Raw genomic sequence first — 57671 nt, 5'->3', positions numbered from 1 at the left:
TTTTTTAAAATCAGTATCAAAGAAAACAAAAAAACTAGACGAAATTGAGCAATACACAACGTTTAGAAAATCAATTAAAGACACTGTTAAAAATGGGCATATATTTATAGCTTTAGGGAGAATTTTATCTAAGATCATTTCAAATTTAAGAGGTAGAAGATATAAAAACTCAGAAACAGGTTATATTCAAATGCAGTTAATGTGGAAGTACACATTACCTTTTCTTCCAAAAATGAGGAAAGAGTATGACATAGCAATTAGCTACTTATGGCCACATTATTTTATTGCCAAAAAAGTAAAAGCAAAAAAGAAAATTGCATGGATTCACACTGATTATTCTACGATAACAACGGATATTAAGTTGGATTTAAAAATGTGGAATTATTTCGATTATATAGTTTCAGTATCAGATGCGTGTAAGGCTTCATTTCTAGAAAAATATAGTGAGTTAGAAAAGAAAGTAGTAGTAATAGAAAATATCTGTTCGCCCGAATTTATTAGAATAATGGCAGAAGATAAAGTGGATAACCTTATGATTGCAGATAACAGATTTAAGATTGCAACAGTTGCTAGATTATCGCATGCAAAAGGGATAGATAATGCTGTAAAAGCATTAAAAATATTAGTTGAAAAAGGATATAACGAAATTGTTTGGTATGTTGTGGGATTTGGTGGAGACGAAGAGATGATTAAAGAATTGATAGAGAAAAATAATCTTAATAATCATTTCATATTATTAGGTAAAAAAACTAACCCCTATCCTTATATTAAAGCTTGTGATTTATATGTGCAGCCATCTAGGTATGAAGGTAAAGCAGTTACTGTAACGGAAGCTCAAGTACTTTCAAAACCGGTTATGATAACTAATTATCCAACTGCTCAAAGTCAGATTCTAAATGGTGTAGATGGAGTTATTTGTGAAAGTTCAATTGAAGGAATAGCGAATGGGATTGAGAGTATCTATAAAAACTCGTTACTTAGAACTGAACTGGTTAAAAACTGTAAAAATAAAGAATATAATAATCAATTTGAATTAGATAAGTTATATAGAATTTTTAACGAGAATGACGCGAAATATAATGCACAGAAAGAAATAAGTAAAGGAGTAATTTAAACTTGAGTACTAAAGTGAGTGTAATTATACCAGTATACAATGCCGAACAATTTATTGCTCAATGTATTGAATCACTTTTAAAACAAACGTTAAAAGAGTGTGAGTTTATTTTTGTAAATGACGGGTCCAAAGATAATAGTAGAAAAATAGTTGAAAAATATCAAACAATTGATGAAAGAATTAAACTAATAAATCAAGAGAATCAAGGTGTAAGCATCGCAAGGAATAATGGTTTATTAATAGCTACTGGTAAATATATAGGATTTGTTGATGCTGATGATTATGTAAGGAATGATATGTATAAGGTATTATTTAAGACAGCAAACGAAAGTGGTTGTGATGTTGTATTATCAAATTTTGAAAGTGAAATCAATGGAAGGGAGGTTATTGTTAGATATCCATTTTTGAAAAACAGAGTTCATGATCGAAATTATATTGAACATGAAATACTACCGTATTTTCTGGAATCAGAAGAATTGAATAGTGTGGTTAATAAACTTTATAAGAAAGAAGTAATAAATGAAAATAACGTAAAGTTTCCTGAAAAAATTGCTTTAGGTGAAGATGGAATGTTTAATATACACTTTTTTAGTAATGCGGCTACTATGCAATATATTGATTACACAGGGTATTACTATAGGGAAGTTATAGGCAGTGCTACTAGGAATATATCAGAAAAAGATTATTTTAAACGTGCGTTAGAAGTTTATAAATCAGATTTGCCAGATATATATGCAAAAGTCGATAAGTCAAAGATCAGCCAATTAAGGTCAATAAAATTTGTAAATAGTGTATTTTCATACATACATATCTATTTTGTACCCTCCCAAGAGATGAATATAAGAGGAAGATATAAATTTGTAAAGAGTATGATTTACAATAAGGAATTCAGAAATGCACTATCTCAATATAAAAATAACGAGAATTATAATTCTTTAGGTAGATATGAGAAGTCAATTTTTAATCTAATTCAAAAAAAATCAATTATTGGATTATATTTTCTTACGGCATACAGTAGATTCAGAAATAAATAATTTTAGGAGGAATTTATTGTGAAAATTATGATGTTTGCACACGATGGCAGCCTTAACAGAGGATGTGAGGCAATTGTTCGCTCATCAGCTAATCTCATTAAGGAAAGAATTAGTCAACCCAAGATTTACTTAGCGTCTGGTAGGCCCGATACAGATCAAATAATTACTAAGTTGGATGGCATATTTGATGCTTCGACAAAAAGTATTAAGAAATACTCTTATGATTGGCTACTTTCTTCACTTAAAGTGAAGTTTTTTAATGATGAATCCTATGCGTTGGGAAAAATTTATAACAATATTATTAAACATATAAAAAATGTAGATGTTTGTTTATCAATAGGTGGCGATAATTATTGTTACGGTGAACAGCCTGGTTGGTATGAAATAGATAGAAGGATAAAGGCACAAGGGAAGAAACTTGTTTTATGGGGGTGTTCAATTGGCGAAGAAGATTTATCTGAAAGGAAATTAGAAGACCTGAAACTATTTGATTTAATTCTTGCACGGGAATCTATAACTTACAATACACTAATTAGTAGCGGGCTATCCAATGTGAAATTATGTGCTGACCCTGCATTTACAATGGATAAGGAAGAGCTAGAATTACCTGAAGGATGGAAAGAGGGAGAAACAATTGGAATTAATTTTAGTCCACTAGTGTTAGAAAGAAATAAAGCTTCTGCAAACTCAATAATAGACCTAATTAATTATATATTAGATACTACAGAATTAACTATTGCACTAACTCCCCATGTTATTCAAGATGGTAATAATGATTATGAGGTTCTTAAGTCATTTTATAAAAAGTTTAGTACAACAGGTAGAATTATATTATTGCCTGACAACTTAAATGCAATGCAATATAAAGGCTATATTGGTAGAATGAGATATTTTATTGGGGCCCGTACTCATGCAACCATTGCTGCATATTCCTCTTGTGTACCAACTATGGTCTTAGGATATAGTGTAAAGTCTAAGGGGATAGCAAAGGATTTATTTGGGGAAGAAAAATTAGTTTTAGGAATTAGTGATATATCAGATGGCCAAAAGCTTATAACTAATTTTGAGATAATGGTAAGAGAGGAAGAGCCGATTAAAAAGATGTTGCAAGAAGCTATACCCAAAATAAAAAAAATGTCATATAAGTCAGCTGACTATTTAAATAAATTAGTATTAGATGATGCAAGATGAAGAAAAATTTGCTATTTGTAATGTCTGATTTATCAGCTGGTGGAGCGGAAAAGAGCTTAGTAAACTTATTATCTCAAATTGATTATGAAAAACATAACGTTGATTTATTTTTATTAAATAAAAGCGGTATATTCTTAAAATTGATCCCTAGCGAAGTAAATATATTAAATACTCCTAACGAATATAATATATTTACTACCGGAGTGTTAAAATCAATAAAAAGTTTTGTGAAAAAAAGAAAATTTCTATTGGCCTACTTTAGATTAAAGTATTCTTTTAGTATTAAAGCTGTAAAAGACGTTTCTAATTCTGAACAATATTCATGGAAATACCTTAGTAAATCATTAAGCATTCTTGATAAAGATTATGATATAGCAATTGGATATCTTGAGATGAATCCAATTTATTTCATTATTGATAAAGTAAAATCAATAAAAAAAATTGGTTGGATTCATACAAACTACTCCAATTCAGAAATGAAAAAGGAAGTAGATAATCCTTATTTTACAAAGTTAGATTATATTGTTACTGTTTCTGACGAATGTGGAAATTCATTAAAGGAAAACTTCCTTCATTTAAAAGATAAAATTAAAGTAGTAAATAATATAGTCTCGACTAAAATCATACGGGACCTGGCTATTCAAGAAATAGAAGATGAGATGATTTTCGATAAAGAATATATTAACATTCTTACTATTGCTCGGTTAAGTCATGAAAAAGGTTTAGACATAGCAATTAAAGCATGTAATTTATTATTAAGTAGAGGACATAAAATTAGATGGTTTGTATTAGGCGAAGGAACGGAAAAGCAAAATCTAGAAAAATTAATTAGTCATTATGGACTGGGAGAAAAGTTTAAATTATTGGGGGTTAAAGAAAATCCTTATCCATATTTAATGAACGCTGATGTATATGTACAACCTTCAAGATACGAAGGTAAGTCAATAGCAGTTGAAGAAGCAAGAATTTTAAACAAGCCTATTGTTGTTACTAACTATGAAACAGCAAGAGATCAAATCACTGATGGTGAAGACGGACTAATAGTCGAAATGACAAAAGTGGGTATATCAATTGGTATAGAAAAATTTATTAATAATGTAGAAATGAAAAGCAAAGTTAAAAATAATTTATCTCATAAAAATTTCGGAACGGAAAAAGAAATAAATAAGTTATATGAGTTGTTTTAGGAGTTGATGTTATTGAAAAAAAACATTTTATTTATTATTAATAATTTAAACTGTGGTGGTGCTGAAAAAGCACTAATATCATTACTAGAAACACTCGATTACAGGCAGTACAATGTTGACTTATTCTTATTTAAACATGAAGGACTGTTTCTTAATAAATTGCCCGAAGAAGTAAATCTACTTAAAGAACCACTGGAGTACAAGTATTTTGATATGTCAATTAAAGCAGCTATTAAGTCTTGTTTAAAAAAGGGCAGATTTGATATTGCAATTTCTAGAGCTTACGCGGGTTACATATTTAAAACAGAAAAAAATAAATCGATACAAGAGCAAAAAGTATGGAAGTGTTTATCTAGGTCCATTCAAAGAATAAATAAAGAATACGATATAGCAATAGGATATCTTGAAAATAGCCCAGTTTATTTTTGTATTGAGAAAGTTAGCGCCAAGAAGAAGTTAGGCTTTATTCACAATGATTATGAAAAATTAGGAATGGATTCAAAAATCGATAATAACTATTTTAGTAAATTAGATAATATTGTTACGGTTTCAAATGAATGTGCAACTGTACTGAAAACTATATTCCCAAAATATCAACAAAAAGTAGAAGTAATGCATAATATATTGTCGCCATCAACTATAAATAAATTGTCGTTAGAATCAATAAAAGATAATGATAGACACTACAGTGGAATTAAACTTGTTTCAATAGGTAGGTTACATGAACAAAAGGGATTTGATATGGCCGTTGATGCATGCGAAAAACTGGTTGAATACGGACTTGAATTTAAGTGGTATGTAATTGGTGAAGGTGAAGAAAGAACGCACCTAGAGGAGCTCATAGAGAAAAAAAACCTTAAAGAAAGATTTATACTACTTGGACTTAAAGATAATCCTTATCCATTTATAAGGAGTTCAGATATATATATACAACCTTCTAGGTTCGAAGGAAAATCAATAGCAATTGATGAGGCGAAAATTCTAAATAAACCTATTATAGTGACAGATTTTAGTACGGTTAAGGATCAAATTCAAAACAATGTAAATGGCATTATTGTTAAAATGGACCCAAACTCAATTGCAAACGGAATAAAAAGGTTAATTAAAGATGATCAATTAAAGAAAAAGCTTATATCTAACTTATCCAATGAACAACTCGGTACAGAGTCAGAGATAGAAAAGCTCTATTTTATGTTTAATGAAAAATAGAAAGGAAATTAAAATGGTGTTAAAAATAATTTGTCTTATATTTTTTATAATAATAACTATGGTCATTTTTATAGATATTCTGCCACTATTTAGAGATTGGTTAAGTAGAATTCATATAGGAAGATTTGATGATAAAAAAGTCTGGAAGAAAGTCATAACACAAAAAGCTATAAACTGGTTGCTTAACATGCCAAAAATAAAAGTAACTGATAATACAAGATTTGTCGTAATAGACATATTAAAAGGAAATTATACAAGAAGGGCGATACAACATTGGCAAGAGGCTGCTTTGTTACTTGGCTTATCTGAATATACAAAATTAAACAGTGTAAATGAAGTTGAAAATCAAGTGAAGGCCTTTTTAAATAAAACATTTGATAGTAATGGTCAATGGAAGCGCAATCCCAAAAATATTGATGTTGCAATACTTTCGTACGCTATTATGAAATTAGATTTTATAGAATCAGACAAATATAAAAAAGCTTTAGATTACACTTGGGATTTAATACAAGATCATATAGGACCCGAGGGGATAGTAGGATATAGGAAATCTATGAATAGCTACAGATATGTAGATACCATAGGTTTTATATGTCCTTTTTTAATTTCTTATGGAATGAAATTTAATAAACCAGAATGTATTGACTTAGCGGTAAAACAAATAAAAGAGTATGAAGAGCATGGTATGTTGGGTGCGTTTAATATTCCAAGTCATGCTTATAAAATTGAAAATAAAATGCCTCTAGGTTTATATGGGTGGGGAAGAGGACTCGGTTGGTATTCAATAGGGCTAATTGACTCATGGAATGAGTTACCACAAGAGCATAAATATAAAACAACTTTAGAGGATAGTGTAAAAAGGTTTGCAAATTCTGCAATAGAATTTCAACAAGAAAATGGATGTTGGAACTGGACCGTTACGAGACCAGAATCTAGAGCGGATTCGTCAACAACAGCTACATTAAGCTGGTTTATGTTAAACGCTTCGAAAATAGAGGATATCTCTGATGAATGTATAAGTAGTACGGATAAAGCTATATGTTATTTAATGGGGGTTACAAGGAGAGATGGAGCAATAGACTTTTCACAAGGAGATACAAAAGATATTGGTGTTTACTCAATGTTGTTCAATATCTTACCTTTTACTCAAGGTTTTTCTATAAGAACAATTAGTCTATATACACGGGGGCAATATGTTAAAGAGAATAGTAAAATCGTTAACCTTTAGAATTAAAAATAAATTATATCCAAAATCAGAAATAGAAATTCTAAGAGAAAGAGGATTAAAACATGGAAAGAACTTCAACTTCTTTAATAGCCACATCGATTTTGGACATTGTTGGCTAGTTGAAATTGGAGATGATGTAACCATTACAAATAGTACTATATTGGCACATGATGCGAGTATGAAGTTATATACTGGGAAGTCCAAAATAGGTAAAGTTATTATAGGTGACAGATCATTTATAGGTTATGGTAGCATAGTTTTATGTAATGTAAAAATAGGGAGTGATGTTATAGTGGCGGCAGGCTCAATTGTAACAAAAGATATCCCCGATAACTGTATAGTTGCTGGTAATCCGGCTAGGATTATTGGAAAAACATCAGATTATTTAGATAAACATAAGGCTCAATTAAAAGTCAAGCCAGTATACGATACATATTGGCCTAGAAAAACACCAGAACAAATAAACCAAATTAAGAAAGATTTGATAAATGATTTTGGGTATGATGAATAGAATTTTGTTTAGAAAGGATACAAATTTATGAAACTACTATACTTTGTACTAGCTCCTGACGAGCTATTTTTTCCAGACTATATTTTAAAATTCTATGTACAAAGATAAAGTTACTAATAATCATTTGAGATATATTGATGGGAACTGTAACGCTTCACCAAAGGTTTTAAAAAAAGAAGATTTAAATAAGGAGAAGCTAAAAGTATCAAACTAATTTGCTGAAATTTTGTAAGCTAAAATAATAGAATCGATTAGTGGAACTTTAAATATAAATGAAGTAAATTCTCAGGAATCTATAATATATTTTACAAAGGTGTGAGACAGTTGAAAGACGATATTTTGAAATTATTGAAAATCTTCAACAAAAAAGAAAAACGAAAAATCACAATTTTATTTATAATGATGTTAATGGCTGCCTTTTTTGAGACTATAGGAATAGGTCTAATTATACCTTTTGTTGGTATTGTTACATCACCGGAAATCATTCAAAAACAAACAGTTTTATCTTACCTGTACGAGTTATTTAACTTTCATTCAAACACATCATTTATTATATTTTTAGTAGTAGTTTTACTATCTGTATTTTTACTGAAAAATTCTTTTATTTTATTTTTTCAATATTTACAATACAGAGTTGTACTAAATCAACAAGTTAAATTGTCCAGTAAACTATTACGTGAATATCTTATTAAACCATACACTTTCCACTTACAAAGAAATACAGCAGATTTGCTTAGAAATGTTAATGCCGAGGTCCCAAAAGTTTTTCAAGGCATTGTTATTTCTTTGTTTCAACTAATAACAGAAATTCTCGTAACTATTTGTATATTAGCTCTCCTATTAATAACATCTCCAATTGCAACTTTAACGGCTTCTTTATTATTAGGTGGAAGTGTACTTCTTTTTTTAAAATTTTTCCGTAAAAAGATCAGCTATCTTGGAAAAGAGCAACAAAAAGTTGGTGGATTAATGATTAAATGGGTAAATCAGGGTCTAGGAGCAAGTAAAGAAGTTAAGGTTTCTGGAAAGGAAAATTTCTTTATTAAAAGTTATTCTGAATTAAGTGGTATAAATGCTAAACATAATATGTTTATAAAAATGCTAGATCAAGCCCCAAGACTTTTTATTGAGACCTTATTAGTATCAGTCGTACTCGTTACAATGATTATTCTTATCTTCCAAAAGGAAAATACTTCACAGCTTATTTCGACCATGGCTCTATTTGCAATGGCGGCGTTTCGACTGATGCCTTCTATTAATAGAATTATAGGTTTTATTGCAATGATTCGATTTAGTCAACCAGCATTATCTGTAATTTATGAAGATTTATTTACTAATAATGAGCAATTAACAAACAATATTCAACAGTCTGATTTAAATTCAATCAATACGAGTTTAAGTAAAAAATATTTTAAAGATGAAATTAAATTACAGGAAGTTTCTTTTAAATATCCTAACCAAAAAGATTATTCAGTAAACAATATTTCATTGACTATACCAATAGGAAAATCAGTCGCTTTTATTGGTGAATCTGGAGCAGGAAAAACAACAATAGTTGATATTATACTAGGTCTATTTCAGCCTGACCAAGGAAGAGTTTCTGTAGATGGTAGAGATCTTTCGAATATTAAAAGTCTATGGCAAAAAAGAATAGGATATATCCCACAATCAATATATTTAACTGATGATACGATCCGTTGTAATGTTGCTTTTGCAATAGACGTTGACGAGATTGACGATGCAGCAGTGTGGAAGGCTTTAGAACAAGCACAATTAAAGGACTTTGTAAAATCACTTCCAAAACAGTTGGATTCGGAGGTAGGGGAACAGGGCATAAGGCTATCAGGTGGTCAGCGTCAAAGGATTGGAATTGCTAGAGCGTTATACCATAATCCTGAAATTTTATTTATGGATGAAGCAACATCAGCTTTAGATAATAATACCGAAAAAGAAATAATGAAGGCAATAGATTCCTTAAAAGGTCATAAAACTTTAATTATTATTGCACATAGGCTAAGTACAATTGAAAAATGCGATATTGTATTCAAAATGAATAAAGGTAGTTTAGTAGAAATAGATAATAAGTTAGTAAAGTCAGTTATGTAATTAGGATATAAATAAATATGAAGTGTGGTGTAAAAAGTGTATTTTTTGTTTGGGGCATTTACAGTAATTTTAACATCTCTGTTCGCTTTTGTGTTTATGAAAAAAATTACTTTGGATATTTGGTCCATCAAAGTATTCAAATCAGACACATTTTTGATTAAACCAATCTCCAGAAAAATTTTAGGAAGACCGACTCTAGAGGCCAGTGATGTTACTGATGTGCATGCAGAGTTTGTAGCGGATCCGTTTATTATTAAAAATAATTCAACATTTTATATGTTTTTTGAGGTTTTAAATAAAGCCACCAGGAAAGGAGTTATTAGTTTAGCAACTAGCAATGATGGGGAACAATGGGATTATAAAAAGGTTATTCTTAAAAAAGAATATCATCTTTCTTATCCCTACGTTTTTAAATTCAATGATAATTTTTATATGATTCCGGAGACAAATGAAGCAAATGGCGTTTTTTTATATAAATCTAAAAACTTTCCATACGATTGGGAAGTGGTTAAGAAGTTAATTGACGGAAAGTATTTGGATCCAAGTATATTTCAATATAATAATAAATGGTGGTTATTGGTTGCAAAGTGTGGAGGCCTGCATTTATTTTATTCTGAACATTTATTAGGTGAATGGAAGGAACATCTAAAAAGTCCAATAATAGAGGGAAACAATATTATTACTAGACCCGGTGGTAGAGTTATAATAAACAATGAAGAAATTTATAGGTATGCCCAGGATGGAGAAGCTTCTTATGGAAGTGCGGTTAGGATTATAAAAATAAATAAGCTTACAGAATTAGATTATGAAGAGGAAGAGATAAGTGTTGTACTTAATGGCACTAAAAGGGAACACGATTGGAATACTGAGGGAATGCACAATATAGATCAGTTAAAAATTTCAAAAAATCAGTGGCTATTAGCCGTGGATGGGCATAAAAAACAAAATCAAAGATACATACTATTCAAACTAGAATATTATCTATGTAAATTCCTTCCTCTAAAATTTATTAGAAAGTCCTTTAGAAATTAAATGTTAATTTTGAATTGTTTTCATCAGGGTTAATAGCCTTGAATGAATTATCAAACCTGACCAATAGAGTATTAAATCTATAGAAATATTTTTCTTTGAATAACGCTACAAAACATAAAGTCCATTCATTATAGAATGGGCTTTATGTTTTGTAGCCGGTATAAGGAAAAATAAATAATGGAAACATGTAACTAAAATAGCTTATTAAAATATAGTATTTAAAGATATTTAAACTATTAAACTAATATATTGTTCAAAAAGTACAAAAATGTACTTTTTAATTAATAAAATATCCAAGCTATTTCACTCTTAATAGCATTATATAAAAATATATATATTACTAATAGGAGTGTAATTAAACAATGGCGATAAATGCTAATCTTGAGAATCTTGATGATATAGACCTTACAACCAAGGTTCCTACTGATAACGATGTATTAACCTATAATAGTTCTAAATTAAAGTGGGTTTCTAAGGCACCTTCCAAATCGGTAGTAGAAAATACAACTAATTCTTACGTATTGGAATTAATAAGATGGAATATTAAAAATGATGGAACTGATGCACAGTCTACCACGGACGGAATAAATGGAGCAATAGAATGGGCCGTATCCCAGGGGTATAATCATGTGGTTTTACCAAGTGGCATATACAAATTAATAATTGATAATACAAACTTTTCATGTATTGATATACCAAGTGGACTACATTTTGAAATGTCCAATGAATGTGTAATAGAATTGGAGCCTAACTCTTCACCTTGGTATAAAATATTTAGTTTAAAAGGTGTTAATAACGTAAAGATATCCGGTGGGAAAATTATTGGGGATAAAAAGGACCATAGATATCAGCTAGATGTAAAGTTTGTTAGGGGAGGAATAAATGCAGATGGCACGTTCAATGATAATCCTAATTTTATTCGAAGTGTAATCGTAGATAGATACAATGACCCGGGATTATTAACAGCGTTTAGATTGTGGTCAATATCTGGTTTAACAGCTAATGGATATAGTTTTTATCAATATAATAACACGGTTTCTAACAATACATTAGTAGGGTTTAGGACAGATGGTCAATTTGCACCCGCAGCTCCAACTGGAAGAGGATGGTTCGATAAGATTGAAAACTGTAATAAAATGGTTTTTGTTATTAATATTTCATCTTCACAATTAACCGATGCTCAAATTGCTCAAATTAATGCAAAGGTTGATAGTCAAAATTACACGCATGAGTGGGGGTATGGCATAGAGATAGCGGGATCAAATAATATTGAAATTGAAAATATTGATATAAAAGATTGTACTGGGGATGCTCTCATAACTAGCTGGTTGGAATATAAGACTAATCCATCTGATTATACTCAAGAGGATATGGGGGCAAATATAACTATTCATGATTGTAATTTTCATCATTGTCGGAGACAAGGAATATCTTTAACAGGATCTACTGATGTTAATATCTATAACAATAAAATTCATCATATTGGACTAGCCGACGACGGTTTGACAATAGATGGAACTGCTCCAATGTTTGGAATCGATATTGAATCCATGTGGTCTGAAAGTAATATACCAACTTGGCGACCCGAGTTGAATCAACAAGGGTTAGAGCTAAATACCAGAATTTATATTTGTAATAATTACATTTCTAATAACGCGAATGGTCACTTTGTAAATGCAGACGGCATTTATATAACATTAGAAAATAATATATTTGAAGGCTATAATGTTGGTGGGATAAGTTCTTACTATAATAACTGGTATGTAAAATATATAAATAATACCTTTATCAATTGTGAACTTTGGGTAGAAGGAGACAATTATGTAAATGGGGCAATTTGCGATAAGGGTAATATAAAGCTAATAGACATTAAAGGTGCAGTAATTAATAACTGTAAGATCAAGAATGGTCTATTCTACGGTTCAAGTGTTTATGGATATTTTGGAACACCAACTGTAGATATTGCAACTGGAACATTCACCTTTAGTAGTGCGCACGGCGTAGGGAACGGTGCAAAGGTATGTTTTGAACAATGGGTTGGAAAAGTTCCTTCGGGTATTAGTGTAGATAAACTTTATTATACCACTAATGTTACATCAAATAGTTTCAATGTATCTGAAACGCAAGGTGGAACACCTGTTGTTATTATGGATACTGGAATACCAGGTTTTAATATTAGTAGATACGATTACGGAAGTTGCAGTATTTCTAATATTACTGTTGAAAGGGATTGGAGAAGTGATAATACTTTAACAGACGGCTTTTCTATAATTTTGACAGGCGGAGTTGTTAAAAACGTTAATGTAAAAAACTATGAAGTTGGGATTATTTCACCACAAAATTATACTGGGCGACCTAATACAATAGAAGGTTTGACGGTAATAGAAGGTGGAGTAAATCTAGAAAGCTGTAATTTGAGTAATGCCAAATTTTTAAGAGCTAAAACTAGTATATTAGGTGGAGATATAAACCTTGGATCTGGCGACACGAATTATACGAGAAAAATAAATGTAGAGAGTTGTCTTTTTCAAAACGTTGGTCTAAATTACAATGGTAATGTTTTAAACAATCGAAGTACCTTTTTGAACGCTATAATTAGAAAATCTGATAATAATGCGACTTCTATTATTGCCAATAGTTATTTAGAAAACACCAATATTAGTTTGCATTGGCTGACAAAGCCTAAAGCAATAATCATTGCAAGAAATGTTTTCAATAATGTTGTTACTGATACTAATGCGAGTACTGTTTTAATAGAAAATTTAAATATAACTTAACTAACTATGTTGTAATGTAGAATTTAGTAAAAGTTCTCTAATTTAGGAGTATTGGTTATATGAATAGTGCAGACCATACCTCCACTAATAAAGCTAAGGAATATACATTATATTCCTTAGCTATTTTATTAGCATAAACTAAATTAGGACGACTTTATATTTCTATTTAGATTGTAATACAAAATTACTGATTTCTAAAAATGAATGTTTAATCTTATCATAACTAAAAAATTGATAATCAATATAATCAACATATTTATTAAGACTTCTATCTTTAGGGAACCTAATACTATTATATTTCCAAAAAGATGTAGATTTTTTAAGCTTAAACTCTCTAATAAAGTGAAGTTCTGGGAACAAATCGTAGACAATCGAAAGTGTTCTTATTAATCTTTTATGTGTTTGGTGAGAAGTAGCATCAAGAAATAATTTTTCATAATCCAATTTATCCCCTACTACATAAATCAATTGCATAATATCAAGAAAATACTTCAGTGAATCTAAATTATGCCTCCAGCCATGTAAACAAATCATATAAAATGTATGGTAATCTGATAATTCATATATAGAATTATAGTTATGTAAAGGCTGTGCATCACTCCAAAAGTCTTCAATATTTATACTCGAAGTATCATCCCTCATGATATTCCAATGTAACTCTACCGTTAAGGGAATTGGGGAGTTTGGTAGACTTTTACTAAAACTACAGTGAAAATGAGATGGAATAGGATCTTGTTCAATAATAAACCCCAATGACTTTATTAGGATAGTAGCTTGCTTAATTTGATGCGACTTAATTAATATATCAATATCGGAAGTTGACCTTGATCCTATATTTTCAAAGTATTTTTCTGCAAATGTAACACCCTTTAAAGGAATCGTTAGAATATTGTTTTTATCTAATAAGGATGCAATTTTCTCCCATTCACTTTTAATGAAAATATTCTGGTAGAATACTTTAGTGCAATTATTTTTTAGCCTTTCTTGAAAAAAGAGTGGTGTTTGATCAAATAAATTATGTTTTTTTAATAGATGATAGATTTGTGCAGAAATCGAAAAAAATTCAATGTCTTCTAATAGTTGTTCATAAGAAATTGATTTATCAAGTATTATAGGTGGTTGGCTATATACCGATTTTAAAAAATTTATAATCAAGGCAATACCCTCTTTTCAATGATGAAATACAAAGTGATTATTTACGCTTGCACTCTTAATGTTTTGTTTTCAATATTGTTTTGCTCAATCTTGGCCCCATGTAGTTTACGGTATGGACCATCCACTGAAATAAGTTCATAATGTTTTCCAGTTTGAACAATTTTTCCGCCCTCGATGACAACAATCATGTCTGCATTTTCTATTGTTGAGAGTCTATGAGCAATAACGAGCGTTGTTCGGTTGTGTGTTAAAAAGTCGAGGGACTCTTTTACTTCTCTTTCTGTTTCACCATCGAGAGCAGAAGTGGCTTCATCTAGTAAAAGAATAGGAGAGTTCTTTAAAATAGCGCGAGCAATGGCCAATCTTTGTTTTTGTCCTCCGGATAATTTCATTCCTCTTTCACCAATTTCGGTATTATAGCCATTTGGTAGAGTAAGGATATAATCATGAATTTTACTTAGTATTGCAGCATGGATCATTTCTTCTTCAGTAATATTTGGTCTTGCTATAAGTAAATTTTCCCGGATTGTACCACCAAAAAGGAAAGTTTCTTGGGGGACATGAGCCATAAGACTTCTTACCTCAGCGAGGGTATGTTCCTCAATAGATTTCTCGTTAATAGTAATAGTTCCATATTGTGGCTGATAAAGACCTTGTAGAAGATTAAATATCGTTGTTTTTCCTGCTCCACTTGAACCGACTAAAGCTGTTACTTTTCCAACGGGAATATGTAAGTTGAAATTTTCAAGCACCTTAATATCCTCATTGTATCCGAATGTAACATTTTGAAATTCAATAGAATTAATGGGGTGACTAGATAATGTATAGGTTGCTAATCTTGAAGATTCCGTAGGCGAATCTATTATTTTTGAAATCCTCTCTAATGCAGTTGCAGCTCGTTGGAAGCTTGCCCATTGACCGGCTAGACCAGTTAGTGGATACACTAAATGATCAACGAGATTGATATAGGAGAGCAATGATCCGACTGTTAACATTTTTTGGGAGACAAAATATGCTCCTAAACATAAACTAATTAAAAATGTAATAGCGCTAGCGGCACGACTACCTGAAATGAACCAACCCCGTAATTTTGTATTTTTAATTTCTAAAGAGAACAGTTCCTCATTTTGTTTAACATATTTTTTATACATGAGTTTTTCTAAAGTAAATGAGCGGATCATAGTGAAACCATGAAATGTTTCACTTAACAAATTATTAGTATTTCCTATCAAATCGTGAATCATTCGGCTATTATTACGTAATAATATTCCAAAAAGAGCACTTATAAAAATCGCAATGGGAGCAAAAACAATACTTATTAGACATAATTTCCAGTTAATATTAAATAAAAAAATAAAAACAGCGATATAAACAAAAGGTAATCTAATTAAATTAATTAGGCTGCTACCAATTACACCATCAATACTGTGAACATCATTTGTGAAATGAGAGATTAAATCACCTGTACGAAGATTTGAAATTTTTTTTGTGGGAAGTCTTAAAACGTGTCTAAACAGCATAGATTTAAAATCGCGTTTCACTCCACTTGTTGAGATTGTTTCTAAATAAATATTGAAATAGGTTGAAATGAGGCTAATTATTATTAGCCCAAAACCGGTTGGAATAAGCCATTTCAATTTGTTTAATTCACCTTGTACGGCAGCGTCCGTAATTTTTCCAAAAAACCAAGCATACGCAAGCATTAAACATATATCAGTTACTAATAAGAAAAGAAGACCCATATAGGCCCTTCGATGTTTTAAAATATATGGACTTAGTAGCTTAAAACTTCGGCCAATATCACCAGCAGAAAAATACTTGTTTAGTTCAAAACGTTTCTTTAAAGATTGAAAGTTCATAAATACACTCCATAATTAGAAAATCATCAAGAGATTTTAATTTTGTCTAAATAGATTCTAAATAAACGAGATAGAATAGGATAATTAAGCACTAGGTGACAATACAGTTTAGAAAATAAATTCTCAGTAGGCTTAATTCGGCCATTTATATATTCGAGCTTTCCAATAATTTGACTTTCACTTACTAATTCGTCAAATCCAAGGTTTGAATCTCCTTTAAAAAGAAAAGACTGTTCATCATGATAAATAAAGGTTTTATGTAATCTGTGAGCAACTAGCTGGCCATTTCTATTATAAAATAATGCAACTTCTCCTGTTTTTAAAAAGTTAGGCTTTTTATCAATAAACCTACATATATCTCCTTCTTGAATATAAGGGAACATACTCTTACCTATAGCTGGCAAGTCAATCCAACCTTTTTTATTAATGGTACTTTTAATTAGAAATACTATTTCTTGATTAGCTTGCATAATTAATTAAATTTAATGTTAATAATTCTGATAGAAAATGGTGAATATCTTTTTCTATTGATTCGTTTACCTCCACATATTCTTGTTTTATTGCTTGCGTAAGTGTATGTACACTTTGTGGCTGCTTTAATAATGTCCAGCAAAATCCACCAATATCATTAATCTTTGTAACAGTGAATCTGTCAGTATTTAAAATAATCCATTCATTATCAAAGTTAGTAGTTACATCATATTGTTCGTTTCTAATATATTTATCCATTAAGAAATCAACTCCCAAAATATATTGTTCTTTTGAAAATAGAGATTATAAATCGGAACTTCGTTTATCAATATTTCAAGAAGTCCCACAATCTTTTTTGTTTCGGACGGATCATGTGCCCAATAAAAAATTTTATCCATCAAATGTAAGAAACCGTCTGATTTACTCATCTGTGCTCTGTTATTTTCGAGAGATTGGTGTAATAATTGTACACTTGCCAAAGAACTACTTTTTATTAATCCAGTTGATTTAATTTCACTACGAAATGGAGAGTCAAATACGGTTATTTCATTTGGTGTAATTTTAATAAGGGTAGCTTCATCCGAAAGTAGCAATCTTGGATGGGATAACTTTGCTGCAGTTGATTTGCCAGCCCCAGATTGCCCTGCAAAAATGTGTGCTCTTTCTTCTTCAATTACACAAGAAGAATGGATTAGTAGTCCCCAGTTATGGTAAACAATATAAGAACTATATAGATTTGTTAATGCATGCTTTAGTGCAAGTTGGTTATGTGCAAAAACTGTAGATACAGTATATTCCTCATCTGTTTCGATTAAGTAATCAGCTCTTTGAAAGTAAATTTTTCCCTTCTCCTTCGTTACTTTAACTTGATAATCCACAAATGGTACTCCATAACCTTTCTCAATATGAATCCTTAAAAGTGGAAGTTGATGTTCATGACGTGGTATTAAAAATTTATTTTCATTAAATATTGAGGTTGCGAAGTCTATATTATTACTTGTAATTTGAATTAGGTGCTCACCTATAAGTGCATGAATTTTATCCATTATTTATCTCCCATGTTAAATTAGCTAGTAGATTTTTAAGAGAGTCAAATAAAAATGACTCTCCTAAACTTGCTTAAGGATTTGGTTGGCCATTACCTTTACCAGGAGTTCCTGCTCCACCTGGAGTCGTGTTTGGATTACCTGGTGGGAAGTTTGATCCATCGTTACCAGTACCAGGATGATCTTGATTGCCCTTGCCAGGATTCCAGCTCTGAGCTGTTTCAAATCTTACCTGTTGGTGATCTAAGATAGTAGGCCGATTGTAAACTTTGGGCGCATTATTAGTGCTGCTTCTCATAAAAACAACTCCTATCATAATATAAATGGTGTTACTATGTTCATTATAAAGAACGATAAAAAATAAGTAAACATAATAATAGGAATTTTCAAATATTATGTTATAAAGATAGTAGATAACAGAACCGGTATGGTAAGTAAGATAACTTTCATCTCTAATTTTGAATAAAGACTTTACTATAAAGTTTTATAAACTGATTAAATTATTTAGCCCAAAATAAAAAAGAAATGGCCTAATGGAAAATTTTTAGTTAAGTATAAAACTGAGGTTTTTTATGGACTAGAGGATGGTTTCAATTATAAAGAAAGGTAAGACAAATATTTCGACTAAAACTGTCGAAATATTAAGTATATTTAACCGTTGTACTAATTGACATCATTCATTGTTCAAGTTAAAATTTAATTATGTTCTTTATACAGAACGGTTGATTAATCTGTTAGATAATTAAAGTTCTTTAAAATTTTACACTAGAGTTCATTATTAAGAATGGTATGAATTGTAATAAATAGTATTAGCTAGAAGCAGTTCCTTAATCTGAATAGATAAGATTCCATTTATTAAATTGTGTTGTGGAAACTGGAGGAGAACATGAGTGCAATAACTGGTATTATTCATTTTAATAATGAACCTGTCCCTACTGAATATGGCAACGGATTAATGAAATCACTACAAAAGTACCCTGCCGATGATGTTCAAGTATGGCATAAAAATAATGTCCTTCTAGGGTGCCATGCACAATGGATTACACCTGAGTCGGTTGGGGAGCAGTTACCTTATTATGATTATAATAGAGGGTTAGTCATAACTGCCGATGCCATAATAGATAATCGAGAAGAATTATTTGATAGATTACATATAGATAAAAGTTATAGAAAAGCGATGCCAGACAGTCACTTGATTTTACTTGCCTATGAGAAATGGGGAGAAGAATCGCCTAAGTATTTAGCTGGAGATTTTGCTTACATAATTTGGGATGAGGCAAAGCGTCTACTATTTGGTGCCAGAGATTTTTCTGGTAGTCGGACACTCTACTACTATAACAACATGCAAAAGTTTGCGTTTTGTACGATTATGAACCCGTTATTTACTTTACCTTTTATTAAAAAGAAAATAAATGAGCAATGGCTCGCTGAGTTTATATCTATTCCAGGAAATTTTGAATCGGTAAATACTTCTTCGACTGTCTACGACTCAATAAGACAGATACCTCCTTCGCATATAATTAAGATTAAAGATGGAAATGAGACAATTTCACGTTATTGTGAATTGGCAAGTGTTGAAAAATTAAAACTGAAGTCAGATCACGAATATGAAGAAGCGTTTCGAGAAGTGTATCAAAATGCAGTAAAAGCAAGATTAAGAACTCACCGCCAAGTTGGTGCTCACCTTAGTGGAGGGCTCGATTCTGGTTCAGTCGTGAGCTTCGCAGCAAAAGACTTACAAAAAGAGAACAAACAATTATATACATATAGTTATGTTCCGGTGGATGGATTTGTAGATTGGACATACAAAAATAGAGTTGCAGACGAAAGGCCTTTTATACAGTCTACTGTACAGTATGTGGGAAACATAAGAGATCATTACTTGGATTTTGCAGATCGGAGTCCTTTATCCGAAGTCGATGATTGGCTTGATGTATTAGAAATGCCTTATAAATTCTTTGAAAATACGTTCTGGCTTAGTGGAATATATGAGAAAGCTCAACAAAATGACGTAGGCATACTTCTGAATGGACAGAGGGGGAATTGGACAGTATCGTGGGGGCCATTTTTAGACTACCAAGTTACACTTTTGAAAAAGTTGAACTTAGTTCACTTTTTTAAGGAACTTCATTTATATAGTAAAAACTTGGGAGTAAAAAAATCAAGAGTCTTCTCTGTAGTAAGAAAAAAAGCATTTACTTCTTTGAAGCGCTATACCCCTTCAGAAGACTATTTTCCTATTATAGTTAATCCTCAATTTGCCAAAAAAAATGGTGTTATTGAAACTCTTCAAGAGCATGGGATTGATATGAATGGTTACTCAAATTTAAATGCTTACGATATGAAGAAAGAACAGTTTGATAAATTGTACTACTGGAGTATAAATGGCACCTATGGAACAAAATTGTCCTTACGCCACTCTGTATGGGATCGTGACCCGACAAATGATTTACAAGTAATAAAATTTTGTTTATCTGTACCTGAAGAACAATATGTTCAAAACGGTCTCGATCGATCGCTAATTAGAAGATCAATGAAAACATATCTTCCAGATAAAGTTAGGTTGAATCAAAGGGTAAGAGGTGTTCAAGGAGCAGATGGGGTGCACCGAATGACATCGTTTTGGCAACAGTTTATAGATGAACTTAAATTACTTTGTACAGATTCTATGGCTTCCGACATTTTTAATATAGAGGTTCTAAAGTCATCAATTAAAAATATTGAAGGCGAGCCTCGTCCAGAATATGTATTTGATTTAGACTTTAGATTTTTAATGCGAAGTCTAATTGTTTACCGATTTCTAAAAAGTGTCATTTGAAAGGAGGTGAAATAGATGAAAAAAGAGTGGAAAAAACCAGAAGTAGAGGTACTTGATATTAGTATGACGATGGCTGGTCCAGGTCATAAAACGCCTGATGCAGTACAGCCAGATCCAGATGACCCTGTAAAATATAGCTAATTTAAGAAATTATGAATAACTATTTTCAAATGCCCTTATATGTTCCATACATATGAGGGTTTATTAAAATTATTTTATTTTTAAAATTAGTGTGGAGTGAAAAAATTGATAAACATTAGAAATAAAACTTTATATAAAGCATTTGGACTAAGTGTTCAATCCGAACTTCCACTTCCAGAACTTACTCAATTGGGCCAAATGGAAGAAAAAGCAGATGTTTTCATTAAAGTTGAGGATTTATCTGCAAAATGGCTTGAAATGGATGCTCCACAAAACAAGTTTGTAGTTAAAGAAAATTTTGTCATGTTTGAGGTACCAAACACAGCTATTTTTTCTATCCAAAGTGGAGTGGAAATTTTGATTACGCCGCATACAGGAGCTGAGGAAGCTAAAATCCGTCTTTATGTTCTTGGTACATGTATGGGTGCTATTTTATTGCAGAGAAAAGTATTGCCATTACATGGAAGTGCAGTTGCTATCAACGGGAAAGCATATGCCATTGTAGGCAATTCAGGTGCGGGAAAATCAACATTAGCTTCGGCCTTTTTAAGTAAAGGATATAAACTGCTTAGCGATGATGTTATTGCGGTAACTTTTAATGAAGACAACAAACCATATGTTTTCCCAGCTTATCCACAGCAAAAGCTTTGGCAGGAGAGTCTTGATGAATTTGGATTACAAACGGAGAATTATCAGCCCTTGTTTGAAAGAGAGACTAAGTATGCAGTGCCAGTTCATTCCCATTTCTACTCCGGCTCATTACCTCTGGCAGGTGTAATTGAGTTGGTAAGAACAGAAAGTGAAGAAATAGAATTAGTCCGTCTTGAAAAGCTTGAATGTTTACGAACTCTATTTTTTCATACATTCAGACAATCCTTTATTCATCGACTAGGTTTAACACAATGGCACTTTTTAAACTCTACAAAAATTTTAAATAGTGTAAACGTTTTTCAGGTGAAGCGTCCAATTTCAAAATTTACTGTCCATGAACTTGTTTCGATAATTTTAGGTACAGTCATTGAGGAGGAAAATAGATGATTAAGACTAGTAAAATTTCATTAAACTGTCAGGTTATACAAAATGAAGGAAACATCGTTAGTGATATGGATGGGGAAACGGTAATGTTGAACGTTCAAAACGGGAAATATTACAACTTAGGTGAATTAGGCGGTGTAATTTGGAGTTATCTTGAAGAATCAATAAAAGTTTCCGAAGTAGTTACAGCGTTAATATCAGAGTATGAGATCGAACAAAAGGAATGTGAGGAACACTTAGTCACTTTTTTAAATCAACTATTATCTGAGAAATTGATAAGTAGCTTAGATGAATCTAGTTGTTAATATTTAACTTTCTTGTTAAAAGGTAGGAAGTAAATCATGACGTTTATTAATAGGTTAAGAATATTTTTTTCAATGGATATTAAAATTAAACTATTATATGTTGAGGCTTTTATTTATTTAGGATGGGGAAGATTCCTAAAAGGGAAACAATTTGCAAAGGTTGCACCGACTTTAGGTAAACGAATGACTGAAACAACTCTTTCCTTTAATGCAGAACAAATACAAATCCTGAAAGATATATCTAGTTCCTTAAATATTATGAGCCGCTATACGTTTTGGGAAAGTAGATGTCTTGTTAAAGCAATAGCTGGAATGAAAATGCTTGAGAGACGTCGAATAAACAGTACTCTTTATTTAGGAACTGGTAAAGATGAAAACGGAAAACTAATTGCTCATGCTTGGTTAAGAAGCGGTCCTATTTTTGTTACGGGTTCAGAAGGAATGGAGAAATTTACTGTAGTTGGAAAATTCGCAAAAGTAGTAAGTGAGGAAAATAAAAATGGAGAAAACAATGAATAAAAATTTCACTTTGGATCTATCCCGCATTTCGAAAGAATTTATCTTACTGCTTGAATTTTTAAAATTGGATGGTTCTAATAACGTATTATTAAATAATAATCAGGTCTTAGTAGATATTGATTGGGATCATTTTTTAAAATTGACTATGCATCATCGTATGTTCTCAGTTATATACTCAAAGATTAAGAGTTTAAGTGATTCGATTGTTCCGGCATTCGTAAAACAAGATCTTAAAAAGCAATATCAAAAAAATACATTTCAAATGCTTCATTTAAGTGCTGAGATGGAAAAAGTAAGTAAACTATTAACTGAGAATAAAATCCGCGTAATTTTTCTAAAGGGTCCGGTACTTGCAACGGAGCTATATGGAGATATTTCGTTAAGAACATCCAGTGACTTAGATATACTCATTCCAATTAATGATTTAGTACGGGCTGAACAAATATTAATAGAAGAAGGCTTTGAAAAGGATGAGTACATCAAAACAGTACTGAGTGATTGGAAATGGAGACATCACCATATTACGTACTATCATCCTAAAAAGAGAATTAAACTTGAAGTTCATTGGAGACTTAACCCCGGGCCGAGGAAGGAACCAGACTTTAATGATCTATGGAAACGAAAAAGAAAAAGTTCAATTACGAAGTATCCTATTTATATTTTAGGGCGTGAAGACCTGTTTATATTTTTAATTACACACGGTGCACGTCATGGGTGGTCTCGTCTTAGATGGTTAATGGATATTCACCAAATATTAAAACAACCAATTGACTGGAATAAACTCAAGGTTTTATTAAATAAATACCAATGCTTTCATATCGGAGGACAGGCAATTATATTATCCTCTCATTTATTAAATACTCCTATTACAAAAGAAATGGAACAGTTTATAAAAAGTAACGTAGCTAAAGTTTTAGCTCAAGATGCTATTTATTACTTTGAGAATATGATTAATTTACATACTGATCCTGTCCCTGAGGATGTATCTAAATATCATGAACGCCATTTATTTTCACTAATGTCATTCGAGCAAAAAATACTATTTTTTCTAAGTTTCTTACATCCATACCCCGAAGATGCCGAGGTATTACCATTACCAAATTACTTACACTTTTTATACTTTCCTTTACGTCCTTTTTTATGGGTATGGAGAAAAACAAGGAAACACGTATCCATAGGAGGATTTAATAAATGAAAGATGTCGTTTACTTTTTAAAGCAAATTCACTCATTTACTGGGAAAATTTTATACATTAATCTTCTAGCAATGACTTTTATTGGATTGCTTGAAGGAGTTGGGATGATATTAATAATTCCGATTATTAACATGAGTGGTATCGTTAACTTGAATGTCAGTGGAACACCACTTTCAAGTTTTTTCGATTTCTTAAATCATACCTCGCTAATAATAAACTTACCCATTATGCTAGGAATCTATCTATTAATAGTAATTGGCCAAAATCTGGTCCAGAGGAAAATAACAATTCAAAACACGATTATTCAAGAAGGATTTTTAAGGCATTTGCGAGTAGAGACATATAACAAGCTGATTCATTCTGACTGGAACTTTTTTATTAAGAAGAGGAAATCAGATCTGATTAATTTGCTATTAGCAGAAGTTGTTCGAGCTAATAGTGGGACAAATGCGTTTCTACAATTTATGTCATCTCTAATCTTTACGGGTATACAGGTTGTTCTTGCCTTCTGGCTTTCACCTAAAATAACCACTTTCGTCATATTATTTGGGTTAATTCTAATTATTTTTAATCGAAAATTTCTTAAACGTTCTTTAGCATTAGGTAACAGAAATTACGAATTAGCAAAAAGTTATTTTGCGGGGATAAATGATCAAATAAATGGTATTAAGGATATAAAAAGTAATACTTTAGAAAACTCAAGAATGGATTGGTTTCAATCAATTACTGAAAAAATGCAGTCAGAACAGGTTGAATACATGAAACTTAAAACTACATCTCAATTATATTATAAAATTGCCTCTGCAGTATTAATCGCAATTTTTATTTATATTGGTGTTAGTTTATTTCATGCACAGACTGCTCAATTGATGTTAATTATTGTTATCTTTTCAAGATTGTGGCCGAGGGTAGCTGGTATTCAAGCCTCAATGGAGCAAATCGCAACAAATCTTCCGTCTTTTAAAGCTGTAAAAGTATTACAAAATGAATGTAACAATGCGAAAGAATTTGAAAGAGACTCGAACCAACTTATAAAACCAATCGCATTAAAGCATGAAATCGAATGTCGCAATGTTTGTTTTCAATACAATCAAAATGAGAAATTGAATGCACTTCAGGATATTAATCTAGTGATACCTTCCAATAAAATGACTGCTGTAGTTGGTAGATCAGGTGCAGGAAAAAGTACATTAATTGATCTATTAATGGGCCTAAACCAACCTGGAAAAGGTGAAGTTTTAATAGACGGGACACCAATTAAAAGTGACAATTTATTATCACTTAGAAAAGCAATCAGTTATGTTCCGCAGGATCCATTTCTATTTAATACAACTATTCGTGAAAACTTAATGTTAGTTGAACCAAATGCAAGTGACGAACAAATATGGGAAGCACTAGAGTTTGCCTCTGCTGCGGAGTTTGTAAATAGGCTTCCTAATAAATTGGATACATTGATTGGGGATCGCGGTATTAGACTTTCAGGGGGAGAAAGACAGCGAATAGTATTAGCTCGGGCTATTCTTAGAAATCCGTCTATTCTTGTCTTAGATGAAGCGACAAGTGCGCTTGATACTGAAAGTGAAGCAAAGATACAGGAAGCGATTGAACGATTAAAAGGAAAAATGACCATAATCGTCATTGCTCATCGACTATCGACAATACGAAATTCTGATCAGGTTGTCGTATTAGAGCAAGGAAGAGTAATCCAAAAAGGTGGGTTTAATCAACTTGCATCAGAAAAGAAAAGTATGTTTTGTAATCTATTACAAAACCAGTGGGAAGCTAGCCTTTGATAAACACTCATTTAATATGTAGTGTTTTTCTTATTGAATTAGATTCTATTTTTTGGAGAGGATGGATTTGAAAAACGCTAGACGTAAATTTTTAATTGTTCTGTTGGTAACCATTCTTCTTTTAGTTATTTATACAATTTGGGATAACAATCGTATCAAAATTGTAAAACAAGATATTATTATTGATCATCTACCTAAAGATCTTGAGGGGTATAAAATTCTTCAAATCACAGATTTACATAGTAAAGAGTTTGGTAAAAATCAACGTCGATTGCTACAATCAATTAATTCAATTGATTACGATTCAATCGTTTTCACAGGAGATATGGCTCTTAATAACGAAACTAAAAAGTATAAACCTTTTTATGATCTATTAAAGGGAATCCGAAATAAAGAGAACGCTATTTACATACCTGGAAATGATGACCCTGAGGCATACTTTGTCAATTCAAAAGGTGAATTAGCAAAAACTGAATTTGTAAAAGGAATTGAAAAACGAGGAGTCAAATTTTTAGAATCGGTCTATTCCGTGAAGAAATACAATTCTTCTATAAACTTTGTTGATTTTGAGGCGTCTATACTAAACCCAACTCAGAGTTATGTGCGAGTTAATGGTATCTTCGTACCGGCATATGAGAGAACAGTACAGTATACTGACCATCGCGAAAAATTACTCAGCGAGGTTTCTAGTATTGATCATTTAAATAAGAACGACATCTTGATTGCGCTTAATCATTTTCCCGTTGTTGATGCACGTATTGATACATTATTAAATGATCCGAATTTGAAGTTTAAAGATAGGAAATACGATTTAATTATTGCGGGACACTATCATGGCGGTCAAATTCGTATACCTTTTATTGGGGCACTTTTTGTCCCGGAATCATGGTATAAAAATAATGGATTGTTTCCTCCACAAAACCGTGTTAAAGGACTATGGGAATATAAACATACTAAACAATATGTCAGTGCAGGTTTAGGAAGTAGCGAAGCAATTCCACTGTTGAAGTTTCGTTTTTTTAATCCACCAGAAATTAATGTACTGACATTAAAAAGCAGTAAAAAAAATAGCAGCAATTAATCCTAAAATTTAAAAGATTAAATAACGCTAGTTTACTATTTACACCATTTTACCTAAAAGGAGCAATACCCATGACCTGGAAAAAAATAATGTTACGAATTGGATTAGTTGTATTAGGTTTAGCGGTTATAGTTGGAGCAACAGGATTTTATATCTACCATCAAGTCGCGGAAACGACCAGTACAATTTATCAACCTATAGAGAAAACAACTAAAAGAAGTGCGCCATTAAATATGAAAGAAAAAAATCCATTTTCAGTACTACTCCTAGGAGTAGACAAACGACCAGGTGACAAAGGGCGCTCAGATTCCCTTATGGTAATGACAGTAAATCCTACAAAGCATACAACAAAAATTATTAGTATTCCACGTGATACTCGAACTGAAATTGTAGGGAAAAATAGTGTTGATAAGATTAACCATGCATTTGCCTTCGGTGGCATACAGATGACCGTAAACACTGTAGAGAAGTTTTTAAACATTCCTATTGATTACTATTTAGAAGTCAATATGGAGGGGTTTAAGGATATTGTAGATGCAATTGGTGGTGTAGAAGTGATGAATACACTAGACTTCACTAATGATGGTTTTCATTTTAAAAAAGGGTTATTGTCTTTAAATGGAGAGAAGGCGCTAAGTTTTTCTCGTATGCGATATGAAGACCCACAAGGTGATTTCGGTCGAGAAGCTAGACAGCGTCAAATTATTCAAGAAGTTATTAATAAAGGAACAAAAATTAAAAGCCTAGTAAGTTATAAGGACATACTAAATTCAATCAATAAAAATTTAGAAACAAATTTTACAATGCAGCAGATGTTCGAGATTCAGAAGGACTACCGTGGTGCTACTGCCAGTATTGAACAACAGCAATTACAAGGAAGTGGGAAGATGATTAAAGGGATCTACTATTATTTGGTACCGGAAAAAAATCGTCTAGCACTTTCAAATGAATTGCGGGACCAGTTAGGACTAGCACAATAAGAACTAATCTTAAAATAAAAAAGCACTCGTTATGTATATAGGTTAACTATATTACATAACGAGTGTTTTTTTTATGTTTAAACCAATTTTTTCATAAACAGTATAGTGAACACATCGAAAGAGTATAAAGAGCGGAAAATACAAATCGAATATTTGTAACCAATTCTACAAAATTTATAATGATTTCAATTTTTTACAGTTAAACATATAAAAAGTCCTAAGTCTATTATCTCTATAAACAAAATAGGAGTAAAAAGAAATTCAACTTTGGTAGGTGTGGAGATGGGAATTTCTAGGTAATAAGGACTAATAAGTAGGCTGATAGACTAAAAGATGCGTTTTAATTACAAGAAACGACGCAAAAATAAAAAACAATACAACTATCGACAAAATTAGACAAAAAATATGTAGAATATTGTAGAAATAGCAGTTTTTTTAAGTGCTTGGCGCAATTGTTAGATTATTTGGTCTTTTGTATAGTTAAGTTGTATACGTTCTCACGCAAGAACAAATACATACCATATACAATTTAAGGAGAGAGAGAAATGAAAAAGGTTAAAAGTAAAGTTGTAATTGGAATTGTATCTGCTGGTCTAGTTATTTCTGGAGGAATCGCTTTTGCAAGCACGAACGCTGGTGATTTATTAACAAACTGGGCTAATACGAAAACTTCTGATGCAAAAACAGAGCTTTCTTCATCATATAAATCAAAATATGATTCTTCAGTTGCAGATATGAAAACAAACGTTAATAACTACAAAGTTGATGCTGCAAACAACATTGAATTAGTTGGAGATGCTCAAACGAAATTTGCAAACCAACAAATTTCTGCAGCATTAAATGAACATCTTACTGCAATTTCTGACGCTTTAGCTGCTTTAAACATGAGTATCCCAGCTGATTTTGCTAACTACATTTCTACAACAAATGGTAAAACATCTTCTGATTTAGATGCATTGGCAACTACATTAAACAGTAGTTTCAATACACAGCTTTCAGCAGTAGCTAAAGGCGCAGATACAAAGCTTCAAACTAACTTAAATTCTTCTCGTAGTGCAGCTGTAAACGCATTAACTCAAAAAATTCAAGATGCTAAAGCAGAAATTAATTCTTTAATTACTGATCAATCAACAGCTTCTGAAAAGGCTGTTTTAGAACACTTATCTGCTGAAATTACTCGTATTGAAACTGCATTAGAAGCTGAAATCGATGGACAAAAAGCTGATGCAATCAAAACTTTAAACGATACGTCAACAAAAGCTATTAATGATGCAACTAAAGATATGCAAGATTTAGTAGACGCAATTAATAAATAAGAACTAATAGTTAACTATTAGTACATAAATCTATTAAATTATGAAAAATTTAAAAGTTTGTTTTTTTCATGTAGTCATTAGGAGGTAAATTATGCAGAATCGCACTGAAAAAACGGAAAAACAAACGAGGATCTCCCAAAAATTTAAAAAGCTTATAATTGGATCTGTTACGTTGAGTGGTGGATTACTCATCGCAACAACGTTTTCATTTGCAGATACGAATTTACCTGCAGCAATGACTGCATGGACAAGCCAACAAACTAAGCAAGCAAATGATTATATTATTGGAATGACGGAAGCGGAGTCTACTAAGCAAAAAGCACGTCTAATCACAGAGGTGCAAGAAAAAGCGAAGGAATCTGCTGATGAAATACAAAAATATGCATCACAAAAAAGCTTAGAATCACAGGAAGAACTTCAAAAGTACGGAGATCAATTGATTCAGCAAATTGATAGCAAGAATGAAAAAGATGTACAAGAAGCAAAAGCTAAAATTGACAAAATCATACAAAATGCACAGGAACAAGTAAAAGAGCAAATAAATGAACAAGTTCCTACGGTGAACTCAAGGAATAATGATGATTCAGATGAAACATCTAACTCTAAAAATGATGATTCACAAAATAAAAACAGCCAAGAACAGTCTAGCGAGGAAGGTCAACAGTAATGGATGCTTCAAAAGTTGAAGAACAAAAGGTAGTGGATGATAAGAATATAAACACTTTTCGTCAGTCATTAATTGATTGGCTAAAGTTCTTTCTAATTTTAGGTGTTCTTTTAGTTATTTTACTAAATACAGTTGGACTTACAAAAGTAAGTGGATTTTCAATGTATCCTACTTTAAATGACGGCGATTTAGTCTTTGTGAATAAATTAGAGCGTTTTACACATGACCCCGAACTTGGAGATGTAGCGATTATGAGTTTAAAAAGTGAAGGGATTAATATTGTAAAACGAATAATTGGAGTTCCTGGAGACACAGTCTTTATTAAAAGTGGAATTATTTATGTGAACAACAAGCCTGTTCCAGAGATCTCAACAAATGGGACTTCTGATGATATGGCACAAATAACTGTTCCTAAGAACAAACTATTTGTTGTTGGGGACAACCGTGAACCGGGAATAAGCTTCGATAGTCGAAGTAAAGATTTTGGATTTATTCCGATTAAAGATATTAAAGGTTATGTACTTATTTCAATTCTACCTATTCATAAAATTGCGAAACCACTTAAAGTGTAATCTGTCTAATGGAGGCACGAAAGAAATGGAAAAAAAGTCAATTAAAAAGAAGATTGCAGTCGGAATTCTGGCTGCTGGAATAGTAACATCATCTAGTTTGGCATTTGCAACGACTAATGCTGGGGACTTATTTAAAAATTTTGCCTCTCAACTATTAAATGATGCAAAATCAACTGTAAGTAGTACTTTAGGTACTAAAACTTCTGAAAAGATTAATGCATTAAAAGATAAATTAAGTGCATTAGTTACTGACTCAGAAGAAGGCGTAAATAATAAACAAGGTGAGTTAGAACAAGCTGGTGTTAATAAAATTAACGGCCAATCTAATGAGCATATTCAAGCGATTAACGATTCTTTATCTGGAATTAAACAAAACACGCCTGGTCAATTTTCAAGTTTAGTTTCACAATTAAACTCGCAAACAACTACTGGAGTTGAAAGTGAAGTTAATGGATTAAAACCAGACTTCAGTTCACAAGTTTCAAACAGCCAACAAAAGATTACAGATGAGCAAGCTAAAGCGCTTGATGATTTAGAAGATGCAATCAATGCGGCTAAACAAACTTTAGGCCAATTAATTGATATGCAAAAACAATCAGCTGACCAACAAGTAAAAGACTACTTACAAGGTCAAATTGATAAAGTAACTCAAATTATTAATGACGCTACTAATGATTTAGAATTCAAAAAATCTAAAGCATTAGCTACTAAAGCAACAACGATTAAAAATGATACACTTACTGATTTAGACTCTCTAGCTGGTGGATTATATACGCCACAAAATAGCTTTTTAGAAAACTTTGAAGGTGGAAACTCACCGTTTGCAATTACTGGTGATTGGGAAAGAAATAATTCAAAAGTAGATGGAAAAACTGATTATTACTTGATTAGTGGTAATATTTCAAACAGCCAAACTTCTACTGCCGAAGTGACAATTAACGTTCCAGACAATGGATATAATGCATTCTTATCTTTTGATTATTTAGTTCTTTCACAACTAAATAAAGATATCTTAACAATTTCATTAGATGATAATGTTCTTGTTAGTGAGTCAGGAACAGATAACCACTGGTCTAACGTAAACCTTGGAATCAAACCAGGTAAACACGTATTAAAACTTACTTACGCAAAAGATAAATCTGGTAGCGGAAGTAAGGATGCTGGTTATATTGACAATATTTCATTAAAATATGATTTACGCAAATAATTAGCCGACTAATGAGGATGTCCTAAAAGTATAACTTTAGGGGACATCCTCATTTTTATTTTCATAGAACAAATTTAAAATGTAGAGTAGTTGAATGATAGTTGAAGTGCAAAGAAAATGTCAGGGTGCGAATAAGAGTGATGATCGTGCAAATAAGGGTCCAGAAACAGCGAATAAGAGTCGAGGTGAAAAGAAGAGTGTTGATTGCAAATAAACTAGTGAAACGGGAAAATAAGGTGCCAGAAATTGCATATAAAGTCGAAGTGAAAAGAAGAGTGCTGATCGTGCAAATAAACTAGTGAAGCTTACAAATAGGGAGTTAGAAACTGCATATAAAGAGGTGTTGATGGTGCAAATAAACTGATGAACCGTGCAAATAAGGTGCCAGTAACTGCAAATAAAGGTCGAAGTGCAAATAAAAATAGAGAATCTGCAAATAAAATAAGTAAATCTGCAATTAAAATGAACAGAACTGCAATTAAAAATAGTGAAAGTGCAATTAAATATCCTAGCAACTTAAGTTAGATAAGAAATTACCTATACAGGTAAGGGTATTCCAACCTAATAATGGCTATAAATGAGAACAAAGTAAAAGAAAAGTTAAAAAATACTCTCTAATTCTTTCTTAACCGACTAAAAAAGTGAAGAAATCTACTAAAATTCGATATATAGTGACTATAGAATCAACCTCTAATTGAAAAACGCTACTAAAATACCCCCATTTAGTTTCTAGCCAGGCTATGACTCAGAGCAGCAATATTACTTAATTTTAATAGTGGCTGACTATGTGTCACTTACACTATTGTTAGGACGCCTCAGTTGTTGTACGTAAAAAAAACCTTCAAATTAAAGTCAATTTAATTTGAAGGTTTATTTACCTTGCTTATACTTATTAAACTCAATAAATTTTAATAGTTCATCTTTTGGTATACCTGAATCAATTGCTTCTTGAAGGATTTCCATCCATTCAGAATCAATTATTTTTGTTGGATCAATATCATCTTTCAGGAGGCTTTCTGCCGTTGTATTGAAGACGCCTGCAATTTTTTCAAGTACTTGAATCGAAGGATTACTTTGCAAATTCCGTTCAATCGAACTTATGTAAGATTTTGCGATACCAGCACGTTCTGCAAGTTCTGTAAGGGACATTCCATGTTGTAAACGTAGTTTTTTAATTCGTTCTCCAATCATATAAGCTACTCCATATCTTTTTGACTATTACAAAAAGTATATCATAGTGGGGAGTAATTCTCCTAGTTTTGACATGAATCTTTAACGCAATTGTAAAGAAATGAGCGGACTTCGTCAGGACTTATGCCTACTTCAATGCATTCAAGTAGTAGGTCGATCCAATTTAAATCTGTAGAATTGCTTTCTAATTCACTGTACATGGATTATAGCCTCCTAAAAATAAGGTACAAAATACCTAGGTAACCCTGCTATCTTAGTTCGATTAATCGTGGAAATATACAGTAAACTAGTACTTTTTTGCTGTATTCTCAACTAAGACCAGTGGCTTTGCGTCCCAATTTCTCAATTGGTTTGCCTTTTTCTAGAGAGTGTTTTGATATACTTGTTATAATTTTTTTGAACTTTATATAACAATTATATAACGAATTGAATTCATACTTTGTAGGAATTTGTAGTTATGAAATAATACAATTATATTAATAATGTTTCATTTGTGTTAAGAGCATTAGATAAATCAAGGTGTTTTTTTATAATTGAAATAATGGAAAAAGTTTCAAGGAAATATAATTCGACATTTAAAGAAAAAATGTCGAATTATATATTTCAAATAGTAAAATTTACTAATTTTAAAATAACATTTTTGGTTTGTTATTTAGTTTAGAGTTAGATTAGACAAAGTTTAGAAGTAATCTGTATGGCATGATTTTGGGAGTAATTGAAATAGGAATAAAGTATTAGTTTTTTTATAGTTGATAACTAGTCGGTTAGTAAACTAAAAAACAGAGTAATTAGTTGAAAAATTACTCTATTTTTTTGCAGTTTTATTTTGATCCTCTTAATTTTTTTAATGCATAGCGATAGCTGGATCTGACACTAGATTCGTTCATATTTAGTTCGTCTGCGATTTGGGCAAATTCTTGATTGAAATAAAAGCGTCTAACTAAAATTTGCTTTTGTTGGAGAGAGAGTCCATCAAGTAAGCTCATAAAATCCTCAAGTAGAAATGCATCATCATAATATGTTGCATCTTCAATACACTGATCGACGACAACGTTTCGTTCATCATATTTAACAGCTTTAGATAGCTCGTTAAGTAAATAACCTCTCACAGTGAAAAAAGCATAACTAGAAAAACTCCCTTTTTCGCTTTCATAGTGTTGATACGCTGTCCATAAAGCGATTTGTCCAATGTGATAATATTCATCAAAGTTTTTATAAATATTTAGCTTTTTTATAATTGTTTTAATCATACGAGAATATTGACTTAAACATTCCTCAAATGTACTAGGTTTTACTTTTCCCGAAAAAGGTTGGTATCCTAAGTGTGCATCACAATTTTTCATTCCTTTTGCCTTTCTAAAAAGGCATGCCCTTATATAGATTCCGCGGTGAAGTAACTATATAAAAATAAAAGAAATATGGCATTTATGAAAAGATTAACTATGAAATTAAATAACTAATAAAAACTTTTAGTTTCGATACGAAAACATCAAATATAAAAAGAATGAGCGTATAAAAGTTTATCTATTGATGATTTAAAAAAAAGTAAAATTTACTAAAATACTAGTTTCACAGACATAGAATCTTCAAAAAATTGGTAAGATTATTCTGATATAATCAATATGTAAAAATTCTATAGGGAGGCATATATGTCAAAGTTAGATTATGTAATTTCATATGAAACGATGCTAATTGAAGCTGCAGACCACCCAGAATATTTAACAAAAATTACTGATAATAACAAAGGTATAATCTATTCAAAACGGCCAATGAAAGCAATTTTAAAAGAATCAGCCCTCTACCATAATCACTCTACTAAAGGCCATCTTGAAGTCGTCAAAAGTAAATACCCAACTATGAAAAAGATTCCTCTTATGATTAATGCCACTTTAACAATTATTATGGTTCCTACATCTTCGCAAAATAACAAATCATGTAAATGGCTAAACTTTATCCAAATCAATAAATATATTAAAGAAAAAAACAAAACGAAAGTACAATTCAGGAATGGGGATGAGAAAATACTACCAGTTTCTTATTACATTTTTGATAAACAAATAAGCAAAGCAACAAAGATCATTAGTTTGTATTTAAGTCAAAAAGTAGAATATAAACTAAAATCTGATGGGGATAAGCTAATGATGATTAAAGAGCTAATAGAAGGATATACAGCTGATGATTAGATAAGCGGGGGAAGGAACAGAATATAAAAAAACAGGTCAAAGGATCTTTTTGGATCGTTTGTCCTGTTTTTTGATTTTATCTTAAATTACTTCCTGGTCTGGCACTCTAATTGACCATTGAGAAAATGCTTGGATTTCAACTAGTTCCTGTGGGAAGATAAATGTCCATGGTTTACTTGTATTTGCTTGAATTGTTAATGGTGGTAGTGTGAATAAACCTTTTGCAATTATTTCGCCTTTTTCATTTAACATTTCTAATGGTAGTAACTCTAGATTTACTGCTGTTGTGGAACCATTTCGAACTAAAATATTTACAGCTAAATTTCCATCATCATTATAGTTAGCGCGTAAAGCATGTAAGCTTACTTCATTTACACGTAATTTAGGTAAAGTATTTACTAGGTTGCTTAATTCAGTGATTTGTTCTTCTGTAAGTCGGCCTTCCCATGTTGGATCTATATCTAATCTATGAATTGTTTTTGACAAGTCAAAGGCTAATTCGAATCCCTTTTCCGGCAAGTCTTCTTTTAGTAAAAACTCTCTTTCAAATACAAAGTGCCATGGGCGACTACTGCAAGGAGGCATGTCCCCAAGTTCTTCTAATTTGAATCCTTTTTTACCTAAAATTTCTCCTTCTTCGCTAATTAATAAAAGGATTGCATCTTCTAAATGAACTGCCTTTTCTAAACTATTTCGAACGAAAGCTGTAACCGTTGCACTGCCATCTTCATTAGCTTCAAGCTCGATTGCAGATAATGACAATTGATTTGGTTTTAAAGGAGCAAGTTCATTATTTAAAAACTGATAAACATATCGTCTTTCATCTTCAATATGCATCAGTGGATGAAATGATATTTTAGGAAAAACATCACTCAGTTCATTCTCTTCAACTTGAACTGCTTGATCAGTAGATGGTTGTTGCAATAAATCACTCGATGAAACTGTTGAATCTTTACCTTTTTGTAATAAACGCTTAATCGATGATAACATTTTGTATTTCTACCCCCTGTGGACAAGATAATTCTTGAAATGTTGAAGCAAGACTTGCTGATAATTCCTGTTGAATAATGCTAAAAGTATGTTCAAACAGAGTAAATCCATCTAATTCATATAATCGAATTGGATCTTCTTGTTGGTACTGTCTTAAGTTTATCCCTTCTATCAAATGTTGTAAATGCTCTAAATGTTCAGACCAATATAAATCTATAGTACTTAATGCGGAATTTTTCAAATTGTTAGTAATTTCTACCTTTTCCTCATCGGCCATCCCGCGTAATACGGTCTTATATTCAATTAGAGCTTCATTTACGTTATCCAATACTTCCCATCTAGTATTGAACTGTATAACATCAATTCGCAGTGGAGGGATAATTTGTTCTAGTGTAGTTTTGGCTTCTAGTCGATTCCAATCTTCAGGGGTACTATTTTCGGGATAAAATTCTTTTAAATATTTATCAACTGTCCCGTCTAAATGGTGGATAAACCACTCTAAATCGTTGGCTAATAATAAATTACTTCGCAACTCATACAATATACGGCGGTGCTCATTTGCAACCCCATCTACTTTAAGCTGCCATTCACGAATAGAAGACTGATATGCTTCACAAAGCTTTTGTGTTGAAGATACGAAGTCATGGATGGAAGATTTTATTACTTTCCCAAATTGGTCAAATTGGAGGTTCTTATATATTTTTTCAAGTTTTTCTGCATTATATCTTACAAATAACTCATCTTCTAATGATAAATAGAATTGAGATGATCCCGCGTCTCCTTGTCGCCCCGCACGACCTCTTAGTTGTAAATCGATGCGCTCACTTTCATGAAGCTCTGTTCCAATTACATGAAGTCCTCCTAACTCAGTTACACCTTTAGCCAATAAAATATCAGTTCCTCTACCAGCCATATTGGTTGAAATGGTGATCATTCCTCGCTGACCAGCTAAGGCAATCATTTCTGCTTCTTTTTCAACATTTTTTGCATTTAAAAGCTGAAATGGTAATGATTTTTCTTCAAGTACTTTTGCAACAATTTCTGACTGACGAATGGAAGTTGTTCCAATTAGAATAGGTTGGCCTTTTTTATGTCTCACCAAAACATCAGCCAAAACTGCTTTGAGCTTTTGTTCTGTCTTTTCAAATACGATATTTTCATAATCCAAACGGATAAAAGGTTTATTTGTCGGAATGCTAACAACTTCCATGTTATAAACTTGTAGAAATTCCTTCTCTTCAGTTTTTCCGGTCCCAGTCATGCCAGAAAGGATTGGATACATTCGGAAGTAATTTTGTATTGTGACAGAGGCAACAGTTTGATTTTCATCAGTAGTTTCTAAACCTTCTTTTGCTTCAATCGCTTGATGGAGTCCGTTACTTAATGATCGACCTTCCATAATACGACCAGTAAATAAGTCAATTAATTGAATTTCGTCTTCTTGAACAATGTAATCAATATCTCGTTGAAATAATATATTTGCTTTTAAAGCATTATGGACATAGTGGAAAAGGGTCGAATGCTCCAAATCATATAAGTTCTCAATCATAAATGCTTTTTCAATCCTCAAGATACCTGCTTCTGTTAATGTAATTGCTTTAGTTTCTTCGTCAAATAAATAATCTCTTTCTTTAATGAATGTGCTAATAAATCGCGCACAGAGAGAATATAAGTGTGACTGTGCAGCCTTTTTTCCTGCGATAATTAGTGGTGTTTTAGCTTCATCTATTAGAATAGAATCAATTTCATCAATAATTGCATAATGATATGGACGCTGAACTTGTTCAATAGAAGAGACAATCATATTATCCCGTAAATAATCAAAACCGAACTCTGTTCCGATTCCGTAAGTAATATCTGCATTGTACGCAGCTTTTTTATCATCCAAGGTTAGATTGGGAATATTCAAGCCTACTGTAAGACCTAAAAATTCGTGAATTTGACCCATTTGATTGGCATCACGACGAGCCAAATATTCGTTTACAGTAATAATATGGACGCCTTTTCCCTCAAGCGCATGAGTAAAAGCAGGTAAAGATGAAACTAATGTTTTACCTTCCCCGGTTGGCATTTCAGCAATATTTCCATCTAATAATGCAAGTCCACCGATTAATTGAACATCATAATGACGCATGCCTAGCACTCGCTTTGAAGCTTCACGTACAAGAGCAAAAGCATCTGTTTTAATTTCTTGTATAGTTGCTGTATTGCTGGCAATTTTTTGCTTCAATATATAGGTAAATTCGCGTAGAGTTGCATCTGTTTGGTTTTTAAAGAATGATTCTTTTGAGTTTATCTCTAATACAATCCTTTTGTATTCTTTTAATTTTCGATTGCCAATGATTTTTTGTAAAGTCTGGATCAAAGTACTCCTCCTTAGCTGGTAATTTATTAATTCTATTTAACACTATTAAAAGTTTTGAGCTGCTCGGACTAGCTATAGTGTGGATTTATTGATAACAGTGAAAAGCAGGATTAATTACATAAATAATTTCGACATAAACGGATGTTTTCTTAAATGAAAAAAGAAGTACTGGCTCTCGGCCTTTTAAAATCGTTAGACAAAAAACGTTCAAAAATAGTAAAACACCTTGATATATAAGGGATATGCATAAAAATGACATTTGAATTTGTGATGTTTGTAACAAATTAGACCTATTTGAAGAAAAAATGTCTATTTCGCTGTTGTATACTAGCGTTGTAAAAAAAACTAGAAAAAAAAGCTAATTTACCCAAAATTTAACAAGTTTTGAATAAGGGTAATTAATCATCTTAGTTTGGCAGCAAAGAGAGCAAGTTACTACTTTTTATTCTAGAAAATAAGCTTAGGGAGGACCTCTGGAATGGCATTAAACAAAAATAAAAAAATAATTACTTCTGCTTTAACGGCTGCAATGGTAGCATCAGCCGTAGCTCCTGTTGCTGCCGCTGCTCAAACTGTAGTTCAAACTGCGGAGAAAGCTGTAAAAGCATATGAAGCTGTTAATGTAACAAACCCTACAAACGCAAAAGCAGCAGAAACAAAAGAAAAGGCTGCAAGAGCTGCAGTTGCAAAATTAACTTCTTCAAAGTATAAGTCTACAAAAACTAAATTATTAAACCGTATTGCTAACAAGAAAAAAGCGAATCAAGCTGTTGTAACAAAATACAATGCTGCAGTAGCTGCTGTAAAAAAATATGAAAGCTATAATGTAAAAAATCCTACGGATGCTAATAAATCAGTAGCGATAAAGAAATCAGCTGTAAGTGCAGTTGCGCAGTTACGTGATTCAAGTAAAAAAGTTTCATTAACAGCTTCCATTAATAAAAAGGAAAAAGACATCCAAAGTGTTGTAACAAAATACAATGCAGCTGTTGCAGCCGTGAAAAAATATGAAAGTTTTAATGTAACGAACCCAACTGATGCAAATAAATCAGCTTCGGTAAAAAAATCTGCAGAAACTGCAGTAGCACAGTTGAAAGATTTAAGTAAAAAAGCTTCATTAATTACTTCTATTGATAAGAAAGCTAAAGAGATTCAAGATGTAGTAAATAAATATAACGCAGCAACTGAAGCTGTTGTAGCGTATGAAGCATTAACTTCTGATGATGCTGATAAATTAAAAGCTGCTAAAGTTGCAGTTTCAAGTCTAAAAGATAAAGAGTACAAGGAAAAATTAGAAAATCGAATTTTAGTTCAACAAGCCAAGTTAGCTATTCCTACAATTTTGACAGCGAATGCAATTAACGCTTCACAAATTGAAATTAAGTTCAATAAAGCTGTAGACTCATCTGCGATTTTTGACTCAAATGGGAATCTATTTTCAGGAGTTGTAACGGTAAATAGCCTTGACTATATTGCTGCAGGGACGCTTACAGGTGAACTTAGTACAGATGGGAAAACATTAACTGTCACATCTTCATCAAAACTAGATAAACGTTATGATGTCATTATTGATAAAGTTAAATCTACTGATAAAGTAGATTTTGCTAAAAAGACATTCACGATTACAGTTTCTGATCAAATTCGTCCTACTTTTGTTGGGTTAACATATTTACCTAACGGAAATGCGACATTTACATTTAGTGAACCAATCAATGCAACGACTTCAGAAATTGCGACTGCGTTATCTGTAGCTGGTCCTACAAGTTTTGCAGTTTATGCTGGTGACATTACCTTATCAGCAAATAAAAAATCATTCTCAGTGACACTTCCAGCTTTAATGAATAAAGACCAAAACTATACGTTTACAATCACTGGACTTAAAGACTTTGCAGGAAACTTATTAACACCAAATCCAATTCCTGTAACGGTCGTTAAAAAGGATGTAGATACGGTGAAACCAACAGTAACATCTGTTGCTTCAGCTGGCGTTGGCAAAATTGCTGTCACTTTCTCTGAAGAAGTAAATACTACTGGTGCTACATTAACTGTAAATGGAGTATCAGCTGGAATATCAACTTCAATTGATTCAAGTAAAAAAGTCGTAACATTTAGTTCTTCAAGTTTAACTGCTGGTGTGCAAAGTCTTGTAATTGGTGGGGTTAAAGACCTGGCAGGAAATACGATGGATGCAGTGACAAAGGTAGTAGAAATTACTACTGATCGAAATGCACCACTATACGTAAGCCAAAGTATCAAAAATGTAAGTGGACAGCAGTATCTTGTATTAAATTACAATGAAGATGTAACGGTGGATACTACAAAATCAATTACAGGTACTTATGTAGGTTCAGATTATATTACAAGAGCTATTCCAGCATTAGCTGGCGGTTCTAATTTAATTAACGGAGCGGACGGTAAATCAATTGAAGTAAAATTACCAGCATTAACTGGCGACTTTACTCTAAACTTACCGGTAGGTTTTGCATTAGATACAGCTACTAATTCGTCAGCTGCTAGAGTTGTAACATTCAAACTTGGAACAGCAGTTGATACAACAAAGCCAGTAGTGTCTAATTTTAACCAAACAAATAACAAAATTCTTGTTAGCTTTGATCGTGAAGTTTCACCTGCGACTGCGTTAAATCTATCAAATTATGCTGTAGAAGGCATTTCTTCACCATTTGAAGGAACTGCAATTTTTAAAGGTGATGCTAAAACCGTTGAGTTAACATTAAGAACGGATGCTATTACTACTACTGGAGATCGGATCTTTACTGTTAAAAATGTAGCTACTGGTGCGGGAGCAGTAATGGATGCAGATGTTAAGGCACGTAGCTTTAAAGAGACGGTTCGTCCAACAGTAGTCGCAGCAAGAGTAATTGATTCAACTCATATTGAAGTAACATTTAGTGAAGCAATTAAAGATGGTGGTAATGTAGGAGCAGATTTAGAAGTTTTCCAAGGTAATAGTACAACGCCTTTGGCTGAGGCTACTGAGACAATTTCAGGGAATAAGTTAACAATTGCGCTTGCGTCTCCACTTTCTACATTAAGTGGGCTTCAGGTTAAAGCACAAAGTACAATTGACATTGTTGATCTTAATAATAATGCTGTAAACTTTAATAGCATTGCAGTTCAATAGTATTTCAATTTACGATAATGCGTTTATTAGGAGAAAGGCTCTACTGAGAAAATATCAGTGGGGTTTTTCCTTTTTTTTTAGTATAAATGACAACGGTGTAGAAAATCGACGCAGTTTCCAACTTTTGGGAATAAGTGGAACTACACTTCTATTTTCGTCGACTGGCTGGTTTTCTATATTTTTAAGTGAAAATAACTATAAAATTTCAAAATATGACAACGTACTTACTTCCTATTCTATATAATCTTAGTAGTTTCATATAAATAGTTTACTAAGATATGAGGGAGAGGGCTTAATTGAAGACAAGGATCGGTGTAATCTTTTCTGCTGCAATTCTATTAGCTGGTATATTTAGTTCACCATCGTTGAAACATAAGGACTCTGAACAGAAGCTAAGGTTATTAAAATCTAATGAAGTAATAGCTGCAACAAATCAACAGATTAGTGACCAAGCACTTCAAAAAACTGCAACAAATCAATTAAATAAATGGGAACCACTGCAACTGAACCCACTTACTAGCAGTAAAAATTTATCTTATAGTTTCAGTAATAAAACAAAAGTTTTTACTAAGCCTTTTCCAGAGCAGTATCAAGCTGTTAATGGAATACTTAGCTTTCGAGGTGGACCGTTCCGAAATAATGCTTCAATGGGAACGACGGTAGTTTCAAAACAAAAGTTAGTAAAAGGCTGGTCTTTTCAAACATCGTCCTCATCTGGGTGGGGTGGGGGATCAGGATGGACGGGTCAACCTAGTGTAATAGAATGGAAGCCACAAGAACAAAAAATTATGAACTTATATTCTCAATATAAAACAAAGAAAAACTTTAAAGAAGTAGTTTACGGTTCCTTAGATGGAAGGGTTTATTTTTTAGACTTGGCTACAGGAAAGCAAACAAGAAAGCCAATAAATATTCAAAATCCAATTAAGGGCAGTGTAGCTCTAGACCCACGAGGCTATCCCCTTTTATATGTAGGTCAAGGCATTCCTCAAACTGGAAAAATAGGAATGAGAATCTTTAGTTTAATTGATGGTTCTCAATTGGCATTTATTCCGGGAATTGATTCATACTCTTACCGAGGGTGGGGCGCTTTTGATGGCTCTGCATTATTTAATCGAAATGACGATGCAATGTTAGTTGGAGGAGAAAACGGATTAGTTTATTTCATAAAACTAAATACAAAATATGATCCAAAGGCTAAAAAGATAAAAATTTCACCAGCGATTTCAAAATATCGTTATAAACTTAAAAATAATTCTTATCAAGGTATTGAAAATTCAGTAGCGGTATTTAAAAATATAGCTTATTTTGCTGATAATGGTGGTGGCATCCAAGCGTTAGATATAATAAAGAAAAAACCTATATGGGCAAATAATGCTTATGATGATACTGATGCTTCAATTGTTATTGAGAATTCTAATGGTACGCCGTTTTTATATACTGGTTCTGAAATCGATAAGCAAGGTACAAAAGGCTACGCCCGTTTGCAAAAGTTAAATGGTTTGACCGGAAAAGTAGTTTGGGAGAAAAAGATACCAGGTTATTCAATAAAGGGTGATCACCCCGTTAACGGTGGATTACTTGCAACTCCAATTGTTGGAACTGGATCATTAAAAGGGCAAGTAATTTTTAATATTTCAAGATATAAAACAATTAGTGGTGGGCTTCTAATTAGTTATGATACCGCTACGGGTAAAGAGAAATGGCGTCTAGAATTACCAAACTACGGATGGTCATCAACAGTAGCAGTATATACAAAGGATAAAAAGGCCTATTTAATTCAAGGTGACTCGGTTGGAAACTTGTACTTAATCAATGGTAGTGGAAAAATAGTAAATAAGGTTAATTTAGGTGCCAATATTGAAGCATCACCAATTGTAGTCGGACAACAAGTCATTGTTGGAACAAGAGGCGGTAAATATATTAGTGTAAATATACAATAACTATAGTAGAATTTTATTATCCCTAATTCCATTTGAGGAGCTAGGGGTTTTTTAATTGGATAATAATATAATTTTTAAGAGCTTAAATTCAATACCTTAATTTAACGGTCTTTTCAATTGTATTAATTACATATTAAACTTCTATTAAAATAATTGGTTTTTAGCAAATAGGTTAGATAATATGATGAACCTACTATTTTATACTGTATTAGAGGAGTGAAAAGGTTTGGCTTATGAGACGGAAAACAAAGTTGAAAGTCGATCAGAACATCGAAAAGTTAAAAATAACGAAAAAAAGGTAGATGGAAATAATCGTTATTTTCCATTAATGTTTCTAATAGCTGGAGTGCTAGTAATCGTAGCCACAGCAATTTTTTATGTTTATCCGAAAATAATGAATGAAGGAAATATGCATCCGAATAATGAAGCTACAAGAGCTGTAGCCAATAAAGAGACGAAAAAAGTTACAAAGAAAGAAAAGAAAACTGAAACAAAATCTGTGGATGTTGCTAAAAAAACTGCTTCTAAAAAAACAAACGCAGCTAAAGATGAGAATAAATTAAAAGGTTATATTATTCCAGATAGCAATCTTAGAAAATTAACAAATGAAGATTTAAGTAAATTAACTTCAAGTGAGTTACGATTAGCGAGAAATGAAATTTATGCAAGACATGGTTTTGTATTTCAATCGAGTGACTTGACGATTTATTTCACTTCAAAATCATGGTATAGTCCTAATCCAGCATATAATGGTGCTCTAAGTGATGTGGAAAAGTATAATTTAAATTTAATTAAATCGAAAGAATAGTTATAGATTTGTTTGAGCGAAAACTAATTTCTTGGCTATAACTCTAAATTAATACAATATTCTTATGGGGTGGATTAAAGAATGGCAGGACCAAAGGGAAAATCACTAAAGATTTTCCAGGCAGTTTTTGTCTATTCTTTTAATCCATCCCTTTTTACTCTTTTTCCTCCTTGTGAAGTTTCAAAAGGTAGAGTACCTCCCCCTTTAGTTTCAACAATATAAAATAAAGCGTTTCTTTCGGTTAATGACCTCAAAATGAAAGCCTCAATGTCTGATTGCTATAAGTTTATTAAGTAAATATGATGATTGTAAGGATAAATAAAGCAAGTTAGTTTAATCTAAGATTGGAACTGTCATAAAAATTTCTTTTTACCGAGTAAATAAAAAATAGTATGATAGAATTTAGTTTATTTATTTTCTAAAATAGTACGACAATTTAAAAAATCAAAAGCCAAAAACATATAAAATGAAAGTTTAAGGGGAAGTTAACAATAAATGAAAACTCAATTGAGGGAAAAAAATTCTTTATCAAGAGCAGGTATACGATCAATGAGAAACAAACGAATACCTAATATTAAAAGAAAATGGCTGTTTATTTTATTACCCATTATCGCTATAGTAATTACACATTTGACTTTTAGTTACTTAAATTCACCTAACAGATTAGTAAAGTCTTTTGAAAAAGCAGTGTCTGATAATAACTATAAAGAAGTTACTCATTTGTTACAAAAAGGTGGTACTACAGCATCTTTGGATGAAGATTCAGTGATTGCATTTATGGATTACATGAATAGCACTGATTTAGTAGATGAAGTCGGTGATATGGTACAGAAAAATAAAGTCATTAACAGCCAATTAGTAGATGATCGTGGTAACCACGTGATTTCAATTAAAAAAGGTAGTAAATTTTTAGGCATTTACCAAACGTATTCAATAAAAGTCGAACCATTTGAATTAGAGGTTTCTTCACCTATAGATGAAGTCGAGTTAAAGTTAGTTAATCAAGATTCAAAGTTGAAAATAGGTCAATACGAAAAAACATATCGTAATATTTTACCTGGAAAATATACATTAGCTGTTTCTTATAAAGGTTCATATAGTGATGTCAAGGATTCGGTCGATCTAGATTTTTCAGCCGCTACCAAGAATAAATTGACTCAAGAATTAACTTTTAATGTTAGTTATGTGCAAATTTATTCAAATGAACCAGATGCTGAATTATTTGTAAATGGAAAAGATACAGGGGAAAAAATTAGTGATTTAGAACAAGTTGGTCCGTTTTTATTAAATGGTCAAACGGTCGTTCACGCTGAAGTTGAAAAGGATGGCAAAGTATATAAAACTGATGATATCCCGGTAACCGGTAAATTTGTAGATTTACTGTTCGATACGTCAATTGAAAATCCTGATCAGACAGATGAAAAGGATGGTTTCTTTGCAGGTCTTAAACGGTTCTTTGACAAATATTTACCAAGTCCAAAGCCTTCATCTGACTTAGAAGAAATACAATTAATCAACGGATTATTTAATCAAAATGGCCAAGCCTTTTTAGAATCAAAGGAATACCAAGATAAAATTAAGAAGAAGGATACTACTCAAAAGCTTGTTAGCTTTGCAATGAAAAATTCAAAACAAGATGATTCAGGTATGATCATTACGACAAATGAAACATATGAGATAACAGATAAACATGGTGAAGCTAAAAAGAAATCTTTCGAAATTACTTATCATTTCTCAAGGGAAAATGATGAGTTGAAAATGGACAGTATCGTAAAAATAAAAGAAATAAAGTAGGAAATTTTGAAAGAGTCCAAAACTAACCTGGACTCTCAGACTGTTGACAAACGCTCGCTTTCTTCGTTGCTTCACCTGTCTGCGGTGCTCATTACCGCCTAGGGTAACTCCGCTCCTCACCAGGCTTCGCGCCTCGAAAGACAAGCGCTTGCAATCAGTCTGAAATCAAGTTTTTTGTATCTTGTCTAGATATTGAAAAAGAGTCCAAAACTAACCTGGACTCTTTTTTGATATGTTAAATTGTTTAGGTGAAAATTTGCTTTATCAGTTCATATTTACTAACTTTAAGTAGTAGTTAGATACGAAAATTATTAAGCTTTGATTATAAAAATTATTTCTTTTTTCACATTTTAATGTCAAATATATGTAGTTTTATGACATTGCTTTTTTAAATATGAATATTCGATATAATGGATTAAGGCAGAAATGTTAGGAGGTAATGAAAAAGAATAGAAATGTTGAAATTTATTAAAAGACTTCTTTTATTTACACTTCTTATGGCAGTTGTAGGTTTATTTGCCATATATCGCTACTATTTCCAGGGCGTTTTGAAGTATGAATCTCAAGTTTATACCGAATTGAAGACCGCTAATCTAGAAGAATACACTCCCCTACTTCTAGGACTAATGATGCAGGAAACAAAGGGGAAGGGTAAAGATCCAATGCAGGCTTCAGAATCACTTGGACTTGCTAAGGATAGTATTCAAGATACTTCGAAGAGTGTTCAACAAGGAGTAGCTCATTTTAAAGACGTATATTCCTACGGTAAGAAGCAAGGTGTTGATTTAGCCACTATAATTCAAAGTTATAATATGGGGATTGCTTATATTAACTTTGTAAAAATGCATGGTGGTAAACATACTAAGCAACTTGCTAAAACTTACTCTCTATCGATGGTGGATACGAATCCCGAGCTTTATACATGTAACAATAATAAGAAAAATTTTAGATATCCATATTGTTATGGTGATTTCACATATAGTGAAAAGGTAATGAAGAAAGCAAAGTATTTCGAGATTTTAGTGCCACTAAAACATAATATAGTAGGAAATCCATAGTCCATAAAGAAGAGATAAATTTCTTCTTTATGGACTTTTTAACTTTTTTTTTAGAAATGTGTCAATTCAATTACAAAATAGTTTTCGTTTCGATAAAACAAAACAATTTCCTATTATTACCGATATAATTCTTGTAAAAACAATTCAAATTTTTACATTTTTTGACTTATAATTAAGTTTAGTGTTTCTTTTTTGTTAAATTTTTTTGAAATTATTACTTTTATTTTACTAGATTAAGAAACTTATAATGTTATTTAATGGAAAAAGTGGAGAGGGAAGTTAGCTAAATGAAAAAAATGGGAAGAGCAATTTTGGTATCAACGGGTATTTTAGTTGGAACCACCAGTATTTCCTGTCCTAATATTGGCATGGAAGTATCAAAAGCGAGTGCAGCAGTCGTAAATATTAAAACGAAATATCAAACAACTGCAAATCTTAATTTGAGACAGGGTGCAGGTACAACTTATAAAACACTTTTGACGATTCCAAAAGGAAAAATAATTACAGCTACACAAAGAAATGGTAATTGGTACAAAGTGACTTATAGCTCAAAAACTGGCTGGGTAAGTGGTACTTATTTAAAAGAATATTATAAATACAATGCTCAAAGTACTGCTTATTATTTTACAAATAAAACTACCAAGCTATATCCAACAGCTGATACAAAAAAGGCAGCAGTATACACTGTAGTTGCTAACAATGGATTTAGCAGTTCTCAAAACGTAGTTAACAGTGTCGGTAAAACTTGGTTCCGCGTCAGTTATAATGGTAAAACATTATATGTAAATAGTGCAGATGTTACAAAAAGCGTAGTTGCCACGTTTGCTCAAACAAAATATAAGGCAATTAAGAGTACAAGTTTGTATCAAACATATGGTATTTCATCTAAAGTTTTAACAAGTATTCCAAGTGGTACGATCATTTCATCAACTAAGCGAATTGGTAATTGGTATTACGTTACTCTTAATGGAAAAACGGGTTATGTTTACATTAATAATTTTTCAAAGGTCAATGAGATAAAATACGAAACGACAAGTACTGCATATTATTTTACAAAATCGGTTACGAATTTATACGCAACTCCAGATCCTGCAAAACCTGTAGTTGCAACAGTAAATGGAGACAATGGTTTTGCTTCGACTCAAAAAGCAACAGATGTAGCAGGCAAGATATGGTACCGAGTTAATTACAATGGACAAAACCTTTACGTTAAGAGCGAAGATGTAACTGCAAGTAGCTTCACGACATTTACTGCAACGAATTATAAAGCGCTTAACTCAACTTATCTGTTTGAATCATTCGGGGATGCTTCTAAACAAGTTACTCAAATACCAAAGGATACAGTTATTTCAATAAATAAAAAAATTGGCAATTGGTATAGTGTAACTTATAAAGGTACGCCTGGATATGTAAAAGTAACTGATTTTGGTAAATATGAGACCCCTTTAGTTGATGATACTAATAAAGTAACAGTGACTGATATAACGGATACGACTTATATTACGACATCGGATTTGAATTTACGCCAAACGTATGATGCTTCATCTTCATTGCTTACGGTTGTACCGGTTAACATCGTTTTAATCGCAACTGATAAAGCGTCAAACAATTGGTACAAGGTTAGCTATAATGGTAAAACAGGATACGTCTCTGGTTCATATATCGAGCAAGTAAAAACAGGAGACCCAATGACATCAAGAGATAGCTATCAATTTATCGATCTGCGTACACCATCGCCTGTCACAGCAGCACAAATCAATAATTATGTTGCTAGTAATGTGAAAAGTGGTGCTAAAAGTATTCTGACTGGACAAGGGCAGTTATTTGTAGATGCTGGAAAAAAATATGGTGTAAATGCACTTTATTTAGCAGCTCATGCTATACATGAAAGTGGTTTTGGTACTTCTCAAATTTCATTAGGAAAAAATAATCTATTTGGTTTTGGTTCATATGATATAACTCCATTCGTGGCATCATATAAATTTATGAGTGTACAAGAAAATGTAGAGTATATTGCTCGATCAATTAAATCGACATACTTAAATCCAACTAACTGGAAGTATAATGGACCGTATCTTGGTTTTAGTACGAAGGATATGAGTAATAAAAGGATTGATGCGGCAAGCGAAGGGATGAATTTCTATTATGCAACTGATCCAAACTGGGGTAAATTGATTGCACAGCATATGCAAAAAATACTTCCGTTTGATAAAGCATACTATGATAAAGCTCAGCCAAATACTGTGATTCCTGGAAACCCACCTACTCCGGTTGGAAGCGATGTATTCCCAGTTAATATCCAAGCAGTTGCAAAAGGAAACATTGATCTATACAATGCAAAGGGGGATGCGACTAAAGTAAAATCAATTACTGCAGGAACAGCTTTCCTTTTACTTGAAAAAACAAATGATTATTGGGTGAAATTATCGATAGATGGAAACGTTTATTGGACAAGCAGTATCAAGTTTAATACTTATACTCAAACCTTATCTGTTAAAAATTTAGGGAGAATAACAGGTGATGTAAACATTCGCTCATCTGCAACAACAGCCGAAAACAATATAATTGCGGTATTACCCCTTAATAAATACGTAAGTATCGTTACAAATACTGATGGAACTTTAACAATGGATAGCACAAAAAAATGGTATAAAATCCAATTAGAAAACGGTAGCTATGGTTGGGTTTCTTCAAGTTATGTGAAACAAGAATTAAAATAATCAGAAGTGGCTTAGTTTTCTAAGTCACTTTTTTTTACTAGTTTCATTAATTAGCAATTTAAAAGAATAATATGATTGTATGTTACAATGATAGATAGAAAATTATTTATGAGGATTGGGGAGGAGTTAAATTTTGAAATCAACGATATTAAAAGTCGGTTTATTGACGTCGCTTTCCATAGGTTTACTCGGCGGGAAAGTATCAGCGGCAACGGACTGGTCAGCGAAATGCGGCGATATTAAACAAAAAGTAAATCCATCTAATCAACAAATTAATTGTCTATTAACAAATGCTGCATTAAATAAGAATATTCCACCTGAAGTTGTAAAATCAATCGCAATGCAAGAGTCTTCTTGGAAACAATTTGACGATAAAGGTGAACCAATTGTTACTTCAGATAATGGAATCGGTATTATGCAGGTGACTGATTCTGTTGGTGATCCTGAAAGATTAAAAAGTGACATTGTTTATAATATCGAAACTGGTGTTAATATTTTAGATCAGAAGTACGGGTTATCGGCACTTCCGAAGATAAAGGATGCCGGAAGAGGAATAATTGAAAATTGGTATTTTCCTGTTATGGCCTATAACGGTACGATGCCTGTAAATAGTCCTATTAAACGGAATGATGGCTCAAGAAATCTGGATACTTATCAAGATGAAGTATTTAAAATTATCGAAGAACAAAGCTTTTTAAGTAGTACAAAGCTTGCTCAATTTCCATTTGCATATGATGATTTTACTTATGATTCTAATTCAAGTGTGAGTATTAAGTTTAATAAATTAGTATATGTAATATCAAATGGATTGCATGAGTCTCCGTATTTCTTGAAAAAAGGTGACATCGTCAAAGTAACGATAGAAGGTGCAAGATTAAGGACTCAACCAAATACTTCATCGTCTAGTACGGCTCAATCTTTAAATAAAGAGTTTGTTATAAATGGAGATTTTCAATACACAGAACCTAATAGCAGTTCAAATCATTTTGTATGGTTCCCGGTTAAATCAACCGATGGAAAAACAACAGGCTATATTTCTTCTGCATATATTGCTAAAAAAAATATAGCTCCAATTGTCATTGGTGTGAAAAATAATATTGCTTACAATAAAGATGTAAAAATTACATTTAATGAAGGAATAGCAACATTAAATAGCGCTGGATTTAAGAATGGTCAAACAGTTAGTAAAGAAGGCAAATATACTTTAGTTGTGAAGGATGAAGAAAGTAATACAACAACGATCAACTTTACAATTGATAAAACAAAACCTTCAACACCTTCAATGAATACGATCACTGATCATTCAACTACTATAACTGGGACAGCAGAAGCTGGTTCTACAGTTAGACTATATATTAGTGGCAAGTATCAAAAAAGCACAACAGCTGCTTCGAATAAAAGCTACAAATTTACAATATCAAAGCAAAAAAGTGGAGCTACAGTTATTGTAACTGCTACTGATAAGGCTGGAAATGTAAGTGCGAATAAGTCGTTAAAAGTGTTAGATAAAACAGCTCCAGCTGTGCCGACGGTTAATAAGGTAACAACTAAATCAAGAACTGTGACTGGTAGTGCTGAGAAATATGCAACAGTAAAGATTTACAGAGGTAGTACTTTAATCGGTCACGCTACAGTTAATTCTAGTGGTAGATTTTCTGTGTCGATAAAAGCACAAAGTGCGAATACTAGTTTAAAAGTTTATGCTGTTGATAAGTCGGGAAATAAGAGTGTGCGTACAATTAAAGTTGTAAAATGATCATAATAACGAGGATGTTCCAAAGTAATTTTTTGGGAGCATCCTTTTTTTACTGATAATTTATAATTGCCCTACTTATCAACATATAGAAGTTTTAAAATGTTGAAAATTTATTCTAATATGTGGATAACTTGTGAGTAAAATTCAATCTTATCGACAAGAAGATTTTTCATTTTAGAAGAATTTTGTCGTATCCTCATATTTCTTTGTATTAGTTGTTAATTTATAAACAATTGATATGTGGATAAGTATAGAAGGTTATCCACAAATTGTTAATAAGTTTTTGAAAATGTGGGTAATTTTCGAAATTTAAAATATTTTGTACATTAATAGGGGATAAATTTGCAACTGGAAGAAAAATTCGACATAGTTTCGCCTTTAGGGCTTTTGCGTATTTTCTGAAGAAAATTAAACGGCCTTTCCTCAATTGAGAAAAGGCCGTAGTTTAATTTCTTCGATTTTTTTCGTTCAAGTAGTACTTTGGACTTGTCTTATATTATTTAACGAGCACCTTCACCAGTTAAGACAACTTTTATTGTTTTAAACATTATTCGAATGTCTAATACAATTGACTGATGTTCAATATAATGTAAATCCAAAACTAATTTTTCTTTAGGTGATAATTCATATCCACCATTCACTTGTGCCCAACCAGTTAATCCAGGTTTCACGGTTAATCGATTAGTAAAGCCTGGTACTTCATGATTAAATTTTACTAAAAAAAATGCTCTTTCTGGTCTCGGTCCAACGAGGCTCATATCACCACGTAGTACATTGACGAACTGTGGCAATTCATCGATACGAGTTTTTCGCAGGAAGTGACCAAGCTTTGTAATTCGAGGATCATCTGTACTAGCCCATTGTGGTCCATTTACCTCTGCATCCATACGCATTGTTCTTAACTTGTATATATTAAAAATTTTACCGTTTAATCCAACTCGTTCCTGTATAAAAAGAGCTGGTCCAGGAGAATCAATTTTAATTAATGCAATAAAGAACAAAACAAATGGTAAAGAAATGACAAATGCGAACAACGCAAAGACTATGTCCATCGTTCTTTTTATAAATGAATAAAAAATACTTTTCTTTTTTAATGACTCAAATTGTTGAATAGAATATCGGCTTTCAACCTTTTGTTGAGTATTCTGTAAGGCCATTTAAACACCCCAGTTTATAATTTAGGCCCATTCTTGCAAGTGCATTGCAACATGTCCTAATGTATAACGTTTACGTTTTATAACATCATAACAATTATAAATGTTCATAGAAAAAAATCAAATTAATTTTATGTTACAAGCTTATTACTGTACATAAAAAGGGTACCTTACACTTATAGTGTGTACAAGAATGATTTATTAATCGGAATTACATTAATTAGTAAATAATCAACTCCAGGTCGACTTTTTAGGTATTATTATTTTAGCATAAAGTCAGTAGAAAAATACCTCGTTTTGAAAAGCACTTTTTCAAAATAATTTTAAAATTAATTTAGTGTGTTTGTACTTTATATAATTTATGTACTTCTCCAATTGCAAAACTTTCTCCTTCCTGATTAACATCAACTCCCTTACCATATTTGTTTAAGCTTTTCGTACTTTATAGAGACATTTGTTTTGCAGCAGATCTTTTCTAATGATAGCTAAATTGGATTATTGGGTTTTAGTAAATATTCTAAGTGGAGTGACGCTTCTTAATGGAAGGGATGCAAAAATTTTTTAAACTTACCGCTCACCTTCAAGTACATTTTTAATTACCGGCATTATTAAGCTTATTACTGCTTAGTAAAGATGATTCTTATATTTTTCTCATCAATTAGTATTAACTTCTTCTTTAGAAAAAACAGTAGTGTATTTAAACAAAAAAGCTAAATGACTCAAATATGGAGTAAAGTAAATTTTAAAAAACAGTTGGTGTTTGGACTGCTCATACGGTGAAGTGGAATTTTTTATTTAATTGTTTTCTATTATGTTCTTTTATGCGGAAATTTCTTGATGCAATCGTTTGTTTAAATCAATGATTTTTATAGAGGGTTTGTACTTGCTACTTGGATGTGTAGTAAATATCAAAATTAAGTTAAATTTGAAGTGAATCGAATGATTTCATTAAATTAGTGTAAAAGCGATCAAGTTAAAGTGATGAAAATTTAAAAAGATTAGCAGAGCTTTCTTCAATTTCTTTTGGACTATTCTTAATATCCATCATAGGTGTAAATATATCCTTATTATTAATGTTACTGCATCTAAACTTGTCAGTAAATACTTACTTTTGAAGAATATTAGTGTTTTTTAAGGATTGGAATGAATAATTGTAGTAATATATGGAAGTGAGTCGAAATTTTAATAGTTTAGTCGAAAGGTTAGGTGTTAAATGCTAGCGAGTTATTTCACTGTTCGTGGCTATGGCAGTCATGAGATTGAGATCGAAAAATCGAAATTTATTTGTTATATAAAAGAAGCAAAAACTGAAGGCGATGCGCAACAATTCATTTCTGAAATTAAAAAAAAGCATTTTGATGCTTCTCATAATTGCTCTGCTTATTTAATCGGTGAAAATGATGAAATCCAAAAGGCTAATGATGACGGTGAACCGAGTGGTACTGCTGGAGTACCAATGCTAGAGGTTTTAAAAAAGCGAGGATTAAAAGATACGGTTGTTGTAGTTACAAGATACTTTGGTGGAAAAAAACTTGGTGCAGGTGGGCTAATTCGCGCTTATGGACAAGCAGTTAGTGAAGGTTTAAATGCTGTTGGGATTGTTGAACGTTCTTTAGTTAAAGTAATGAATATAAAAATTAATTACAAATTATTAGGTAAAGTTGAGTTCGCATTACGTAATTCGCATTATCATTTAGAAAATGTTATCCATTTAGATGAAGTAAGCTTTGAACTTTGGATAAAAGTTAATGAAGTTGACAGTTTCAAAAGCTGGATAATTGAGTTAACAAATGGAAGTTGCCAGATAAATGAAAGTATTGTTAAATACATGTAGTAGTCAAGCTGTTTGAAATTGTAAAATTTTTGACTAATTTTATATAGAAAAATCATACTAACTTTAAAGGAGGTCTCTTCGAACATATGAATCAGAAACAGAATCAGGATCATTCTCGAAAAATGGCCAAGAAAAGAAAAAAGAAAAAGAGAAGTGTTATTGGTAGAGTATTATTACTAGTGATAATAATTGCCTTAATTTTTGTAGGATATAAAGGTGTTAGAACATATCTTGAATTAAATAAAGCAACAAAAGGTGAGGATATTTCGTCAAATCTAAGAAATGAAAAAGTTGCAATTTCGAAAGATCCAATTTCTATTCTCTTCTTAGGGATTGAAAACTATGCGACTGGTGGTAAAGGCGGACGAACTGACTCGATGATTTTGGCTACCTTTAATCCGAAAAAAGAAACAATAAAAACAATGAGTATTCCTCGTGATACATATGTAGATATTCCAGGTCACGCAGAAAAAACTAAAATAAATCATGCATACGCATATGGTGGTTTACAATTAACAGTTGATACTGTTGAAAATTTCTTAAATGTACCAATTGATTACTACGTTACAGTGGATTTTAATGGCTTTAAAAATATTGTTGATGCAGTTGGTGGAATTGATGTTGATGTACCATTTGACTTCTGGGAAAATACTGATACCCACCCAAGGAAAAAGGTTTACTTTACAAAAGGTATGATGCATTTAAATGGCCAACAGGCATTAGCGTATGCGCGTATGCGTAAACGTGATCCAAGAGGTGATTTTGGACGTGAAGAAAGACAGCAACAAGTAATTAAGTCGATATTAGCTGAAATTAAATCACCGGAAACAATTATGAAGATGGATGAATATGCGAAGGTATTTAGTAAAAACGTTAGCACGAATATGAAATTGAGTGGCGGTATTTCGCTTGCGAAGCATTTACCAAACATCTCTCCAACTGATTTAGAAACATTAAAATTAGAAGGTCATGATGCTACAATCAACAAGATTTACTACTATGTTCCTGAAGAACAAAGTGTACAAGATATTTCTAGCAAGTTCCGTGTACACCTAGGTTTAGATAAACCACCTGCAAAGGGTACGTCTAATCCGGATCAAGGATCTGGAAATGAGAATAGTACCAGTCAATAAATAGTCAAAAAGCTGATTCTTTTAGAGGAATCAGCTTTTTTTTTGGGTCTAACGTAATATACTTGTAATACTTGTTAACATTGTGTTAATGATGTCATATAACGGTATGTATTTTTTAAAATTTATAATAAAATAACAATAAATGCCGGTGTTATTAGTATAGAATCGGAAAATATAAAAATTTTTGCTTATTTTAAATTTTTGTACAATTATAATCCTAATTACATTATAATATTAAATATACATAAAATAATTAGTCATATAGTAATAGGCTAATGGAGGAAAAGGTGAATGACAGCTAGGAAAATGGACAATCAGACACTAGACGAAATAATGGATAATATGCTCTCTTCTGTTATAGATAGTAAGTCCCACGTGTTCGGAATTGTTGAAGATACTCGCTCTGAATATGAGAATTTAAGAGTAGAGCTTGAAGAAGTAAAAGTTCAAGTAGTAGAGAAGATTGAAAATACAGCTAGATTAGATTTATTAGCGAGAACGGCAAAACAAAGGTTAACGGAAGTAGATCAAAACTACATGAAGTATACTAATTCCGAAATAAAGGCTGCATATTATATAGCCCAAAATATACAGGAAGATTTTCTTCTTTCATTAAAAGAAGAAAAAGTTCTAATCCATAAAAGAAAAGAATTAGAATGTAAACTTCAGACTTTGCTTGAAAAACTGCAAAGAGCCGAATTAATCATTTCCCGTATTTCAATTGTTTTAAACTATCTTAATACAGACTTTGAGCAAGTTAGTCATTTACTTGAGGATACAAAACAGAGGCAACAATTCGGATTGCAAGTATTGCATGCTAAGGAAGAAGAACGTTTAAAATTATCCCGCGAAATTCATGATGGGCCTGCTCAAACGTTAGCGAGTATATTAATGCGTTCAGATTTTTTAATTAAAACTTATCGTCAAAGACCGCAAGAAGATGCTAGGAAAGAACTTAGTGATATGAAGGAACAGGTCCGCAATGCACTAGGGGAAGTAAGAAGGATTATTTATGATTTACGTCCGATGGCATTAGAAGATTTGGGTCTAGTTTCAGCACTAAATAAATATTTTAAGTCGCTTGAGTATCATAACCATATTGAAATAAAATTTGAGAATTATGGGTACGAGAATAGAAGTTTAAATTCAAAAATAGAAGTTGCTATTTTTAGATTGATTCAAGAGGCAGTTCAAAATGCTTGTAAGCATGCCAATCCTTCAACGATTTTTGTCAAAATAGAATTTTTTAGAAATAAAATTAATCTCTTGATTAAGGATGACGGAGTAGGATTTCCTGTTGAATTAAGGCAAAGTGAAAATTCATTTGGATTAACAGGTATGAAAGAGCGTGTTGAATTGTTAAATGGTCATTTCAAAATCGAATCAATCATAAATGTTGGTACAACTATTCAAATAGATTTAGAAATAAAAACTGAGAATGAAGTAGAATTGGAAATATAAAAACAAACGTCTGAAAATTTTAAAAAATAAAATTTTGTTTCATGTTTTTGGATAATTACGTCGAAATTATCAATAAATTATGCTAAAATATACTATAATTTAGAAAAAAATACCAATTTCTACAAATTTCGATAGATAGGCAAACTAGAATAATGGCAGAGGAGTAATGGAATGAAAACTAGAATTGCAATTGTAGATGATCATAAACTGTTTCGAGAAGGAATTAAGAGAATCCTAGATTTTGAAGAAAGTTTTGATGTTGTTGCTGAAGGTTCAGACGGTACAGAAGTTGTGGGTATCATGGATCAACATCAAGTAGATGTATTAATTGTCGATATCAACATGCCAAATATGAACGGAGTAACGGCTACAAAGGCACTGCTAGAAAAATATCCTGATGCTAAAGTTATCATTTTGTCTATTCACGATGATGAATCATATGTAACTCATGTTCTAAAAGTAGGAGCAAGAGGCTATTTATTAAAAGAAATGGACTCAGATACTTTGATTGAAGCAATTAAGGTAGTCACAAAAGGCGGATGCTATTTACATCCTAAGATTACTCATAATCTAGTAGAAGAATTTAGACG

General features: G+C 31.8%; 48 protein-coding genes and 1 riboswitch (2 of these 49 cut by a window edge). Of the genes, 36 read left to right on the top strand and 12 right to left on the bottom strand.

The window, feature by feature from the left end:
• The 10 genes from CN692_RS09280 to CN692_RS09235 all read left to right on the top strand — a co-directional run.
• Positions 1-1114, top strand: partial view of a glycosyltransferase gene (locus CN692_RS09280; protein ID WP_098118871.1) — the 3' portion only. Its footprint begins 131 nt before the window's first position; 1114 of the gene's 1245 nt are visible here — the last part of the coding sequence; its start codon lies beyond the left edge, outside the window; the stop codon is at positions 1112-1114.
• A gap of 2 nt (positions 1115-1116) precedes the next feature.
• Positions 1117-2148: a glycosyltransferase gene (locus CN692_RS09275; RefSeq protein WP_098118870.1), complete on the top strand. Its 1032-nt coding sequence runs from the start codon at positions 1117-1119 to the stop codon at positions 2146-2148.
• An 18-nt stretch (positions 2149-2166) separates the two neighbouring features.
• Positions 2167-3339, top strand: coding sequence for a polysaccharide pyruvyl transferase family protein (locus tag CN692_RS09270; protein ID WP_098118869.1), 1173 nt, complete (start codon positions 2167-2169; stop codon positions 3337-3339).
• Complete coding sequence (locus CN692_RS09265) at positions 3336-4526, top strand: glycosyltransferase (RefSeq protein WP_098118868.1); 1191 nt, start codon at positions 3336-3338, stop codon at positions 4524-4526. The genes CN692_RS09270 and CN692_RS09265 overlap by 4 nt, the downstream gene beginning before the upstream one ends.
• Before the next feature lie 12 nt (positions 4527-4538).
• Positions 4539-5735 carry a glycosyltransferase gene (locus tag CN692_RS09260; RefSeq protein WP_098118867.1) on the top strand — a complete coding sequence of 399 codons (1197 nt, stop codon included), beginning with the start codon at positions 4539-4541 and terminating at the stop codon, positions 5733-5735.
• A 13-nt stretch (positions 5736-5748) separates the two neighbouring features.
• Entirely contained in the window at positions 5749-6963 is a 1215-nt protein-coding gene (locus CN692_RS09255) for a glycoside hydrolase family 88 protein (RefSeq protein WP_098118866.1), read from the top strand.
• Positions 6929-7474, top strand: a complete 546-nt coding sequence (locus CN692_RS09250) for an acyltransferase (RefSeq protein WP_098118865.1) — start codon at positions 6929-6931, stop codon at positions 7472-7474. The genes CN692_RS09255 and CN692_RS09250 overlap by 35 nt, the downstream gene beginning before the upstream one ends.
• Before the next feature lie 315 nt (positions 7475-7789).
• On the top strand, positions 7790-9580 hold the full coding sequence (locus CN692_RS09245) for an ABC transporter ATP-binding protein (RefSeq protein WP_257143999.1): 1791 nt from the start codon (positions 7790-7792) through the stop codon (positions 9578-9580).
• A 45-nt stretch (positions 9581-9625) separates the two neighbouring features.
• A complete protein-coding gene (locus CN692_RS09240) occupies positions 9626-10612 on the top strand; it encodes a glucosamine inositolphosphorylceramide transferase family protein (protein ID WP_142317512.1) in 987 nt (328 codons plus the stop codon).
• A gap of 629 nt (positions 10613-11241) precedes the next feature.
• Complete coding sequence (locus tag CN692_RS09235; protein WP_257143998.1) at positions 11242-13389, top strand: right-handed parallel beta-helix repeat-containing protein; 2148 nt, start codon at positions 11242-11244, stop codon at positions 13387-13389.
• Positions 13390-13551: 162 nt separating this feature from the next.
• Here the strand turns inward: CN692_RS09235 and CN692_RS09230 are convergent, their stop codons facing one another.
• From CN692_RS09230 to CN692_RS09205, 6 genes are all read right to left on the bottom strand, one after another.
• Complete coding sequence (locus CN692_RS09230; protein WP_098118861.1) at positions 13552-14544, bottom strand: nucleotidyltransferase family protein; 993 nt, start codon at positions 14542-14544, stop codon at positions 13552-13554.
• Positions 14545-14585: 41 nt separating this feature from the next.
• Positions 14586-16403 (bottom strand): ABC transporter ATP-binding protein, encoded by a 1818-nt coding sequence (locus tag CN692_RS09225; RefSeq protein WP_098118860.1) that lies wholly within the window; start codon positions 16401-16403, stop codon positions 14586-14588.
• Positions 16404-16429: 26 nt separating this feature from the next.
• Positions 16430-16807: a S24/S26 family peptidase gene (locus CN692_RS09220; RefSeq protein WP_142317511.1), complete on the bottom strand. Its 378-nt coding sequence runs from the start codon at positions 16805-16807 to the stop codon at positions 16430-16432.
• A 55-nt stretch (positions 16808-16862) separates the two neighbouring features.
• Positions 16863-17132: a PqqD family protein gene (locus CN692_RS09215; RefSeq protein ID WP_098118858.1), complete on the bottom strand. Its 270-nt coding sequence runs from the start codon at positions 17130-17132 to the stop codon at positions 16863-16865.
• Positions 17132-17920 (bottom strand): hypothetical protein, encoded by a 789-nt coding sequence (locus CN692_RS09210; RefSeq protein WP_098118857.1) that lies wholly within the window; start codon positions 17918-17920, stop codon positions 17132-17134. The genes CN692_RS09215 and CN692_RS09210 overlap by 1 nt, the downstream gene beginning before the upstream one ends.
• Before the next feature lie 73 nt (positions 17921-17993).
• A complete protein-coding gene (locus CN692_RS09205; RefSeq protein ID WP_098118856.1) occupies positions 17994-18218 on the bottom strand; it encodes a hypothetical protein in 225 nt (74 codons plus the stop codon).
• 588 nt (positions 18219-18806) lie between these two features.
• Here CN692_RS09205 and CN692_RS09200 point away from each other — a divergent pair.
• The 14 genes from CN692_RS09200 (at position 18807) to CN692_RS26105 (ending at position 32074) form a co-directional block, all read left to right on the top strand.
• On the top strand, positions 18807-20738 hold the full coding sequence (locus tag CN692_RS09200) for an asparagine synthase-related protein (RefSeq protein WP_098118855.1): 1932 nt from the start codon (positions 18807-18809) through the stop codon (positions 20736-20738).
• A 15-nt stretch (positions 20739-20753) separates the two neighbouring features.
• Positions 20754-20879: a paeninodin family lasso peptide gene (locus CN692_RS25835; RefSeq protein WP_142317510.1), complete on the top strand. Its 126-nt coding sequence runs from the start codon at positions 20754-20756 to the stop codon at positions 20877-20879.
• Between the two features lie 105 nt (positions 20880-20984).
• On the top strand, positions 20985-21917 hold the full coding sequence (locus CN692_RS09195; protein WP_098118854.1) for an aldolase: 933 nt from the start codon (positions 20985-20987) through the stop codon (positions 21915-21917).
• A complete protein-coding gene (locus CN692_RS09190; protein WP_098118853.1) occupies positions 21914-22219 on the top strand; it encodes a lasso peptide biosynthesis PqqD family chaperone in 306 nt (101 codons plus the stop codon). The genes CN692_RS09195 and CN692_RS09190 overlap by 4 nt, the downstream gene beginning before the upstream one ends.
• A 36-nt stretch (positions 22220-22255) precedes the next feature.
• Positions 22256-22738, top strand: coding sequence for a lasso peptide biosynthesis B2 protein (locus tag CN692_RS09185; protein WP_098118852.1), 483 nt, complete (start codon positions 22256-22258; stop codon positions 22736-22738).
• Complete coding sequence (locus CN692_RS09180) at positions 22731-23933, top strand: nucleotidyltransferase domain-containing protein (RefSeq protein ID WP_098118851.1); 1203 nt, start codon at positions 22731-22733, stop codon at positions 23931-23933. The genes CN692_RS09185 and CN692_RS09180 overlap by 8 nt, the downstream gene beginning before the upstream one ends.
• The gene (locus tag CN692_RS09175; RefSeq protein ID WP_098118850.1) at positions 23930-25726 is read left to right on the top strand and encodes an ABC transporter ATP-binding protein; all 1797 of its coding nucleotides are present in this window, start codon (positions 23930-23932) and stop codon (positions 25724-25726) included. The genes CN692_RS09180 and CN692_RS09175 overlap by 4 nt, the downstream gene beginning before the upstream one ends.
• Before the next feature lie 67 nt (positions 25727-25793).
• Positions 25794-26807 (top strand): metallophosphoesterase, encoded by a 1014-nt coding sequence (locus tag CN692_RS09170; RefSeq protein WP_179874401.1) that lies wholly within the window; start codon positions 25794-25796, stop codon positions 26805-26807.
• Positions 26808-26878: 71 nt separating this feature from the next.
• Positions 26879-27787, top strand: coding sequence for an LCP family glycopolymer transferase (locus CN692_RS09165; protein ID WP_098118848.1), 909 nt, complete (start codon positions 26879-26881; stop codon positions 27785-27787).
• 545 nt (positions 27788-28332) lie between these two features.
• Positions 28333-29103, top strand: coding sequence for a hypothetical protein (locus tag CN692_RS09160; RefSeq protein ID WP_098118847.1), 771 nt, complete (start codon positions 28333-28335; stop codon positions 29101-29103).
• A 91-nt stretch (positions 29104-29194) separates the two neighbouring features.
• Entirely contained in the window at positions 29195-29770 is a 576-nt protein-coding gene (locus CN692_RS09155) for a hypothetical protein (protein WP_098118846.1), read from the top strand.
• Positions 29770-30342 (top strand): signal peptidase I, encoded by a 573-nt coding sequence (lepB, locus tag CN692_RS09150; RefSeq protein ID WP_098118845.1) that lies wholly within the window; start codon positions 29770-29772, stop codon positions 30340-30342. Before CN692_RS09155 ends, lepB begins: the two co-directional genes overlap by 1 nt.
• Positions 30343-30367: 25 nt before the next feature.
• Positions 30368-31549, top strand: coding sequence for a hypothetical protein (locus tag CN692_RS09145; protein ID WP_098118844.1), 1182 nt, complete (start codon positions 30368-30370; stop codon positions 31547-31549).
• 363 nt (positions 31550-31912) lie between these two features.
• Positions 31913-32074, top strand: a complete 162-nt coding sequence (locus CN692_RS26105; protein ID WP_179874400.1) for a hypothetical protein — start codon at positions 31913-31915, stop codon at positions 32072-32074.
• 345 nt (positions 32075-32419) lie between these two features.
• Here CN692_RS26105 and CN692_RS09140 read toward each other — a convergent pair whose 3' ends face one another.
• The 3 genes from CN692_RS09140 to CN692_RS09135 all read right to left on the bottom strand — a co-directional run bounded on the left by CN692_RS09140 (position 32420) and on the right by CN692_RS09135 (position 34083).
• Positions 32420-32740, bottom strand: a complete 321-nt coding sequence (locus tag CN692_RS09140) for a helix-turn-helix domain-containing protein (RefSeq protein WP_098118843.1) — start codon at positions 32738-32740, stop codon at positions 32420-32422.
• 62 nt (positions 32741-32802) lie between these two features.
• The gene (locus CN692_RS26100; protein ID WP_172446378.1) at positions 32803-32940 is read right to left on the bottom strand and encodes an anti-repressor SinI family protein; all 138 of its coding nucleotides are present in this window, start codon (positions 32938-32940) and stop codon (positions 32803-32805) included.
• A gap of 35 nt (positions 32941-32975) precedes the next feature.
• Positions 32976-33106: riboswitch (cyclic di-GMP riboswitch) on the bottom strand.
• 455 nt (positions 33107-33561) lie between these two features.
• Positions 33562-34083 (bottom strand): sigma-70 family RNA polymerase sigma factor, encoded by a 522-nt coding sequence (locus CN692_RS09135; RefSeq protein WP_098118842.1) that lies wholly within the window; start codon positions 34081-34083, stop codon positions 33562-33564.
• 306 nt (positions 34084-34389) lie between these two features.
• Between CN692_RS09135 and CN692_RS09130 the strand changes: the two genes are divergently transcribed.
• A complete protein-coding gene (locus tag CN692_RS09130) occupies positions 34390-34923 on the top strand; it encodes a competence protein ComK (RefSeq protein WP_098118841.1) in 534 nt (177 codons plus the stop codon).
• An 81-nt stretch (positions 34924-35004) separates the two neighbouring features.
• Here CN692_RS09130 and CN692_RS09125 read toward each other — a convergent pair whose 3' ends face one another.
• Both CN692_RS09125 and secA2 read right to left on the bottom strand, forming a co-directional pair.
• Positions 35005-35913: an accessory Sec system S-layer assembly protein gene (locus CN692_RS09125; RefSeq protein WP_098118840.1), complete on the bottom strand. Its 909-nt coding sequence runs from the start codon at positions 35911-35913 to the stop codon at positions 35005-35007.
• Positions 35897-38278: an accessory Sec system translocase SecA2 gene (secA2, locus tag CN692_RS09120; protein WP_098118839.1), complete on the bottom strand. Its 2382-nt coding sequence runs from the start codon at positions 38276-38278 to the stop codon at positions 35897-35899. Before secA2 ends, CN692_RS09125 begins: the two co-directional genes overlap by 17 nt.
• A 478-nt stretch (positions 38279-38756) precedes the next feature.
• On the opposite strand from secA2, the gene CN692_RS09115 reads away from it, so the two are divergent.
• The 7 genes from CN692_RS09115 (at position 38757) to CN692_RS09085 (ending at position 51499) form a co-directional block, all read left to right on the top strand.
• Entirely contained in the window at positions 38757-41420 is a 2664-nt protein-coding gene (locus tag CN692_RS09115; protein ID WP_098118838.1) for an Ig-like domain-containing protein, read from the top strand.
• Positions 41421-41716: 296 nt separating this feature from the next.
• Complete coding sequence (locus CN692_RS09110) at positions 41717-43363, top strand: outer membrane protein assembly factor BamB family protein (protein WP_098118837.1); 1647 nt, start codon at positions 41717-41719, stop codon at positions 43361-43363.
• A 226-nt stretch (positions 43364-43589) separates the two neighbouring features.
• Positions 43590-44171 (top strand): YARHG domain-containing protein, encoded by a 582-nt coding sequence (locus tag CN692_RS09105; protein WP_257143997.1) that lies wholly within the window; start codon positions 43590-43592, stop codon positions 44169-44171.
• Between the two features lie 495 nt (positions 44172-44666).
• Entirely contained in the window at positions 44667-45965 is a 1299-nt protein-coding gene (locus CN692_RS09100; RefSeq protein WP_098118836.1) for a TcaA 3rd/4th domain-containing protein, read from the top strand.
• A gap of 455 nt (positions 45966-46420) precedes the next feature.
• Positions 46421-47023, top strand: coding sequence for a lysozyme family protein (locus CN692_RS09095; RefSeq protein WP_098118835.1), 603 nt, complete (start codon positions 46421-46423; stop codon positions 47021-47023).
• Between the two features lie 287 nt (positions 47024-47310).
• Positions 47311-49743 (top strand): SH3 domain-containing protein, encoded by a 2433-nt coding sequence (locus CN692_RS09090; protein ID WP_098118834.1) that lies wholly within the window; start codon positions 47311-47313, stop codon positions 49741-49743.
• Positions 49744-49876: 133 nt separating this feature from the next.
• Entirely contained in the window at positions 49877-51499 is a 1623-nt protein-coding gene (locus CN692_RS09085) for an Ig-like domain-containing protein (RefSeq protein ID WP_098118833.1), read from the top strand.
• A gap of 500 nt (positions 51500-51999) precedes the next feature.
• Here the strand turns inward: CN692_RS09085 and CN692_RS09080 are convergent, their stop codons facing one another.
• Positions 52000-52656, bottom strand: coding sequence for a sugar transferase (locus tag CN692_RS09080; protein ID WP_098118832.1), 657 nt, complete (start codon positions 52654-52656; stop codon positions 52000-52002).
• A gap of 1210 nt (positions 52657-53866) precedes the next feature.
• Here CN692_RS09080 and CN692_RS09075 point away from each other — a divergent pair.
• From CN692_RS09075 to CN692_RS09060, 4 genes are all read left to right on the top strand, one after another.
• A complete protein-coding gene (locus CN692_RS09075; protein WP_098118831.1) occupies positions 53867-54487 on the top strand; it encodes a YigZ family protein in 621 nt (206 codons plus the stop codon).
• A gap of 86 nt (positions 54488-54573) precedes the next feature.
• Complete coding sequence (locus CN692_RS09070; protein WP_098118830.1) at positions 54574-55620, top strand: LCP family protein; 1047 nt, start codon at positions 54574-54576, stop codon at positions 55618-55620.
• A 291-nt stretch (positions 55621-55911) separates the two neighbouring features.
• Entirely contained in the window at positions 55912-57081 is a 1170-nt protein-coding gene (locus CN692_RS09065) for a sensor histidine kinase (RefSeq protein WP_098118829.1), read from the top strand.
• 171 nt (positions 57082-57252) lie between these two features.
• On the top strand, positions 57253-57671 hold the 5' portion of the coding sequence (locus tag CN692_RS09060; RefSeq protein WP_098118828.1) for a response regulator. Its footprint extends 259 nt past the window's final position; 419 of the gene's 678 nt are visible here — the first part of the coding sequence; it begins with the start codon at positions 57253-57255; the stop codon falls past the right edge of the window.

Origin of the sequence: Bacillus sp. AFS002410 (assembly GCF_002556365.1) — a bacterium.
Lineage (GTDB): Bacteria > Bacillota > Bacilli > Bacillales > Bacillaceae_G > Gottfriedia.
This window is presented reverse-complemented; position numbering and strand designations above follow the sequence as displayed.

Excerpts from the sequence above, each read along its gene's own strand:
- CN692_RS09160 (WP_098118847.1), top strand. The coding sequence starts at position 28,333 with ATGAAAAAGGTTAAAAGTAAAGTTGTAATTGGAATTGTATCTGCTGGT.
- CN692_RS09065 (WP_098118829.1), top strand. The coding sequence starts at position 55,912 with ATGACAGCTAGGAAAATGGACAATCAGACACTAGACGAAATAATGGAT.
- CN692_RS09145 (WP_098118844.1), top strand. The coding sequence starts at position 30,368 with ATGGAAAAAAAGTCAATTAAAAAGAAGATTGCAGTCGGAATTCTGGCT.
- CN692_RS09070 (WP_098118830.1), top strand. The coding sequence starts at position 54,574 with ATGAATCAGAAACAGAATCAGGATCATTCTCGAAAAATGGCCAAGAAA.
- CN692_RS09155 (WP_098118846.1), top strand. The coding sequence starts at position 29,195 with ATGCAGAATCGCACTGAAAAAACGGAAAAACAAACGAGGATCTCCCAA.
- CN692_RS09140 (WP_098118843.1), bottom strand. The coding sequence starts at position 32,740 with ATGATTGGAGAACGAATTAAAAAACTACGTTTACAACATGGAATGTCC.
- CN692_RS09185 (WP_098118852.1), top strand. The coding sequence starts at position 22,256 with ATGACGTTTATTAATAGGTTAAGAATATTTTTTTCAATGGATATTAAA.
- CN692_RS09090 (WP_098118834.1), top strand. The coding sequence starts at position 47,311 with ATGAAAAAAATGGGAAGAGCAATTTTGGTATCAACGGGTATTTTAGTT.
- CN692_RS09205 (WP_098118856.1), bottom strand. The coding sequence starts at position 18,218 with ATGAGAAGCAGCACTAATAATGCGCCCAAAGTTTACAATCGGCCTACT.
- CN692_RS09130 (WP_098118841.1), top strand. The coding sequence starts at position 34,390 with ATGTCAAAGTTAGATTATGTAATTTCATATGAAACGATGCTAATTGAA.
- CN692_RS09265 (WP_098118868.1), top strand. The coding sequence starts at position 3,336 with ATGAAGAAAAATTTGCTATTTGTAATGTCTGATTTATCAGCTGGTGGA.
- CN692_RS09225 (WP_098118860.1), bottom strand. The coding sequence starts at position 16,403 with ATGAACTTTCAATCTTTAAAGAAACGTTTTGAACTAAACAAGTATTTT.
- lepB (WP_098118845.1), top strand. The coding sequence starts at position 29,770 with ATGGATGCTTCAAAAGTTGAAGAACAAAAGGTAGTGGATGATAAGAAT.
- CN692_RS09215 (WP_098118858.1), bottom strand. The coding sequence starts at position 17,132 with ATGGATAAATATATTAGAAACGAACAATATGATGTAACTACTAACTTT.
- CN692_RS09255 (WP_098118866.1), top strand. The coding sequence starts at position 5,749 with ATGGTGTTAAAAATAATTTGTCTTATATTTTTTATAATAATAACTATG.
- CN692_RS26100 (WP_172446378.1), bottom strand. The coding sequence starts at position 32,940 with ATGTACAGTGAATTAGAAAGCAATTCTACAGATTTAAATTGGATCGAC.
- CN692_RS09190 (WP_098118853.1), top strand. The coding sequence starts at position 21,914 with ATGATTAAGACTAGTAAAATTTCATTAAACTGTCAGGTTATACAAAAT.
- CN692_RS09250 (WP_098118865.1), top strand. The coding sequence starts at position 6,929 with ATGTTAAAGAGAATAGTAAAATCGTTAACCTTTAGAATTAAAAATAAA.
- CN692_RS09115 (WP_098118838.1), top strand. The coding sequence starts at position 38,757 with ATGGCATTAAACAAAAATAAAAAAATAATTACTTCTGCTTTAACGGCT.
- CN692_RS09095 (WP_098118835.1), top strand. The coding sequence starts at position 46,421 with ATGTTGAAATTTATTAAAAGACTTCTTTTATTTACACTTCTTATGGCA.
- CN692_RS09165 (WP_098118848.1), top strand. The coding sequence starts at position 26,879 with ATGACCTGGAAAAAAATAATGTTACGAATTGGATTAGTTGTATTAGGT.
- CN692_RS25835 (WP_142317510.1), top strand. The coding sequence starts at position 20,754 with ATGAAAAAAGAGTGGAAAAAACCAGAAGTAGAGGTACTTGATATTAGT.
- CN692_RS09180 (WP_098118851.1), top strand. The coding sequence starts at position 22,731 with ATGAATAAAAATTTCACTTTGGATCTATCCCGCATTTCGAAAGAATTT.
- CN692_RS09200 (WP_098118855.1), top strand. The coding sequence starts at position 18,807 with ATGAGTGCAATAACTGGTATTATTCATTTTAATAATGAACCTGTCCCT.
- CN692_RS09075 (WP_098118831.1), top strand. The coding sequence starts at position 53,867 with ATGCTAGCGAGTTATTTCACTGTTCGTGGCTATGGCAGTCATGAGATT.
- CN692_RS09100 (WP_098118836.1), top strand. The coding sequence starts at position 44,667 with ATGAAAACTCAATTGAGGGAAAAAAATTCTTTATCAAGAGCAGGTATA.
- CN692_RS09175 (WP_098118850.1), top strand. The coding sequence starts at position 23,930 with ATGAAAGATGTCGTTTACTTTTTAAAGCAAATTCACTCATTTACTGGG.
- CN692_RS09210 (WP_098118857.1), bottom strand. The coding sequence starts at position 17,920 with ATGGATAAAATTCATGCACTTATAGGTGAGCACCTAATTCAAATTACA.
- CN692_RS26105 (WP_179874400.1), top strand. The coding sequence starts at position 31,913 with ATGAACCGTGCAAATAAGGTGCCAGTAACTGCAAATAAAGGTCGAAGT.
- CN692_RS09125 (WP_098118840.1), bottom strand. The coding sequence starts at position 35,913 with ATGTTATCATCGATTAAGCGTTTATTACAAAAAGGTAAAGATTCAACA.
- CN692_RS09080 (WP_098118832.1), bottom strand. The coding sequence starts at position 52,656 with ATGGCCTTACAGAATACTCAACAAAAGGTTGAAAGCCGATATTCTATT.
- CN692_RS09135 (WP_098118842.1), bottom strand. The coding sequence starts at position 34,083 with ATGAAAAATTGTGATGCACACTTAGGATACCAACCTTTTTCGGGAAAA.